Here is a 57671-nt window from a genome sequence, read left to right on the forward strand (position 1 = left end):
AGCAGCACGAGCAGATGCAACAGCGCGTGCAGGCGCCACAGCCGCCGCGACGGCAGGATCAATGCGGAGACGGCAATCGACATCGGCTTCTCCCAGGGCGCCAGGCCGGCGCAACGCGCGCCGTGCTTCCTTGCGGGCGCATGCCGGCACGGACATGCCTGCCGCCGGGCGCCGGTCGTGCGGACGCACGGGCGCCGACGGGTGCGCATATGCTCGCGTCAGCAAGCCTGGCCAATCACTACAATCAGGTAACGAAATCGGAAGCGCCGGCCTCTTGCCGGGCGATCGGTCGGGAATGGATACCCCGACGCGGGAGGTGGATCGAAAGGGGCGGCATCGCTGCCGCCCCCTCCCCACGACTTCTTCTGGCGCTCACTACGGTAAGACCGGAGTGAGCCGAAAAAAGTTCAATGCAAGCTTACACTTTGCCGAACACCAGGCTGCCGTTCGTGCCGCCGAAGCCGAACGAGTTCTTCACGGCATACTGGATGTGCATCGGCCGGGCGACGTTGGCGCAGAAGTCCAGGTCGCATTCCGGGTCCTGGTTGAACAGGTTGATGGTGGGCGGTGCCACCTGGTGGTGGATTGCCAGCACGGTAAACACGGCTTCCAGGCCGCCCGCGCCACCCAGCAGGTGACCCGTCATCGACTTGGTCGAGCTGATCACCAGGTTCTTGGCGTGCTCGCCGAACGTGCGCTTGATGCCCAGTACTTCGGCCACGTCGCCTGGCGGCGTCGAGGTGCCGTGCGCGTTGACGTACTGCACCTGGTCCGGATTGACGCCGGCGCTCTTCAACGCGGCGATCGTCGCCTTGCTGCCGCCGCTGCCGTCTTCCAGCGGCGACGTCATGTGGTACGCGTCGCCGCTCATGCCGAAGCCGTGCAGTTCCGCGTAGATCTTGGCGCCGCGCGCCTTGGCGTGCTCGTACTCTTCCAGCACCATGACGCCGGCACCCTCGCCCAGCACGAAGCCGTCGCGGTCCTTGTCCCATGGACGGGACGCGGCGGTGGGATCGTCATTGCGCGTGGACAGTGCGCGGGCCGTGGCGAAACCGCCCAGGCCCAGCGGCGAGACGGTGGCTTCGGAGCCGCCGGCCACCATCGCGTCGGCATCGCCGTACTCGATCAGGCGTGCCGCCGCGCCGATGCTGTGCAAGCCGGTGGTACAGGCGGTCACGATGGCCAGGTTCGGGCCACGCATGTTGTACTTGATCGAGAGATTGCCGGAGATCATGTTGATGATCGAAGCCGGCACGAAGAACGGCGAAATACGGCGCGGACCGCGCTTGTCGTAGTCTTCCTTCTGTTCTTCGATCATCGGCAGGCCACCGATGCCGGAGCCGATGATCACGCCGATACGATCGGCGTTTTCCTCGGTGACGACCAGACCGGAATCCTCGATCGCCTGAATACCAGCAGCCATGCCGTAATGGATGAAGGTATCCATATGACGGGCCGCCTTGGCGTCGATATATTGCTCGACGTTGAAGTTCTTGACCTCGCCGGCAAAACGGGTCGAGAACGCACTGGCATCAAACTTGGTGATGTTGGCGATACCGGATTTGCCCTCGGTAATCGCGCTCCACGCTTCGGCAATCGTATTGCCGACCGGGGCCACGCAACCGAGACCGGTTACCACCACACGACGGTTTTTAGAACTCAAGCGATTCTCCTGGAGTCGATCGGGTACGGCTGATTACCTGGCTCAGGCCTTGACGTGCGCGGTCGCGTAGTCGATGGCTTGCTGAACGGTGGTGATCTTTTCAGCTTGTTCGTCAGGGATTTCCATTTCGAATTCGTCTTCCAGTGCCATGACCAGCTCAACGGTGTCGAGGGAGTCGGCGCCCAGGTCATCGACGAAGGACGATTCGTTCTTGATGTCTGCTTCGGCGACGCCCAGTTGTTCGGCGACGATCTTCTTAACGCGTTGTTCGATATCGGACATGTTATGGCTCCATTGTGGATGTTACGGAAAGCGCGCATTTTATCAGGTTTGCGCGTTGAAAAACTAATTTCGGCATCTGTGCTCAGCTTTACCGAAACCGTTCGTAAAAGACGGGATCGTGCCTCTAAAGCACTGCGCGACCCCATCGATTCTTGCCTGTGGACACCGAATATAAACGGTGCCGGCCGGCTTATCCCATGTACATGCCGCCGTTGACGTGCAGCGTGGTACCGGTGATGTAATTGGCTTGCGGCGAGGCCAGGAAAGCGACCGCCGCGGCGATGTCTTCCGGCTTGCCCAGGCGGCCCAGCGGGATCTGCGTCAGCAGCGCCGCGTGCTGCTCCTCGCCCAGCACCTTCGTCATGTCGGTGTCGATGAAACCGGGCGCGATGCAGTTGACGGTGATGTTGCGGCTGCCGATCTCGCGCGCCAGCGCGCGGCTCATGCCTTCCACGCCCGCCTTGGCGGCGGCGTAGTTCATCTGGCCTGGATTGCCGGACGAGGCGACCACCGACGTGATGTTGATGATGCGGCCGGCCTTGGCCTTCATCATGCCGCGCAGCACGCCGCGCGACAGGCGGCCGACGGCGGACAGGTTGGTCAGGATGACCTTGTCCCATTCCTCGTCCTTCATGCGCATGGCCAGCTGGTCGGCCGTGATGCCGGCGTTGTTGACGAGGATGCCGACGGCGCCATATTCCTTGGCGATCTCGTCGAGGATGGCCGTGCAGCGCTCGGCGTCGGTGACGTTCAGGACGGCGCCCTTGCCGGCTTCCGGACCGATCTCGGCCAGGTAGGCGGAGATCGCCTGCGCGCCCGCCTCGGTGGTGGCGGTGCCGACGACTTTCGCGCCCTGGCGCGCCAGCTCGATGGCGATGGCCTTGCCGATGCCGCGCGACGCGCCCGTGACGAGGGCGACTTGATTGGACAGGTTCATGGTTGACATCCCTTCTTTGTGGAATTTGTTGGCGGCCCGGCGCTGCCGGGCCGGCGCATCACTTGAGCGTGGCCAGCACGCGTTCGAGCGATGCCTGGTCGACGATCGCGTCGCCCACCAGGTTCGGGTCGATCCGCTTGACCAGGCCCATCAGCACCTTGCCGGGACCGCACTCGATCACCTGCGTGATGCCGCGGCCGGCCACCTGCTGCATGGTCTCGACCCAGCGCACGGGGCTGGCGGCCTGGCGCACCAGCGCATCCTTGATGCTGGCGGGATCGGTCAGCACGGCGACGTCGACGTTGTTGATCAGGTCGATCCGCGGCGCCTCGAAATGCAGGTTCGCCATGTAGTCGCGCAGGCGGTCGGACGCAGGTTTCAGCAGCGACGAATGGAACGGCGCCGACACCGGCAGCCGCATCGCGCGCTTGGCGCCCTTGGCCTTGGCGAATTCGCAGGCCTTCTCGACGGCGGCCGTGTGGCCGGCGATGACGACCTGGGCCGGCGCGTTGAAGTTGACGGCCTCGACCACCTGGGTCGGATCAAAGGCCAGCGCCTCGGCGCAGGCGGCACGCACGTCGTCGTCCGACAGGCCCAGCACGACGGCCATCGTACCCTGCCCCACCGGCACCGCTTCCTGCATGGCCTGGGCGCGGAAGCGCACCAGCGGCACGGCGTCCTTGAACGGGATCACGCCGGCGGCCACCAGGGCGGAATATTCGCCCAGGCTGTGACCGGCAACGACGGACGGCACCGGGCCGCCGGCGGCGATCCAGGCGCGGTACACGGCCACCGCCGCCGTCAGCATCGCCGGCTGCGTGTTGGTGGTCAGGTCCAGCTCTTCCTTCGGACCTTCCTCGATCAGCTTGCCGAGGTCGAACTGCAGCGCGTCGGAGGCCTCGGCCACCGTTTGCGCCACCACGGGATTGCCGGCAAAGCCGGCCAGCATCGCGACAGCCTGGGACCCCTGGCCCGGGAATACAAATGCAAATTTGGTCATGTTGTCTCTTTCTGATTAGCGGCGCAAGGCTAACGCGCCCGGCACCGGCGCGGCTACGGCTGGCTGGTAGAACACTAATTCTAAATCGGCGCGCATTGTACACCGCCGCGAGCGCTTTGCTTACATCCGGGCCAGCACCGCGCCCCACGTGAAGCCGCCGCCCACGCCTTCCATCATTACCGTGTGACCCGGCTTGATGCGGCCGTCGCGCACCGCGGCATCGAGCGCCAGCGGGATCGACGCGGCCGACGTATTGCCGTGCTGGTCCACCGTCACCACCATTTTTTCCAGTGGCAGGCCCAGTTTTTTCGCCGTGCCGTTCATGATGCGGATATTGGCCTGGTGCGGGATCAGCCAGTCGACCTGATCGGACGTCATGCCGGCATGGTCCAGCGCTTCGTGTGCGACCTTCTCCAGCACGGACACGGCCAGCTTGAACACGGCCTGGCCGTCCATGTACAGGAACGCGCTGCCGGCCACGGCGCCGCCGGCCACATTGCCGGGCACCGACAGGATGTCCGCATGGCGGCCATCGGCGTGCAGCTTGCAGGCCAGCACGCCCGGCTCGCTGGATGCGGTCATGACGACGGCGCCGGCGCCATCGCCGAACAGCACGCAGGTGGTGCGGTCTTCGAAATTGAGGATGCGCGAGAACACCTCGGCGCCGATCACCAGCACGTTCTTGTGCATGCCGGACTTGATGAAGCTGTCGGCCGACGCCACCGCGTAGACGAAGCCGCTGCAGACGGCCTGCACGTCCACCGCCGCGCTGTGGTTGCTCATGCCCAGCTTGCGCTGCACGATGCAGGCGGTGCTGGGGAAGCTGCCGAAGAAATCGGGCGTCGAGCTGGCGACGATGATCAGGTCGATGTCGTCGGGGCGCAGGCCAGCCATCTCCAGCGCGCGCTGGGCGGCAATCACGCCCAGGTCGGACGACACCTGCTCGGACGCCGCGTAGTGGCGCGCCTTGATGCCGCTGCGCGACGAGATCCATTCGTCCGACGTCTCGATGCCCTTGGCCGCCAGTTGCTCGGCCAGGTCGAAATTGGTCACACGCCGTTCAGGCAGGTAGCTGCCGGTACCGATAATTTTGCTGTACAAAGTCATGCAGTCTCGTCCGATTTCGTTGCGTTCGGTTGGGGTTCGCGCGGCATCAGCTCGGCGATCATGTCCGCCAGCTGCTGCTGCACGTCGTTTTTGGCGGCCTCGAAGGCGCGGCGGATGGCCCATTCGAAGGCTTCCGCGTCCGCGCCGCCATGGCTCTTGAACACCAGTCCGCGCAGGCCCAGCAGGCTGGCGCCATTGTAGCGCGCGGGATTCAGGCGCTTCGTGATGCGCTTGAGGGCGCTGCGGGCGATCACGGCGCCCAGCATCGTCAGCGGCGTGCGCTTGAATTCGGTCGTCAGCACCAGCTTGAAGAAGCGCGCCAGGCCTTCGATGGCCTTCAGGGTGACGTTGCCGACGAAGCCGTCGCAGACGACCACGTCCGTAGTGCCCTTGAAGATATCGTTGCCTTCGACGTTGCCGAAGAAGTTCAGCTTGCCGCGCTCGTGATCGGCACGCAGCAGCAGCGACGTGGCCTTGACCACTTCGTTGCCCTTGATGTCTTCCGTGCCGACGTTCAGGAGGCCGATCGTGGGCCGGGCGATGCCTTCCATCGCGTGCACCAGCACGGAACCCATGATGGCGAACTGGTGCAGGTGGTGCGGCTCGCAGTCGACGTTGGCGCCCAGGTCCATCACATAGGTGGGCCCGTCGTTCATGTTCGGCATGATCGTGCAGATGGCGGGACGGTCGACGCCGGCCATGGTTTTCAGCACGTAGCGCGACACGGCCATCAGCGCGCCGGTGTTGCCGGCCGAGACGCAGGCCTGGGCCTTGCCGTCCTTGACCTGCTCGATGGCCACGCGCATCGAGGAGTCCTTCTTGCGCCGCAGCGCCACTTCCAGCGGGTCGTCCATCGTCACCTGTTCGGAGGCGTGCAGGATGGACAGGCGCGGATGGGCCTCGGCATGCAGCTTTTTCAGCTCGGCCTTGACGACGTCTTCGAGCCCGACCAGGGTCAGCTCGGCATCGGGTTCACGTTTCAGGAAGGAGATTGCGGCGGGAATGGTGACAGACGGGCCGTGGTCTCCGCCCATGCAGTCGATTGAGATTTTGATTGTCATTGCGGGCAAAGAAGCAATTCCGGCGACAACGCCAGAGCCTGCGGGTGTTCAGTTACACGCCGATAGAAAGCGGCGGGGGAAAAGAAAAAGCGGCGCCACGTCAGTTTCACTGCGTCGCACCGCTTTTGGTCTTTTGCCGGACAAAAAACGTCGATTACTCGTCGTTCTTGGTCTTCAGCACTTTGCGACCACGGTAGAAGCCGTTCGGGCTGATGTGGTGACGCAGGTGGGTTTCGCCGGTCGTCGGCTCGACGGCCAGGTTTGGCGCAACCAGGAAATCGTGCGAACGGTGCATGCCGCGCTTCGATGGGGACTTCTTGTTCTGTTGAACTGCCATGATGACTCCTAATACTTAAGTTCTAAAATTTTAACACAAACGATCCGCAAAACGATGCGAATCGAGTATCCCAGCGGCAATCGCTTGCCGAACCGTGACTGCCTGCTGCTCTACTGCTAAATGCCATACCCGCAGCCCGCCTGGCACGTTTTTCTTTGCCTTCTTGCGAAGGCGGTACTGCACACTACAAAACTTATGATTTCTTGAGCTCACGCAGAGCTTCAAACGGTGATTTCTTTTCGCTCTTGACCGAGTCGAGCAGCGCCGTATCGGGGCAGGTCTCGTGCTTCGGTGCTTGCGGCAAGGCCAGCAGGGCCTCGTCTTCAATCAGGTCCATCAGGTTCATGGAACGGGTGCCGACGATGACGTCGATCGTCTCGTCGTCGATGATCTCTTCGATCTCGTCGGCGTGGGCATCGCTCTCGCCCAGCATCAGCAATGTCGCGGAGTCGATCTCGTACGCGAACGGGGTCAGGCAGCGCTGGCACGTCAGTTGCACGGTACCGGCAACGGACAGGCGCATCTGCGGGAACCCCTGCTTGCTCGTGCCGCCTTCGGCACGCCACGTGATGGCGCCCGACTTGTCGGCGCAATCGCGGGACAGGCGTTCCATTTCAGCCACCGGCGTGACGCCTTCGCGCGTGCTGTTGGTCCGACAGAATTCAAAGGCGTCGATCACAAGAGCATTCATTGGCTAAAATTTCCCTAGAAAACCTGCGATAATAACAGGGTTTTCAACGCCGCGTCAAAGACTTGGCCGTTTTTACGACCCTTCGACATGATTGGCCGTTGGTAAACTGCACGGCTCATGCTCGGCCGACTCACAGCCGACTCACAGCCAAATCACGGCGCACAGAGCATATAACAATTCGTGGCCCGTCGCCATAAAAACTTTCCATGAACCCAACGCCAGTCTCCACCCACGCTCCCCTGATCCTTGCCAGCAGCTCCACCTACCGCCGCGAACTGCTGCAACGCCTGCGCCTGCCGTTCACCGTGGACGTGCCCGCCATCGACGAAAGCCCCCTGCCCGGCGAAACGCCATCCGCCACCGCGCTGCGCCTGGCGCGCGAGAAAGCCGCCGCCGTGGCGGCGCGCCATCCCGGCAGCCTCGTCATCGGCTCCGACCAGGTCGCCACCTTGGACGACGCCCAGATCGGCAAGCCCGGCAGCCACGCCGCCGCCCTGGCGCAGTTGCAAGCCATGCGCGGACGCGAAGTGGTGTTCCACACGGCGCTGTGCCTGGCCGATGGCCGCGATGGCAGCTTCCAGGTGGAAGACATCCAGACGATCGTAAAGTTCCGCGATCTGCCCGATACTGAGCTCGATGCCTACCTGCGCATCGAGCAACCGTACGACTGCGCCGGCAGCGCCAAGAACGAGGGCCTGGGCATCGCCATCCTGGAACGGATCGACTCGACCGACCCGACCGCGCTGACGGGCCTGCCCCTGATCGCCTTGACCGGCATGCTGCGCCGCGCCGGCATCACCTTCTTCCAACAATAAGAGAGCACCATTTCCATGCCAGGCACGCTTTACCTGATTCCCAATACGCTGGGCGAGACCGTCTCGCTGGACCACGTCATTCCCACCCACGTGCAGGCGACGACGGCGCAGCTGACGCATTTCGTCGCCGAGAACGCCAAGACCGCGCGCGCCTTCCTGAAGCTCGTCAACGCGGCGCACCCGCTCGTCGTACCCCTGCAGCAGATCGCCATCGCCGAACTGAACGTCAACACCAGGGCGGACGCGCTGGCCGGCCTGCTGGCGCCGCTGCGCGCGGGGCATGACGTCGGCCTGCTGTCCGAAGCGGGCGTGCCGGCCGTGGCGGACCCGGGCGCCGACCTGGTACGGCTGGCGCACAAGGAAGGCATTCCGGTGCGGCCGCTGGTCGGGCCGTCGTCGCTGCTGCTGGCCGTGATGGCAAGCGGCCTGAACGGGCAAAGCTTCGCGTTCAACGGCTACCTGCCGACCGACGCGGCGGCGCGCACGAAACGCCTGCGCGAGCTGGAGACGCGCTCGCGCCAGGAAAAGCAGACACAGTTGTTTATCGAGACGCCGTATCGCAATGGGCAGATGCTGGAGGCGCTGGTGTCCAGCTGCCAGCCCGGCACCTTGATCTGCGTGGCCACCGACATCAGCCTGGCGACCGAGACCATCCGCACGCGGACGGCGGCGCAGTGGCAGGCGGAGCTGGGCGCTGGCCGGGCGCCGGATTTTCACAAGAAGCCGACGGTGTTCCTGTTGCTGGGGCAGTGAGGCTGGGGTCTGTCCCAGCAGGGGACTGACCCCGAAGTTCCGCCGAATCCGTCGAAACACCCAACTTCGGGGTCAGTCCCCGTTGGGGACAGACCCCAGGTCAGCGCTTGACCGGCTCCGCGATGGCCACGCGATATTCGTCGACCCACTCGTAAGCCGCCAGCTGGCAGGCATACAGCTCCGCCGGCGACAGCTTCAGGGCGTGCAGCAGCGCCGTCAGCTCCGGTCCCTCTTGCGCGCGCTCGACCATCTCGATCAGCTTCAGCGCCGCGCCATACTGGCCGGTGCGGTGCAGCAGCGCATCGCGCACTTCGTCCAGCACGTTGACGCTGCCCAGGATTTCCGACATTGCGACGGAGAACAGCGTGTCCATCAGCGACATGATGCCGACGGTGAAGCCGATGTCGGCGCTGATGCGCTCGCCCGGCTGCAGCTTTTCCAGCAGCAGCTCCATCGTCTTGCCGCGCGTCGTCGCCAGTTGCAGCAGCGGCGAGTCGTACTGCTGCCCTTTCACGTACAGCAGGATCTGCAGCCAGCGCTGCAACTGGCGCCGGCCCAGCACGATCAGCGCGTGGGCCACGGAATTGATGCGGAAACGCGCACCCACCGCCGGCGTGTTCACCAGGCGCAGCAGATTCAACGTGATCAATGGGTCGAGCTTGACGCTGCGTTCGATGTCGCGCTGCTCGGCATCGCTGTTCAGCAGGTCCAGCAGTTGCAGGATCGCCAGCTGCGACGGCGCGATCTTCTTGCCCGACAGGATGACGGGCTTGGCAAAATAATAGCCCTGGAAATATTCGAAGCCCAGGTCCAGGCACTGGCGAAACTGGTCGTGTGTCTCCACCTTCTCGGCCAGCAGCTTCTGGTTCGGGCTGCGCAACGAGCGCGTCAGGGCCGCCAGCGCGTCCGGCGCCAGTTGCTGGATGTCGACCTTGATGATGTCCATCAGCGGCTGCAGCTTGCGCAGGCTTTCGCTGGCGCCGCCCACGTCGTCCAGCGCGAACTTGAAACCGGCCTGGCGCAGTTCGGCCAGGCGCGCCAGCACGTCCGGCGTGGGCTCGACCGTTTCCAGCACTTCCAGGATCACCTTGTCGTTCGGCAGGAAGCGGATGAAGTCGCTCATCAGCCCTTCCGTGTCGACATTGACGTAGGCCAGCTGGTCGCCCACCACCTGCTCCATGCCCAGCTCGGACGCGTGGGCGATGACGGAAGCGGTGGCCGCCGTGCCATCGGTGAATTCCGCGCCATCGCATTCGGCGTTACGGTACAGCAGCTCGTAGGCGACGAGCCGCTGGTTGCGATTCAGGATGGGCTGCCGTGCCAGGAAAAAATTATTGGCGAACGGCATGGGAATGGCGGCTTCCGGGCGTGCGGCCATGGTCATCACACTTACCTGCTTGAGTACAATCCTCTAGGTTACCGTGATATAGCAAAGATGGCAACATCTTTATGGTTTCTTGCTCCCCGTCGGGCGTGCGCCGGCGGGCCGCCGGGTCGTCGCACCGGGGCTGCCCGGCCGGCCCGACGCCGGACGTGCCCCTGGCATGCGCAGCGAACCCTGGCGGCTCGGAACGCTGCCCGGGCGCGGCTCGGCGGCATGCGCCGGCGCCTTGCGCGGTGTGGCGGCGTCGCCACTTTCCAGCGTAAACGAGGCGCCCTTGTCGCGCCCCAGCGCCTGCACCAGGTAAGGCATCACCTGCTTCAGCACGGGTTCGAGCGTGTACGGCGGGTTCAGGATGAACATGCCGCTGCTGTGCAGGCCGAAGCCGTCCGGGCCCGGCGTGGAGACCGTCAGCGTGACGTTCAGCCAGCTGCCGGCCGGCAGGTGCTTCAGTTTTTCCGAGAAGTTGCGTGCCTCGATGCGCTGCAGCACGGGATACCAGATCGCGTACATGCCGGTCGGGAAGCGTTTCAACGCGTCGCCCAGCATGTCGATGACCTTCTTGTAGTCCTGTTTGTCCTCGTAAGGCGGGTCGCACAGCACCAGCGCACGGCGCGACGGCGGCGGCAGCAGCGCGCGCACGCCGAGGAAACCGTCGGCCTTGTTGACGATCACGCGCTTGCCGCGCGTGGTGGGACGGTGCCCCTGTGCGGCCTGGTGCGCTTCGAGTTTGCGGAAGTTCTCGTCCAGCAGTCGCGCGTCGGCCGGGTGCAGCTCGAACAGGCGCAGGCGGTCCATCTCGCGCGCCACCTGCTCGGCGCAGTAGGGCGAACCGGGGTAATAGCGCATCTTGCCGCTGGGGTTCATCGCCTTGACCAGGTTGACATAGTCGGCCAGCGGCGGCGGCAGGTCGGTGCGGTCCCACAGCGGCCCGATGCCGGTGTCGAATTCCGCGTTCTTCGTGGCCTGCGCGCTGTCCAGCGCATACACGCCGGCACCCGCATGGGTGTCGATGTAGCTGTACGCGACATCCTTCTGGTTCAGGTATTGCAGCAGCTGGATCTGGACGAAGTGCTTCAGGACGTCGGCGTGATTGCCGGCATGGAAGGCGTGGCGGTAACTGAACATGGCTTTCTTTCGGTGATTCGAGGCGCCATTATCCCAGAGAATTGACCGCGGCTGCCGAACCCATGGTGTCGGCCACCGGTTTGCGGGTCGAAGAGCCGCAAACCGGTGGCCGACACCGGGCGTCTACTTCAGGCGACGCGCTGCACCCCGCCGCACTGCTCGGCGGCAGCGGCAACACCGCTCACGGCCTGCGTGACGGCATCGAAGTAGCCCGTGCCCAGCTCGCGCTGGTGCCGGGGCGACGTGAAGCCGCGTCCGGCCGCGGCGAACTCGGCCTCCTGCAACGCCACGAAGGCCGGCAGGTGGCGTCGTGCGCAGCCGTGCGCCAGGTCGAACATGCCGTGATTGAGCGCATGGAAACCCGCCTCGGCGATGAACTGGAAGCGGTAACCCATCGCGCCCAGCTCTTTCTGGAAGCGCGCGATGGTGCCGTCGTCCAGGTGCTTCTTCCAGTTGACGGACGCCGAGCAGTCATACGCCAGCAGCTTGCCGGGAAAGCGCGCCTGCACGGCCTCGGCAAAGCGCTGCGCCCCCGCCAGGTTGGGCCGCGGGCTTGCGCACGAGACGATGTCGGCATAGGGCGCACAGGCGACGGCGCGCGCGATGGCCTGCTCGATGCCGGGACGCACCCGGTGGTAGCCCTGGACGGTGCGCTCGCCGGTGCAGAACGGCCGGTCGGCCTCGTCCACGTCGCAGGCCAGCAGGTCGGCCACGTGCGCATGCGTGCGTGCGATCAGCACGGTTGCCGTGCCCATCACGTCCGCGGCCAGGCGCGCCGCGCACAGCCTTTCCACCGCCTGCCGGGTGGGTACCAGCACGTCGCAGTGGCGCGCGGCCGCCAGGCTGTCGTCGACGTGGACGCCGGCCGCGCCTGCCTCGACCAGTGCCTTCACCAGTTCGAACGCGGCGGGCACGCCGTCCGCCTGCGCCTGCGCCACGACGGGCGCGAGGAAGTCGAAGTCGTCGCGCCCCTCGGCCCACTGGATCTGGTCGGCGCGGCGCAGCGTGTCGTTGATGCGCGTGACGACCGCCGGCGCCGCGCTGGCCGGGTCGAACGGGTCCGGGCCCAGCGCGCCGCCGACGTGGATCGCCTGCAGGCCGGCCATCACCTGCTGCACGGCCTGGTGACCCGTCAGCGCGCCCAGCGCCGTGACGAAGGGTTCGCGCTGGACCAGCTGCCACAAGCTGGCGGCGCCCCGATGCGCCAGCGTGTGCTCGACCTGGACGGAGCCGCGCAGCCGTACGACGTCCTCGGCGGTGTGGCTGCGCCGAATGCCGGCCCAGCGCGGATTGCCCGCCCAATCGTCCCGCAGCGCCGCTGCCTGCTGCTCGCGCGTTGCCATGCTGTTCTCCTGTGCTCGAATAAGTCGGATCCGTGTCCAGTTCATCATAACCGCGCAAACACGCTGGCACGACAGTCTTATATAAGACAAATGAGCTGAGTTTTATCCCGTGTATTCATGGAGTTAGGATGCATATTTCATGATGCGGCATGACGTCTCTCGCCGTGGGAAACGCCATGGGCCAGCAGCGGGGGCGCCTTCCGCATCGTGGAATCGTGCTTTCGCAGCGTGAAAAAGGTGCGATCAGGCCAGCCGTTCCTGCGCCACCAGAACGCCATCCGCATCGGCATAGATCCAGTCGCCCGGCCGCACGGTGACGCCGGCCACCTGCACCCGCACGTCGCGCTCGCCGATGCCGCGCTTGCTGCTGCGGCGCGGGTGCGCCGCCAGCGCGCGCACGCCGACGTCGCAGGCATCGATCTCCACGGTGTCGCGCACGCAGCCGTCGACGACGATGCCGGCCCAGCCGTTGTCCTGCGCCAGCACGGCCAGTTGGCCGCCGACCAGCGCCCGGCGCAGGCTGCCGCCGCCGTCGATCACCAGCACCTGGCCGTCACCGGGCGTTTCCAGCGTGGCGCGCACCAACGCGTTGTCCTCGAACACGCGCAGGGTGACGGCCGGGCCGGCAAAGGCGGCGCGCCGGCCGAAGCGCTGGAACACGGGTGGCAGCACGGCCAGGCGGCCGTCCTCCAGCCGGGCTTCGTGCTCGTCGCACAGGTCGGTGGTGGCGAATGGGGTGGTCATGGCATTCCTCTTCAGTGGTTGGGATGCCCCGATACTAAACAGATTTCGGCGCCGCCGCCCGGCTGCTGCCGCCCACGCCGACGGCCGTGCCGATCGCCGCCAGCTGGAACAACGCGACGCCGTAAAACAGCCAGCCAGGATGGCCGGCGTCCATGATGGCGCCGAACAGCGGCGGCCCGACCGACAGGCCCGAGTCCAGGCCGGAGTAGACCACGCCGTACACGCGGCCGGTGGCGTTCTGCGGCGCGGCGGCGCGGATCATCAGGTCGCGCGACGGGCCGGCCACGCCCGAACAGAAGCCGATCGCCGCCATCAGCGGCAGCACCGTCCAGCCGGGCAGCCAGCCCGCGCCCAGCAGAACGGCCAGCGCGGCGGCGCCTGCGAACGCCAGCGCCACCGTGCGGTCGTGCCGGCGCGCGCCGGCGCCAAGGAAGCCGCCGACCACCATGCCGCCGGCCGAAGCCAGCATGTAGGCGGTGTAGGAGCTGGTGGCCAGTTCGCGCGACACCGCGTACAGCTGCGCCAGGGCGATCGGACCGAACGCCTGGATGCCGCCCAGCGCGACCGCCGTCAGGAAGAAGAACGCAAAGCACATCCACACCGTGGGCAGGCGCAGGAAGCCCAGCGCCCCGCCCTGCCCGGCCGCCGCCGCGGGCGCGGGCGGATTCGGCCGCAGCGCGGTGCGGTTCGCGAACAGGATGGCCAGCACGGCCAGCGGCAGCAGCGCGGCGCAGGCCAGCGCCGTGCGCCAGTCGGCCACCGTCGCCACGGTCGTCATGAACAGCGGCGCCGCGGCCCAGCCGATATTGCCGCTGATGCCGTGCACCGAAAAGCCGTGCGCCAGCCTGGCGCGCGAGACGCGCTGGTTGAGCAAGGTGTAGTCGGCCGGGTGGAAGACGCTGTTGCCGACGCCGGCCAGCAAGGCGCCGCCCAGCAGCGCCGTATAGCTGTGCGCCAGTGCCAGCGCCAGTGCCGACACGCCCAGCATCGCCACGCCGAAGAACAGCACGCGCCGTGCGCCGACGCGGTCGACGACGAAGCCGGCCAGCGCCTGCCCGACGCCGGAGACGACGAAGAACACCGTCATCAACAGGCCCAGTTGCGCATAGCTGAGCGCGAACTCGCTGCGCAGCCACGGGAACAGCGCGGCCAGGATCAGGTGGTAGAAGTGCGAAGTGCCGTGCGCGAGGCCGACCAGGCCGATCACGCGCGCATCCTGGCGCAAGGTCGTGTCGGCGCTGGCGGAAGCGACGGTGGCGGAGGTCTGGTTCATGCGAAGGTCCGGAGACGGTGACGGGACAGGAAGACGCCAGTGTAGGCAAAATGGTCGCGTCTGTTTTAAGATGGCAGGCCAACAATTGTCGCAATCCTGCCAACCATGAGCATCGCCATCGTCCGTCATACCGCCCCGCTGGACGACTGCAACGATCCCACCGAGCGCCTGCCCGTGACGATGTGCGCGCGCGACCTGCCGGCCACGCGCAACCTGGCGCCGCATTCGCATCCGTGGGGCCAGCTCACCTATGCGCTGGACGGCGTGCTGCGCGTGACGGTGGCGGACGGCACGTGGATCGTGCCGCCGTCGCGGGCGATCTGGATCGCGCCCCATGTGGAGCATGCTGTCGTGGTGCTGGAAGAGGCGCGCCTGCGGCCCCTGCGCATTCTCGCGGGGCGCTCGCCCTTCCCTGGCGCCGCCTGCCAGGTGCTGGCGGTGTCCGGGCTGCTGCGCGAACTGATCGCCGCGCTGGAACAGCAGCCGCCCGGCGTGCCGACGGCACGCACGGACCTCGTCTGCGACCTGATCCTGGACGAGATGGCACGCTGCGCGACCCGCCCCATCCGCGTGCCGCTGCCGCGCGACAAGCGCCTGGGCGCACTGTGCGCCGCGCTGATCGCGGAGCCGGCCGCCGCGCTGACGCTGGCCGGCTGGGCGGCGCGGGTGGGCGCTTCCGAGCGTACCCTGGCACGCCTGTTCGAGCGCGAGCTGGGCATGAGCTTCGGCCAGTGGCGCCAGCAGGTCCGGCTGGCCCATGCGGCACCGCTGATCGCGCGCGGCATGCCGCTGGGCCGGGTGGCCGAGCAGCTGGGCTATGCCAGCCAGTCGGCGTTCTCGCAGATGTTCAGGAAGACGTTCGGCAGCTCGCCATCGGCGTTATTCGCGCCGGCGCGTGCAGGCGGGCAGCGATGACCTCTTCCTCGCCGCCGGCACGCAGCCGCGCCAGCGCATAACTGCGCGTCGTGTGCAGCAGGCGATAGCGCACCGCCGCACCATCCGTCTCGATCCCCACCAGCGACTTGGCCGCCAGGTTGGCCACGCGCTCGGCCACCTCCTGCGGCGCCACGCCGGGACCGTGCGCCACGGCGGCGGCCGCGTCCAGCGTGAAGGCGCCGTCGAACACCGCCAGCCGGCACAACACGGCCTGCTCTTCCGGTCCCAGCAGGTCGTAGCTCCAGTCCAGCGTGGCGCGCAGCGTCTGGTGGCGCGGCAGCGCGGTGCGGCGGCCCCGCGTCAGCACGGCAAAGCAGTCGGACAGGCGCAACGCCAGCTCGTGCACGCCGAAAAACGCGGCGCGTCCGGCCGCCAGTTCCAGCGCCAGCGGGATCCCGTCCAGGCGGCGGCAGATGTCGGCCACGGCGGCGGCATTGTGTCCATCCAGCGTGAACGGCGCGCCATCGGCGCCGACCCGTTCGACGAACAGCTGCACGGCCGAATAGCGTGCCAGCGCGGCCGGCGCGACGGGGCCCTCGGCGGGCGGCAGCTCCAGCGGCGCCAGCCGGTGCACCCATTCGCTGGCGGCGCGCAGCGGTTCGCGGCTGGTGGCCAGGATGTGCAGGCGCGGCGCTTCGCGCAGCAGGCGCTCGGCCAGCCCGGCCACGGCGTCCACCAGGTGCTCGCAACCGTCCAGCAGCAACAGCGCGCGGCGTTCGCGCAGCCGCGCCAGCAGCGCCGGCAGCGGCACCTCGGCGGTGCCGTCGAGCGCCTGCGCCAGCGCCGCGCCCAACCGCTCCGTCGACGTGACGCCCGCCAGGTCGACGCGATGCAGCGCGCCGTCGAACGCGGGCGCCAGGCGCGCGGCCAGCGCTAGCGCTACCACCGTTTTCCCCATGCCGCCGGGGCCGACGAGCGTCAACAGCCGCTGCGCCGGCAGCTGCTGCGCGAGCTGGGCCAGCAAATCGTCGCGCCCCAGCAGGCTGGGCCGCGGCAACGGCAGCGATGTCGGCGCAGGCGCGGCCCGATGCATCGAGCGCAGCGGCGCCACGAAGCAATAGCCGCGCCCGACCACGTTCTCGACATAGGTCTGGTCGCTGCCCAGCGCCTTGCGCAGCGCGCCCACGTGCACGCGCAGGTTGCCCTCCTCGACTACCGTGTGCGGCCAGACGCGGGCGATCAACTCGTCCTTGCCGACCACGGCGCCGGCCCGTTCCACCAGCGCCAGCAGCACGTCGAAGGCGCGCCCGCTGAGGCGCACCGGCGCGTCGTCGCGGTACAGCGCGCGTTCGTGCGGCACCAGCCGGAACGCCCCGAACGCGATCTCCGCGCTGCCGTCTCCACCGTCCAGTTGCATCGTGCGCTTACCTCAAAAGCCAGATTGATTTTTCGACCAACGGATTCTAACGTAACGGCCTGCGGGATTTAACCACTATTTACAGGGTACGGCGAACTGCCGGAAAGGGGTAATGAACACCAGGACTCTCGACCGGCGCCGCTCCGGCGCGGCGGCCAGCGCGGCAGCGGCCAGCGCCGCGCTGTTGTTCGCCCAGGCCAGCCACGGTCGCCGCGCGGGCCTGATGGACGCCATCGGCGCGGCGCTGGACGACGCGCGTGCGCACCTGCCCGGCCTGGCCGCGGCCGATGCCGGCATCACCGCCGACGCCGCCCTGCGCCAGCACGATGCGCTGCGCGGCTGGCTGCACGCGTTGTCCGCGGCGCTGCGCCGCGCCGAGCTGGCGGCGCTGGCGCCCGCGCCAGAGGCGGTTCGCACCGTGCCGCTGGGCCCCGTGGCCGCGATCGGCCCGCATGCGACGGCCTATGGCCTGGTCGGCGTGCATGCGCTGGCCGCGCTGGCCGCGGGCTGTCCGGTGCTGGCGACCGGCAGCGCCGCCCAGCCCGGCGCCGCGGTGCTGGCGGACCTGATCGGCGCCGCCGTGGCCGCCTGCGGCCTGCCGGCGGCCGCGTTCACGCTGCTGCCGGCCGATGCCGCCGGCGTCGCCGCCTTGCTGGACCACCACGCCCTGCGGGCGGCCATCAGCCGCGTCGGCGCCGCGCCGCTGCCGCATGGGGCCAGCCTGGTGCTGCTGGCCGAGGCGGACGGGTGCGAAGCCGCGTTCATCCTGCCGGGCGCGCTGAACGGCCGTGCCGAGCACCTGGGCCAGCTGCTGCTGGCGCATGGCGGCCCGGGCGTGCTGGCGGCGGCCGTCGACGGTCCCGGCTACGTCGACCTGCGCGAGACGATCGTCGACGCGGCCACGGATCACAGCTTCGCCGAGATCGCCTGTGCCAAGGTGCTGGCGCAGCCGGCCCGGGCCGCACGCGGCGGCCGCCTGCTGGTGCGCTGCGCCGACCCGGCCGAGCTGCTGGCGCTGGCCGCCGCGCTGGCTCCCCAGCACTGTGCCAGCCTGCACCTGGGGCCGGCGGACGCGGCGCTGGCGACGAACCTGCTGCCGGCGCTGGAGCTGACGGCCCGGCACATCCATATCAATCGCATCGGCGGCGCATTGCTGCCGTCACCTGCTGGCGCCGTCGATGCGATCGGCCGTTTTCGGCGGCCGGTGTTCCACCACCCTGCGTGAAGTACCGGGTTTGCCTGCTCATTAACAAGGCTTAACAACGTTTTATTCGCTGCACCGCAACATGCTCCCTACAATCATGCCACCCGCTACCACCGAGAGCCGCCGATGACCCTGCCCCTGTCACAACGCCGCGCCGAGAAGGTCGGTGTCGCCCAGATCCGCATCCACCAGCAGGCCGGCCGCAGCACCGCCGTGCTGGGCTCGTTTGTTGCCGCCGACAAGCTGCTCAAGTCCTGGGCCGGCGACATGTGCGACCGTTCCGAGTGCGCATTCGAGATCCGCTACCTGGACGGCAGCCGCGTCTCCGGCCTGTACCCGATGTGGCAGAAGACCACCACGCGGCAGTCGCTGGGCGCCTACGTGCGCCGCGTGCTGGAACAGATGGACGGGCGCGCCGCGTTCCAGGTCGCCGCCGACACGGGACCGGACCGCTTCCTGGAGCGCTACGAGGTGGAGGACTTCGCCTGACAGCGGCCCTCACCCTGTCAGACTGTTGTAATAATCCGGCGCTACCATCCGGGACATGACATCTCCCGTCCCCATCGCGGCGGACCCGTGCATCGCCTTCGGCCCGTTCCGCCTGTACGTGCGCCAGCGTGTGCTGCTCGAAGATGGCCAACCCTTGCGACTGGGCTCGCGCGCATTCGACATCCTGGCCACGCTGGCCGCCGCGCCCGGCGTCACCGTCACCAAGGCGGAACTGGTCGCCCGCGTCTGGCCCGATACCGTGGTCGAGGAAGCCAACCTGCGCGTGCACGTGGCGGCCCTGCGCAAGGCCCTGCGCGAAGGGCCGGGGCGGCGCTATATCGACAGTGTCGCCGGACGCGGCTACAGCTTCGTCGCCACCCTGGCCTCACCCGCGCGCCATGAGCCCATCCCTGCTTCCTGTCCCGCGCCGCCTGCGGGACCGCTGGTCGGGCGCGGCGACGCCGTTGCCGCGCTGGCGCGCCTGGTGCTAAGCCACCGGCTCGTGACGCTGGTGGGCAGCGGTGGCGTCGGCAAGAGCGCCGTGGCGTTGAGCGCCGTTGCACGCCTGTCGGCGCGGCTGCCCGTGGCGTACGCGGACCTGGCGGAAGCGGACGGTGGCGCGGCCGTGCCGGCCGTGCTGGCGCGCGCGCGGATCGGCGCCGAGCCGCTGCTCCTGGTGCTGGACAATTGCGAGCACGTGGCCGATACCGTCGCGCCGCTGGCCGAGCGGCTGCTGCAGGACTGGCCGCGGCTGCACGTGCTGGCGACCAGCCGTGAGGCGCTGCGCGCCGCCGACGAGCGCGTGCAGCGGCTGGCGCCGCTGGCTTGTCCGCCCGCCGGCGCCGGCGGTGCCGCGATCCTGGCATGGCCCGCCGCGGCGCTGTTCCTGCACCGCGCGGGGCTGGACGGCACGGCGCTGGGCAGCGCGGACGCCGCCGCCGTGGCGGACATCTGCCGCCGCCTCGACGGCCTGCCGCTGGCGCTGGAGCTGGCGGCGGCCCGCACCGACCTGTTCCACGTGCGCGAGCTGGCCGCCCGGCTGGGCGAGCCGTTGCGGCTGCTGAAGGGCGGCCGCCGCACGGCGCCCGCACGGCACCGTTCGCTGCAGGCGTCGCTGGACTGGAGCTGGGCCACGTTGACGCCGGCGGAACAGGCGTTGCTGCGGCGGCTGGCCGCGTTCGACGGCGAATTCGGCCTGGCCGCGGCGGTGCGCATGGCCGCACCGGCGCGAACGGACGAGGTGGAGGATCTGCTGGCGGCGCTGCACGCCAGGTCGCTGCTGGTGGCGCGGCCGGGGCCGGGCGGGTTGCAGTGCCGGCTGCTGGCGGGGGTGCGGGAGTATGCCGCGGGGCTGGCGGGACTGGAGGGTGGCTGGCGGTATGACGAGCGTCAGGAATATCGACCTGAGGCATGCGGGTTCGTCTCAGTCTACGATTAAAACCAGGGTCAGTCCCCTGCGGGGACAGACCCTATGCCCGGTGGCGTGTCGATTCGCTGACCGGCGAAAGACCGGACGGCTTCGGTTCAGGGTCTGTCCCTTTGGGACTGACCGTGGTTTTTATCCGCGGCCGGCGCGAACCAGGCGCGGACCGGGGCACCTGCCTGTCACCTCGCATGCGCCGGACCTACAGCGAGAACAACCTCACCCGCAGCCGCCCCAGCAAGCCGCCGATGTCGGGATGCGCCAGCAGCGGCATGGCCCCTGGCAGCACGCGCACGCCGCTGCGTTCGAACAGCGCGGCGGCGAATGACGTGTTCATGTGCTTGCTGACATAGCGGATGCCGTCCGCCTCGGGCACCTGGGCGTGAATCGCGCCACTCAGCAGTTGCGTGTGCGTGTAGTCGTCCTGGGCGCTGATGTCGTTGGTCAGGCCCAGGCCTTTCAGCGCGATGCCGGTCAGGTCGACCAGGCGCAGCCGCGTCTTGGCCGGGTCCGGGTGGACGTAGCGCACGATCGAGCGGCGCTCCACCGAACTGTGGTCGACCCACCATTCCCCGTCGCGGTGGTCGCCCACCTCGTGCAGGATCGTCTCGCAGACGGCCACGTCGAGGCCGCCCGCCACATAGGTGACACCGAAACCGTGCGCGGGATCGTCGAAACGAAAGCGTCCGGTGGTGCCCCACCACGGTTCCATCCCCGGTCGCAGGCTCAGCCGCAGCAGCGCACGGATATCGACATGGCAAAAGCACAGCTGGCCGGCCGCATGCAGGCCGGCGAAATCGGGGATGTGGGTCAGGGTCAAATGCGTTCCCAGCCGGCAGCCAGGCGCAGGATGTCGGTCAGCCGGTCGGCCGACTCCGCCACGGTTCTCCCGCCCAGGCTGCCATGTTGTCGATTGAAGAAGATCAGTTTCGTCCCCGCGGCGATGTCGGGATGGAACGACCGGTTGATGCTTTCAAAATCGCGCCGCAGGAAACTCAGCGCCGCGACCGGGTAAAAATGTTGCCGCCCCATGCGCACCGAGAAGATCTCGCCGCGCTCGCGGGCCTTGTCCAGGGCCTGCCGCGTGATCCCCCACGCGCTGGCCAATGTTTCGCCATCGATCAGGCTGCCCTGCCGCACCAGCGATGCGATCAGTGCCTCACCCCGCTGCTGCGCCACCGCGCGCGACGACACGGCCGGCGGCAAGCGCACTTCCTCGTTGTCGCCGTCGTCGTCCAGCTCCGGCATCGGCGCACGGCGGGCGGCCGGCGCGTCCACGCGGGCATCGTCCAGGCCGAACGGCTCCGAAGCCAGGTCGTCGTCATCGTCGGCGTCGAGTACCAGCGCAGGCATCGGCGTGACCAAGGTCACGCGCTTGTCGCGGGCCAACGGCGACACCCGGGCCGTGATGCCCAGCGAGCGCAACGCGGCATACAGCTGCTCCAGTACGTGCGCCTCGGGGGCCGCATCTTCCACTTCGATCAGGTAGGCTTGCGATGTTTCCGCGCCGAATTCGTCCTTCGCCCCTCCATGCGGTTCCGGCAGTTCGGCGATGCCGGCAGCGAAAGCTTTCAGGTCAGTTGTTGAACTCATTTCAATACCTCGGATTCATGGCTACGAGGCCCATTCTACGCGGGAACGACGCGCAAAGCAACTTCAGCAACTTACGCAACCAGCGCAACTTGGCGGACGTTGCGCGGCGATGGCATCCAGTACTGTGTATTTATACAGTATTTCGCTCGAGGCCGCCATCGATTTCGCGCGCATCTTGCGCCAGCTCCAAAGAACGAAAAAAAGGCCCGCACGGTCGTGCGAGCCTTCTTCAATGCAGCAACGTCGCGGCTTACAGCCGGACGACCTCTTCCTTGCCATCGGCGCCGAACACGAGCGCACCGTCGCGGGCATCGATCGCGATCGTATCCTTCGGCCCGAAGCGGCCCTCGAGGATCAGCTTGGACAGCGGATTCTCGATCTGCTGCTGGATGGCCCGCTTCAGCGGCCGTGCGCCATACACGGGGTCGTAGCCGGCCTCGGCGATCTTGTGCAGCGCCGCGTCCGTTACCTGCAGGTCCATGTCCATCCGTTTCAGGCGCTGTTCCAGGATCGCCAGCTGGATCTTGGCGATCGAACCGATGTTCTTCTCGTCCAGGCCATGGAACACGACGATCTCGTCGATCCGGTTGACGAACTCCGGCCGGAAATGCGCCCGCACCTCGGCCATCACGGCCAGCTTGACGACGGCCGGATCGGATTCCTCCATCGACTGGATCTTCTGCGAGCCCAGGTTCGACGTCATGATGATCACCGTGTTCTTGAAGTCCACCGTGCGGCCCTGGCCATCCGTCATGCGGCCGTCGTCCAGCACCTGCAGCAGCACGTTGAACACGTCGTGGTGCGCCTTTTCCACCTCGTCCAGCAGGATCACGCTGTAAGGCTTGCGGCGCACGGCCTCGGTCAGGTAGCCGCCTTCGTCATAGCCCACGTAGCCCGGCGGCGCGCCGATCAGCCGGGCCACCGAGTGCTTCTCCATGAACTCGCTCATGTCGATGCGGATCAGCGAGTCCTCGCTGTCGAACAGGAAGGACGCCAGGGCTTTCGACAGCTCGGTCTTGCCGACGCCCGTCGGGCCCAGGAACAGGAACGAGCCGTACGGCCGGTTCGGGTCCGCCAGGCCGGCGCGCGAACGCCGGATCGCGTCGGCCACGGCGTTGATCGCCTCATCCTGGCCCACCACGCGCTCGTGCAGCTTTTCCTCGATGTGCAGCAGCTTGTCGCGCTCGCCCTGCATCATGCGCGACACGGGAATGCCCGTCGCGCGCGAGACCACCTCGGCGATTTCCTCGGCCCCGACCTGGGTACGCAGCAGCTTCGGCTTTTCCGCATCGGCGGCGGCGCCGCTGGACTCGGCCTGCTTCAGCTGGGCCTCCAGCTCGGGCAGGCGGCCGTACTGCAGCTCGGAGACGCGCTGCCAGTTCGACGCCCGCGTCGCCTCCTCCATCTGCTGGCGGATACGCTCGATCTCTTCCTTGATGTGCGTGGTACCCTGCACGTTGGCCTTCTCGGCCTTCAGCACTTCCTCGTAGTCGTTGTACTCGCGCTGCAGCTTGGCGATTTCCTCGTCGATCAGGTCGAGCCGGCGGCGCGACGCCTCGTCCTTCTCGCGCTTGACGGCTTCCTTCTCGATCTTCAGCTGGATCAGGCGGCGCTCCAGCTTGTCCATCACTTCGGGCTTGGAGTCGATCTCGATCTTGATCTTCGAGGCCGCCTCGTCGATCAGGTCGATCGCCTTGTCGGGCAGGAAGCGGTCCGTGATGTAGCGGTGCGACAGCTCGGCCGCCGCGATAATCGCCGGGTCCGTGATCTCGACCTTGTGGTGCAGCTCGTACTTGTCCTGCAGCCCACGCAGGATCGCGATCGTGGCCTCCACGGTCGGCTCGTCCACCAGGATCTTCTGGAAGCGGCGCTCCAGCGCGGCATCCTTCTCGATGTATTTGCGGTATTCGTCCAGGGTGGTGGCGCCGACGCAGTGCAGCTCACCGCGCGCCAGCGCGGGTTTGAGCATGTTGCCGGCGTCCATCGCGCCCTCGGCCTTGCCGGCGCCCACCATCGTGTGCAGCTCGTCGATGAAGACGATGGTCTGGCCCTCGTCCTTGGCCAGCTCGTTCAGCACGGACTTCAGGCGCTCCTCGAACTCGCCGCGGAACTTGGCGCCGGCCAGCAGCGCCGCCATGTCGAGCGACAGCACGCGCTTGCCGCGCAGCGAATCGGGCACCTCGTTGTTGACGATGCGCTGGGCCAGGCCCTCGACGATGGCGGTCTTGCCGACGCCGGGTTCGCCGATCAGCACGGGATTGTTCTTGGTGCGGCGCTGCAGCACCTGGATGGCGCGGCGGATCTCGTCGTCGCGGCCGATCACGGGGTCCAGCTTGCCCTGGCGCGCCCGTTCCGTCAGGTCGAGCGTGTATTTCTTCAACGCCTCGCGCTGCCCTTCGGCTTCCTGCGAGTCGACCTTATTGCCGCCGCGCACCGTGTCGATGGCCGCTTCCAGCGCCTTGCGCGCCAGCCCGTGCTCGCGCGCCAGGCGGCCCGCGTCGGACTTGTCTTCCGTCAGCGCCAGCAGCACCATCTCGCTGGAGACGAACTGGTCGCCGCGCTTCTGCGCTTCCTTGTCCGCCAGGTTCAGCACGGCGATGAACTCGCGGCTGACCTGCACGTTGCCGCCGGTGCCGGATACCTTCGGCAGCCCCTCCTGGCTGGCCTTCAGCGCCTTCGACAGGCCGCCGACGTTGACGCCGGCGCGCTGCAGCAGCGAGCGCGCGGCGCCGTCGTCCTGCTCCAGCAGCGCGCTCAGCAGGTGGGTCGGTTCGATATAGGGGTTGTCGTTGCCGACGGCCAGGCTCTGGGCGTCGGCGAGTGCTTCCTGCAGCTTGGTGGTGAGTTTGTCTTGACGCATTTTGCGCACACTCCAAAGTTTTATCTGCAAATAAAGTAAGGATGTGCCGACCCTTTTTCAAGGAGGGTTTTTTAGCCAGAGTAACTATATGCGGGTAACTACTACGCATGACCGACGCCGGCGGCGCTGTAGGCGTGTTCGAACTCGGCCATCGGTACCGGCCGGCCCAGCAGGAAGCCCTGCAGCGACGAGCAGCCGCCATGCGTCAGGAAGCTGCGCTGCGCTTCCAGTTCGACGCCCTCGGCGACGATCTCCAGCTCGAATTTGCGCGCCAGGGCGATGATGGCCTCGACGATGGACGCGGAGCCGGGGTCGATGCCGAGATTGCGCACGAACGAACGGTCGATCTTCAGCGCGGACAGCGGGAAGCGCTGCAGGTAGGCCAGCGACGAGTAGCCGGTACCGAAGTCGTCCAGTGCGAAGCAGATGCCGCGCGCGCGCAGCTCGAACATGCGCCGGGTGATTTCCTGCATGTCCTCGGCAAACACGCTTTCCGTCAGCTCCAGGTACAGCCGCCCGGGCGGCGCGCCGGTGACATCCAGTATCCGTGCCACCCGCTCCGGGAACTCGGGATCGCGCATCTGGTGCACGCTGACGTTGACGGCCAGCTTCAGGTGGCCCAGCATCGCGTCGCCATCCCAGCGCGCGAGCGCGCGGCAGCTTTCCTTCAGCACGTGCTCGCCCAGCGGCAGGATCAGGCCGGACTCCTCGGCAAAGCCGATGAAGTGGTCGGGCCCCAGCAGTTCGGCGCCGCGCTGCCAGCGCACCAGGACCTCGCCGCCCGTCAGGTTGCCGTGGCAGTCGAACTGCGGCTGGCAGAACAGCCGGAACTGCCCCAGCGACAGGCCGTCGCGCATCGCCGCCTCGAACGCGGCGCGGCGGTCCGCCGCGTCCTGCATGCTGGGATCGAAGAAGCGCGCCACGCCGCGTCCGTCCGCCTTGGCGCGGTACATCGCCAGGTCGGCCTGCTTGAGCAGCGTTTCGATATTGGTGCCATGGCCGCCGAACAGCGCGATGCCGATGCTGGCGGTGCTGCGGAACAACACGGTGCCCAGCTGGTAGGACTGGCCCAGCGCCGCCAGGATCTTGCTCACGACCCGGTCCGCCTCGGCCGCGGCGCCGGCGGGTGTCCCGCCCAGCCCTTCCAGCACGACGACGAACTCGTCGCCGCCCAGCCGGGCCAGCTCGTCGCTGTGGCGCACGGTGGCGCGCAGCCGCTGGGCGGCCTGGCGCAGCAGCAGGTCGCCCATGTCGTGCCCCATCGTATCGTTGAGCAGCTTGAAGTTGTCCAGGTCCAGGTACAGCAGTGCGCTGTACTGGCCCGAGCGCTCGCCGCGGGCCAGCACGTGCTCCAGTTCCTCGAGCAGGAAGCGGCGGTTGGGCAGGCCCGTCAGGTGGTCGAAATAGGCCAGTTCATAGATACGCCGTTCGGTGCGCTTGCGCTCGGTCAGGTCGGTATTCACGCCGGACATGCGCACAGGGCGGCCGCTACTGTCGCGCAGCACATAACCACGCGACAGCACGGGCACATAGTGGCCGTCGCGGTGGCGCAGGCGGAATTCCAGGCTGTAGCCGTCGCGGCCGCTGGGCAGCAGTTCGGCCAGATAGGCCGTGATCATCGGGTCGTCGTCCGGGTGCAGCATGCGGCGCCAGGCACCGGGGTCGGCAGACTCCTCGCCAGCGCGATAGCCCAGCATGTTCCACCAGCGCTCGGAGTAATAGACCTCGCCGCTGACCAGGTCCCAGTCCCATGGCGCGTCGGTCGAGCCCTTCAGCACCAGCCGCAGGCGCTTCTCGGATTTCTCCAGCGACTCCTGCGTGCGTTTCAGCGCCGTGCAATCGGTGAAGCAGACGACGACCTGGCGCGGCAGGCCCGCTTCGTCGTACTCGGGATAGGCATTGCACAGCAGCCAGGTGACGCCGTCGGGACCGGCCACGCCGGCCACCAGGCCAGCCAGCTTCTCGCCCGTGCGCAGCACGCGATTGGCGGGAAATTCGTCGGCCGGCATGACCGAACCGTCCTCGCGCAGCAGTTGCCAGGCCGCGCTGCTGGCCTCGAGCCCGAGCAGTTGCGCCTCGCTGCGCCCCAGCAGTTCCTGGGCCAGCCGGTTGGCAGACAGGATACGGCCGTCGGCACCGTGCACGACGACCCCGGCCGGCAGGTGCTCGTGCAGCGCGTCGAGGCGACTCAAGACTTCCGCTGAAGTGGTCGGCGACATGGGAATCCCGGTAGGCTGGAACGTATCGGCTGATACTAGCATCGACCTCGCGCACGCCGCGCACCGACGGCGGTCGCCCAGGACATGCCTTTCGCCAACGCGGAACAACGCCGGGGACAGGCACCTGTCCCCTCGGCTTAACTCAGCCGGCAACGCGCCACTTGTCCAGCGCCACGTCGTCGCTGACCCGCGCATCCACCCAGCGCGCGCCCTCGGGCGTCTGTTCCTTCTTCCAGAACGGCGCCTCCGTCTTCAGGTAGTCGATGATGAACTCGCAGGCCGCGAAGGCCTCGCCCCGGTGCGCCGACGTGACGGCGACCAGCACGATCTGGTCCTGCGGCAACAAGGGGCCGACGCGGTGGATGACCAGCGCATCGAAGATGGGCCAGCGCGCCTGCGCCTGGTCGATGATGGCCTCGATCGACGCTTCCGTCATGCCGGGGTAATGCTCCAGTTCCATCGCCGCCACCTGGGCGCCCTCGTTCAGGTCGCGCACGGTGCCAAGGAACGTGACGACACCGCCGACCTTGGCATTGGTGGCGCGCAGTGCCGCCACCTCGCGCGCCAGATCGAAATCCTCGGCCTGGATGCGGACCCGGGCCGTCACGCGCCGGCTCCGACGCGGCGGAACAGCGTCTCGATGCGGCTGGCGGTGCGGTCGTCCACCAGCGCCGGCAACGCGCACAGCTCCAGGAAGCGGGCCGCATGGCTGGCCGGCTTGTGCCCCGACTTGAGCGAATCCTGCAGCACCTCGACCTGCATCTTCAGGCGCTCGCGCGCGAACTCGGCGCCGCTGTCGACGCCGGCCACGATTTCCTGCCGCAGCACCTCGGACAGCACGCGCGCGCGGTTCCCTTCCAGCGTGGCGGCATAGGCGGCGCGCGCGCCTGCGTCGGCGGCCGCCTTCAGCGCCGCGTCGAAGCGGCCGCGCAGCGTGCGCTCATACTCGGCCGGCAGCGCCGGGAGCTCCTGCCAGCGCGCCGTCCAGGCTTGCGCGTCGATCTCGTCAGGCCCTGCCAGCGCCGCCTCCAGCCCCTGCACGAGGCGCAGCTTGTCGCGCATCGCGCTGGCCTGGGCCGCGCCGGCGCGCTTGCGGATCGCATCGGCCTGGCCCTGCAACCGGGCCACGGCGGCGCGGTAGCGCTGCTCGATGCGCTGCTCGGCCGCGCGCGGCACGGCGCCCGTCGCGTGCCAGGCCGTGGCCGCGTCCTTCAGCGCCTTGGCGATGGCTGCCGCCTGCTGCTTGTCGTCGCCCTCGAACGTGGCGCCTTCCAGCTGGGCGCAGATCGCTTCGCGCGCATGCAGGTGGGCCTTGCGTTCGTGGTCGGCCGCGTGGGCCGATTCCTTGCGCTTGGCAAAAATGGTGTCGCAGGCGGCGCGGAACTTCTGCCACAGGGCCTGCTCCTGCTTGCGCTCCAGCGGCAGCGCCTTGGCATGACCCTGCCAGCTTTCCTGCAGCCCGCGCAGCGTGTCCACCGTGTGGCGGTCGGCCGGGTTGAGCTTGTAGACTTCCTCGATCAGCTGCTCGCGCCGCGCCACCTCGATGCGGCGCTGCTCTTCCAGCGGCGCCATCAGCGTTTCCATCGCCCGGCCGAACGCGCCATCCAGCTTTTTCTTGTCCTTGCGGTCGATCGTGCCCAGCCGGCTCCAGGCCTGGCGCAGCCGCTGCGAGGCGGAGGCCAGCGCGCGCCAGTCGCCGCGCGCCGCCGGGGTATCGGCGATCAGCGCGTGCACCTCGTCGATCATCGCCTGCGCCTTGGCCGCGTTGCCATGGCGCTCGTCGGCCAGCTGCTTGAAGTGGGCGGCGGCCGGCGCATAGGCCGTGGTGCAGGCGGCGTCGAATTTCTCCCACAGGCTCTTCGGCGCGGGGCCGGACACGCTGTCCAGCGCCTTCCACCGTTCGCGCATCGCGGAAACCTTCTTCGCCAGTTCGCTCATCGACAGCTGCTGGGCCGGCAGTTCCTCGACCGCATGCACCAGCTCCTCGCGCGATACGTTGCCACCCCAGCGCGCCCAGGCGGACAGGCGCTTGAACTCGGCACGCACATGGGCCAGCCGCTCCGACTGCTGCGGCGTCAGCCGGCCAGTCTTGCTTTCCTTCAGCGTCTTGTCGTGCTCGGCCGCCGTATGCAGCTGCCCCTGCTCGAGCGCCGCTTCCATCGCGTCCACCAGTGCCATGAAGCGCTGGTTGGCTTCCTTGTCGGCCGGCGTGGCCTTGTGCTTCTCCTTCGGCGGCCGCGGCGGTACGGCAGCGGCCGGCGCGCCTTCGGCAGCGGCGGCCGCGGCCGGCTGCTGCGCAGGCACATCCGCCTCCGCCTCCGGCTGGGCCGGGGCCTGGACCGGTTGCGGCGCGGGCGGTGCCGTCGGCTGGGCCTGGGCGGCCAGCGCAGCGCGGGCCTGCGCCAGCGCCTGTTCGAAATCGTTCAGCAGGTGGCGCGGCAGCGTCGCGTGTTCGGGCGCGGCCAGGTGTGCGGCATGCTGCGCCGCCAGCTGCTCCAGCTCGGCCTGGGCGGCCGTCATCGATGCGCCGCCCGCCGCGAGCCGGCGCACGGCCGGCAGCGCATCGATGACGGCGCGCTGCAGGCTGACCTGCGCTTCCAGCCGCGCACCCAGCGCCGCGCGCAGGCCGTCGAACTGTTGCGCCAGCTCGGGCGGCGCGGCGATGACCTGCCACAGCCGGTCGAGGTCGGCCACCTGGTTCGGCGTCAGCTTTTCGTCCTGCAACAAGCGCTGGGCCGTGGCAATGCTGAGCTCGGCCTGGCGCTGCTCGGCCTGCTGGTGCCGGATCGCATCGAGCCGGCCCTGCACGAGCTTGGCGACGCGGCGATCCGTGTTGCGCACGGCCTGCTGCACCCGCTCCAGCATCGGCTGCGACACCACGTGTTCGGCCGCCGCCAGCCGTACGTCGGCGAATTCGCTCTGCAGGATCAGTTCGACCGCGGCCGCTTCGTTGCCGGCCAGGCCGCGTGCGGCCTCGGCCTGCGCGGCGCGGCGCGCGGCGGCGTCGGCCTGGCCTTCAGGCCGCGCACCTTCGCTACCTTCCGGCGCGCCCGCCTGGGATTCGGGGCCCTTGTCGCCCGGCCGTCGGAACAGGAATTCAAACATGATGTGCTATCGATGGATCAAAACCACCATCATAGCGCAGCGCCGCTTTTCGCGGCGGCGAAGCGCACCCTGCCCCCACACTGCGCGGGCAATGCCTACTTGCCGGCGGCGGCGCGCTGCACGGTACCGCGCATGGGCTTGCGGCGCAGCACCGGATCGTCCGGGATCAGGATGTCGAGTTCCGTGACAGCGCCTGCCGGCGGCGCCAGTCGCGGCAGCAGCGTGATCGGCTCGCTCTCGCCGGGCGTGCCGTCCACGCCGCTGCGGCGCGCTTCGGCCACCTGGGCGTCGTGCGCCAGCAGCTTGTTGGCCAGCGCGAACCAGGCATCACCGCAGATGGCGCTGCGGGCGATGGCGAACAGCTCCTTCTCCTCCTTCTCGAGGCGCTGCAGCAGTGCGCCGCAGAAGCCTTCGATGGCTTCGCGCACGGTCTGCACCTCGCTGTCGTCGCGCAGGCCCTGTTCCAGGTTCTGCTTGAGACGGCGCACCACGGCCAGCGCCGACGCGTTCAGCCGGCTCAACTCGTCGAGCAGCTGGTCGGCCCGCTCGGTGGCCTGGCGCAGCGCCGGGATCAGGTACAGCTCGACCTTGCGCCAGTGGCAGGCCTGGTACAGGCGTTCGAGCGTTTCGCATGCGTATTCAAGTTGCGACAGCGTGAGGCTCTGCTGACGGGTCAGCGTCGATTGCACATACTTCTGGAATGAAAGCAGACTCAGACGGATGTGCGCCTGTTCGACGGACAACGCAACCAGGGTGTATGTGGCCGTTAACATTATGACTCCCAGGGCTGGACGGAAGTTCAAGTGTAAAGTGCGCCGACAGGCGGACTTTGAGCCAGCGCAAACCCGGCGACAGGTCAATTCCTACCGGGCTCGGATGATTTGGCATGCAAGCCCCCGTTCAGCTGCAGCGCCAGCTCGACAGTGCCAGGTTCCGCGCCGGGCAGCACGCGTCCGCCGAACCGTTTCACCAGTTGTTGTACGCCCACATTTTCCGCCAGCGCCTCGCCGGTCAGCCCGGCCGTGCCGCGGTCGCGGAAATATTCCACCAGCTTGCGGAACAGGATCGTGCCCAGCCCCTGCCCTTTCAGGTCGGAACGGATCGTGATGGCAAACTCGGCCTGCGCATTGTCGGGATCGGCGACAGCGCGCACCACGCCCAGCGTCTCCGCCTGGCCGTCGGCGCCCGTGCGGGTGGCGATGAACGCCATCGCACGGTCGTAGTCGATCTGCGTCAGCCGCGCCAGCTGGGCCGGCGGCAGCTCGCGCAAGGCCGTGAAGAAACGCATGCGCACGTCGTCCGGATCGAGCGCGGCAAAGAAGCGCACGTGCGCCGGCGCGTCCTCCGGCCGGATCGGCCGCAACAGCAGCGGCATGCCCTGCCACGCCACCGTTTCCTCCAGCGCCTGCGGATACGGCCGGATCGCCAGCGCCGTCTCCGGCCGCGCCGGGCCCAGCTCGACGACGGCGTCCAGCACCAATAGCCCGGCATCGGCCGGCTGGACCGGGTCGAGGCGCAGCGCCGCCACCTCGTCCAGGTCGGCCGCCAGCTGTGCCACCGCCACCAGCGCCGCGTGCACGCCATCCGCCGCCGTGGCCTGCCCTTGCAGCGCGCGGCCGGCACGGCTGCGCTGCACGATGTCGCGCGCCAGTACCGTGTTCAGTGGCGGCAGGCCGACGGCGCGGTCGCCCGCCGCATGCCCGGCCGCGCCACCGAGGCCGAACGAGATGGCCGGGCCGAACACCGGATCGACGTCCATTGCGATGCGCAGCAGCGCGCGCCCGGCATCGCAGGGCCCCCCGTCGGCCAGCACCAGGTCGTAGGCGGCCAGCACGCTGCGCGCCTGCGCCGCGTCCAGGCGTGCCTGGCCGGCCGCGCGCGCCTCGCGCACCAGCTGCCGCGCCGCCAGCCGGCGCGCCTCGTCCGCCGGCCCGGCCGCCGCCTCCTGCCGCGGCACCTCGATCAGCAAGGCCTGGTTGCGCTGGTACTGCACGATCTGGCCGAACGCGCGCACGGCCTTTTCCGGCGTGTCGTAGGTGGGCAGGTTGGCGTCGGCGAACACCTTGCGCGCCGCCTGCACGCCCTCGCCGCCCAGCCAGCACGACAGCACGCTGCGCCCGCCGGCGCGGATCAGCGGCGCCAGCGCCTGTGCCACCTCGGTGCTGCCGGCCGCCGACGTCGGCGCGTGCACCAGCAGCAGCGCATCGGCCTGGGGTTCGGCCAGCATGGCCGCCAGCGCGGCGGCATGGCGCGCGGTATCGGCGCGCACGCCGATATCGAGCGGGTTGGCCGGCACCATCCCGTCCGGCACGTGCGGACGCAGGCGCCGCACCGTTTCCGGCGACAAGGTGGCGAGCTGGCCGCCGATCCAGTCCAGGGCGTCGCTGGCCAGGAGGGCCAGGCTGGTGCCATTGCAGATGACGCCCAGCCGCTCGCCGGCCAGCGGTCGCGCCCGTGCCACCGTTTCCACCGCGTCGAACAGGTCGGCCGACGAATGCACGCGCAGCATGCCGGCGCGGCGGATGGCCGCGTCGACCACGCGGTCGTCGCCCTCGCGGCCGGACTTCAGCACCACGACCGGCTTGCCGCGCGCGGCGATGCGGGCCGCCGACAGGAACTTGCGCGCATTGCCGATGCTTTCCAGGTGCAGCACGATGGCGCTGGTGTCGGCGTCGCCGGCCAGGAAGTCCAGCAGGTCGCCCACGTCGATGTCGACGCTCTCGCCCAGCGACACCACGCGCGAGAAGCCGATGCTCTGCTGGCGCGCCCAGTCCAGCACCGCCGTCATCAGCATGCCCGACTGCGACACGAAGGCGATGCGGCCCGGGCGCGCGCCCACGTGCGCCACGCTGGCGTTCAGGCCCGCGGCCGGCGCCACCAGGCCGATGCCGCCGGGGCCCAGGATGCGCAGCTGGTAAGGCCGCGCCGCCTTCAGCATGGCCTGGCGCACGGCCGGCGGCAACGGCGTCAGCACGATCACGGCGCGGGTGCCGCGCGCCCCCAGGTCGCCGATCAGCCCTGGCACCGTGTCCGGCGGCGTGCAGACGACGGCCAGGTCAGGCCCACCGCCCGCCACTTTCGGCAGCGCGGCCACGCGCGGGTAGCACGGGATGCCGAGCAGCTCGTCGTACTTCGGATTGACGGGCCACAGGGCGCCGGCGAAGCCGCTTTCGGCCATGTTGGCCAGCACCGTGGTGCCGATCCGGCCTGGCTGGAGCGAGGCACCGACGATGGCGATGCTGCGGGGCTCGAACATCCGGTCCAGTTGACGCACGCTCATCGCGGTCCTTGTCGTTTGGTTGGCGCTACCAGCGCGCGAAATGGTCTTCCGTCACGCCAGCCAGCCGTTCGATGGTGCGCTTCGGCTGCTCCGGCGTGCCGCGCACCCAGCCGCTGAAAGTGCCCAGCGGTTGCACGTAGCGGCTGGCGGCGATCTTCAGGTCGCGGTTCTCGCGCCGCGCCGCGTCGGGCGTGAAGATCAGGTCCAGGCAGTCGTCTTCCGTGAAGATGTGCCAGGGCGCCAGCACGTCCTTGCGGTCGACGATGAAGCGGGCCGGCCCCAGCGGATACAGCGCGCCATCGAGCCAGACCGCGTTCTCGCAGGCGCCGAAATAGCCGGCCTGCAGGTTGAAGCCCACGTCCAGCGCATGCGCCGACGCCCAGCGCCAGGCCGTCTCGCGCGCCAGCAGGCCGTTCGACAGGTCGCAGCTGGCCACGCCGCCATCCAGGCGATACTCCTCGCGCCACGTGCGCACCTCGCCGGTCAGCGGCAGGCCGCCCGACTTCTGGGTGGCGTGCACGCTGCCGCCTCGAATCAGCCCGGTCGCCAGCAGCGGCGGCGCCGGCGCCGGACCGAAGCGCGCTTCGATCTGCAGCCAGGGGCAGCGCAGCGTCAGCGCCTCCGGGCCGATCTCGATGTGCGTGGCGCGGCGCCGGAAGCGGCTGGTGCCGCCCGGGCCATCGGCCACGGCGACCGAGAGCCGCCCGGGCAAGCCGTCTTCCGAGAAGTTGGCCAGCATGTCGCCGTCGCCGCGATCGAAGGCGTAGCCGAAGCAGCTGCTCATCCAGCCCAGGTCGACGATGGCGACGGCGCAGAAGATCCGCTCCGTGGCCAGGGCGACGTAATGCCAGCGCTTGTTGTGCAAGCGCCGCCACAAGCCGCTGCGCGCGTGCGGGCGCGCCAGGCGCTCCCAGTCGCAGCCCTGCAGCGCCCCGGCGAAGCGGCCCAGCGCCGGCTGGCCGTCGGCTCCGACGACGCGCGCGGGCGCGGGCGGCAGCGCCGCCGGCAGGTCGGCGATGCCGTTCATGCGGCCTCCGCGACGGGCGACTCGGCCAGCGCACCCTGCAGCTGCGCGCCAAAGGACGCGGGCTCGGTACGGCCCACCAGCACACGCGGGCAGGCATGCCACTGCGCGCAGCGGGACAGCGCGCCGGCGATGTCGCGCACGAAGCGCTCGCTGATGCGCGTGCCAGGCTCCAGCGTCAGCGCTTTCAGTTCGAACAGGCCGTCGCGCCGGTGCGCCTTGGCGTCCACCCGCCCCACCAGCGCGCCGCGGCGCAGCAGCGGCAGGGTGAAATAGCCGTGGCGGCGCTTGTCGGCCGGCGTGTAGCATTCCAGCCGGTAGTCGAAGCCGAACAGCTCCAGCGCGCGGCGGCGGTCCCACACGACCGGGTCGAACGGCGACAGGATCGTCGTCAGGGTCGGGACCAGGGTGCCGGCGGCGGCGGCCCGCGCCGCCTCCAGGTGCTCGGGATGCAGGTAGACGGGGTCGCGCCAGCCTGCCACCGCGGCGCGCAGCAGCGCGCCCTCCTCCACCAGCGCCTCCAGGTCCTGGTGCGGCGGCCTGGTGCGGTAGTAATCCGGGACCCAGGCGGCGCGCGCCAGGCCCAGTGCGCGCACCGTGTTCAGGGCGAGTTCGCGCCGCACCTGCGCCGGCCGCGGCAGCGCGGCATCGTCCCAGCCGGGCAGCACGCGTTCGGCCAGGTCGTACACGCGCTGGAAGTTGTGGCGCCGCGCGATCATCAGTTGGCCGGCCGTGTACAGCACTTCCAGCGCCCGCTTCTCGGGCTTCCATTCCCACCAGCCGCCCGCCTTGCCGTCCGTGCGCTCGAAGTCCGCCGCCCGCACCGGACCGTGCGCACGCACGTGCGCCAGCACCTGCTGCACCTCGCGGCAGTGCTCGCGCATCCAGTCGACCGAGTACTTCCAGCCCATCGCGGCCGGGTCGAGCATGCGGTGGCGCAGCAGCCGGTAATCCTCGATCGGCACGAAACACGCCTCGTGCGCCCAGTATTCGAACAGCGCTCCCTCGGCCAGCAGCTCGTCCAGCCAGGCCTGGGGGTAGTCGCCCAGCCGGCTCCACAGCACCAGGTAGGGGCTGCGCGCGACGACGTGGATCGTATCGATCTGCAGCACGCCCATGCGGCGGATCGCGGCCAGCACGTCGGCCTTGCCGGCGCGGCGGCGGCGCGCCGACAGCAGGCCCTGGGCATGCAGGTGCAGCGCGCGTGCCGCGCCGGGGCTGAACAGCAGGGTCTCGGACAAAGGCATCTCCTGGTTGGTGGCGTGGCTATTCTAATAGCGTTTCGCGCCACTGCCGCGCCGATCTGTGGGGTGGCGGTGACAGCGCGCCGTGCCGCGCTGAAAAGATCGCCGATTACGTGCAGAATATCGGCAGGATACTCAACCAGAAAGCGGACATGATCGGGCTGGTGTTGCGCAAATTGTATCGGGCGACCCTGCTACCGTCGTTCGCGCTCGTATTGCTGGGCACGATGTGGACCGCCGTACTGTACCAGGTGCGGCAGGAACGCCTGGCGGCCCGGCAGGAAGCCGTGCTGCAAGCCCACGAGCAGGCCCGCACGCTGGCCGACAACACCGGCTACCTGCTGCGCCAGGCCGACCATGCGAGCCAGCTGTTCAGGGTCAAGTTCGAGGAAGCGCAAGGCCAGCTGGGGCTGGCCGAATTCGCCCGTCCCGGCGGCCTGTTGGCCTCCCTCATCCCGCCCCGGCTCGAGCTGCCTGTCGCGCTGTACCGCAACGACGGCAGCCTGGCCGAGAGCCTGCACGGCCGTTTCGATGACCAGGTCGCGGACCAGGCGTTCTTTCGCGCCCTGGCCGAGCGCGACGGCGACACGGCCCGTGTCGATACGCCCGCCGTCGGCGCGCATGCCGCGCAGTGGCGCATCCGCGTGGCGCGCCGCCTGGTCGATGAGCAGGGCCGCTTTGCCGGCGCCATCGTGCTGCTGGTCGATCCGGCCTGGTTCATCGAGGACTACGACCGCGTGCAGACGGCGCCCGGCGGCCTGGTGCTGCTGCAGAGCCGCGTGACGGGTCTGGCGACTGGCCGCGTGGACGATCGCCTGTTCCATACCGCCACGCTGCGCTTCGGCCCTGGCGCCCAGCCAGAGGAAGTGCGCGACCTGACGCCAGTCGACGGCGTGGCGCGCCTGTATGCGCGCCGCGCACTGCCGCGTTACGGCCTGGCCGCCGTGGTCGGCCATACGCTGGACAGCGCGCTGGCGCGCGCCGAGCGGCGGCGCGACCTGTACCTGGGCAGCGTCGGCCTCGCGTCGCTGCTGGTGCTGGGCTTCACGGCGCTGCTGACGCAACAGAGCCGCCGGCTGCGGCGCAGCACCGAGGCCGCCGAGGACGCCCAGCGCCAGCTGCGCGCGGCGGTGGACGCCAGCCTGGATGCGCTGTTCCTGCTGAAGGCCCACCTGGCCGGCGGGGAGATCGTCGACTTCGTGCTGGCCGACGTCAACGAGCGCGGCGCCGCCATGCTGGGCCACCCGCGCGCCGAGCTGCTGGGCCAGCCGATGGGCGAGCTGGTGCCGGCCTGGCGCGAGGAAGGTTTTATCGACAAGTACCGCACGGTCCTCATCAGCGGCCTGCCGCTGGAGGAGGAATTCGCCACGCGCACGGGTGAACCGCGCTGGCTGCAGCACCAGATCGTCGCCATCGATGGCGGCGTCGCCGTCACCCTGCGCGACATCACGGCGGTGCGCCAGTCCATCGCCGCCCTGCGCGAGAGCGAAGCGCGCCTGCGCACGATCGCCGACAACATGCCGGCGATGATCGCCTACGTCGACCGCGACGAGGTGTATCGCTTCCACAACCGCAGCTACCAGCAGGAGTTCGCGCGCCGCGGCGTGCAGGCCATCGGCCGGCCGGCGCGCGCCGTGCTGGGCGAGCGCCGCTATGCCGAGCTGCTGCCCCACATCCGCCGCGCCCAGGCCGGCGAGAAGGTGCGCTTCGAGGAGGACGAGGGCGAACGCAGTTTCGAAGTCATGTACATCCCGCAGGCGGACGACGGCGGCCACGTGATCGGCTTCCACGTCGTGCGCAACGACGTCACCGCGCAGAAGACGGAGCAGCGCCGCCTGCTCAAGCTGGCGCAGGTCGACCCCTTGACCGGGCTGGCCAACCGGGCCGGATTCAACCACAAACTGCAGGAAGCGATGGTCCAAAGCCGCGACCAGCACACGCTGATGGCCGTGATGTACCTGGACGTGGACCGCTTCAAGCCGGTCAACGACACGCACGGCCACGCGGTGGGCGACGCGCTGTTGAAGGCGTTCGCCGGGCGCCTGGCGCACGCGCTGCGCGCCAGCGACACGGTCGCGCGCCTGGGCGGCGACGAGTTCACCATCGTCATGGAGGGACTGCGCCAGCCGGACGATGCGCTGGCCGCGGCCGCCAAGATCGTGGGTGCGATGCGCGCCCCGTTCGACCTGGACGGCACCACCGTGCGCATCTCGACCAGCGTGGGCCTGGCGTTCTACCGCGACGCCGACCTGACGCCGGCCATGCTGCTGCAGCGCGCCGACGAACTGCTGTACCAGGCCAAGCAGGCTGGCCGCGACACGTTCCGCGCCGACCCGGCCTTCGCCGCCCTGCCCGCCACGTCGGACGTGGCGTGACGCCAGCGCGCACGGACGGCGCCGATACGCTACTATTGCGCTTCCCGACCATCACCCGCATCGCTTAGCCGTACACCCATGCGCCTGCTGCACACCTCGGACTGGCACCTCGGCCAGTCGCTCCACAACTTCGACCGCCAATACGAACACCAGTGCTTCCTGGACTGGCTGGTCGAGACGATCGTGGCCGAACAGGCCGACGCGCTGCTGATCGCCGGCGACGTGTTCGACAACGCCAACCCGTCCGCCGTCTCGCAGCGCCAGTTGTACCGCTTCCTGCAGCAGGCGCGCGCCCGCGTGCCGGGCCTGGACATCGTCGTCACGGCCGGCAACCACGACTCGCCCGGCCGCATCGAGGCCCCCGGGCCGCTGCTGGAGGCGCACGGCACCCAGGTGGTGGGCCACGTGCAGCGCGATGCCGACGGCAATATCGACGTGGCGCGCCTGGTGGTGCCGCTGACGAACCGCGCCGGCGCCGTCGCGGCATGGTGCCTGGCGGTGCCGTTCCTGCGTCCGGCCGACGTGCCGCGCGCGGACCAGGAAGGCGCCGAGGCGGCGGACGGCTACCTGGCCGGCATCGCCGAACTGTACGCCCAGGCCCAGACCCATGCGCTGGCCCTGCGCCAGCCGGGCCAGGCCATCGTCGCGATGGGCCACTGCCACATGGTGGACGGGCAGATGTCGAGCGACTCGGAGCGCCGCATCGTCATCGGCGGCACCGAGATGCTGCCGGCCGGGATGTTCGGGCCGGACGTGGCCTACGCGGCCCTGGGGCACCTGCACCTGGCGCAGCAGATCGGCCGCCACGGCCACATCCGCTACAGCGGCAGCCCGATCCCGCTGTCGTTCTCGGAAGTGCACTACCAGCACCAGGTGCTGCGCATCGACCTCGATGGCGGCACCTTGCAGGACGTCGTGCCGATCCCGGTGCCGCGTGCCGTGCACCTGCTGCGGGTGCCGTCGCGCCCGGCCCCGCTGGCGCAGGTGCTGGACGAGCTGGAAGCGCTCGACTTCCCGCCAGCGCCCGCATACGCGCAGCCGTTCGTCGAGGTGCGCGTGCTGCTGGACGCGCCCGAGCCGGGCCTGCGTTCGCGCATCGAGGCGGCGCTGGAGGGCAAGCACGTGCGCCTGGCCAAGATCGATACGGCCAGCGCCGCGCGCGGCCCCTCGCTGGTCGATGCCGCCGTCTCGCTCGACCAGCTGGCGCAGCTGCAGCCGGACGAGGTGTTCGCCCGCCTGTACCGCCAGAAGTACGGCAACGAGGCCCCGCCCGACCAGGTGGCGGCCTTCGCCGAACTGCTGCTGGCGGGAGCGTAAATGAAGATCCTGCGCATCGGCGGTAAAAACCTGGCCTCGCTGGCGGACGAATTCTCGGTGGACTTCGGCGGCGAGCCGCTGGCGTCAAGCGGCTTGTTCGCCATCAGCGGCCCCACCGGCGCCGGCAAGAGCACCCTGCTCGATGCCTTGTGCCTGGCGCTGTACGACCGCACGCCGCGCCTGGTGCACGCGCGCGGCAAGACGCCGGACGTGGGCGAGCCGATTTCCTCGGACGACCCGCGCACGCTGCTGCGGCGCGGCACGCCGGAGGGTTACGCGGAAGTGGACTTCGTCGGCAACGACGGTAATGCCTACCGTGCGCGCTGGAGCGTGCGCCGCGCCCGCACGCGCGCTGCCGGCGCGCTGCAGCCGACCGCGATGACGCTGCACACGCTGCCGCAACTGCAACCGATCGGCGCCACCAAGACGGAAGTGAAGCAGGAGATCGAGCAGCGCATCGGCCTGAACTTCGAGCAGTTCACCCGCGCCGTGCTGCTGGCGCAGAACGAGTTCGCCACCTTCCTGAAGTCGCAGGACGACGAACGGGGCGTGCTGCTGGAAACGCTGACGGGCAGCACGATCTACAGCGACCTGTCGAAACGGGCGCACGAGCGGCAGAAGCTGGAACTGCACAAGCTGCAGCAGTTGCGCGACCGGCTGGCCGACCAGCAGCCGCTGTCCGGCGAAGCGCGCGCCGAGACCGAACGGCTGGCGCGCGAGGCCGATGCGGCGCTGGCGACGCTGGATACGCGCCGCGGCGCGCTGGAAGCGGACCTGCGCTGGCACGAACAGGCGGTGCGGCTGGCACAAGGCGTCGAGGAGGCGCGCGCCGAGCTGGCCCGGCGCGTTGCCGACGTCAGCGACGCGGCGCCGCGTCATGCGGCCCTGGCGCGCCATGACGCGGTACAGGAAGCGCGGCCGCTGCACGACGAGATCGTGCGGCTGGCGGCGGAGGCGGCACAGGCGCGCGCGGGCGCGGCGCGCTGCGAACAGGAAGCGGAGCAGGCCCGCCTGGCACAAGAAGCCGCGGCTGCCGCCGCGCAGCAGTTGCAGGGCACGCTGGCCGAGGCGGAAGCGGCGCAGGCGGCGGCCGCGCCGCAGCTGGACCAGGCCAAGGCGCTGGACGCGCGCATCGAGGCGATGCAGCCGGCGCACACGCAGGCACGGGCCGCGCGCGACGCGGCGGTCGCCGTCGTCACGCAGGCCGCGGCGGCGCTGTCGGACAAGCGCAACGACCGCCGCAAGCTGCAGGAGGCGCAGCAGTTCGGCCAGGCCTGGCTGGCGGAGCATCGCCAGTGGGCCACCCTGGGCCAGCAGTGGACCCGCTGGGACGCGCTGTTCGCCCAGGCCGGACGCGCGCTGGGCCAGGCCAATACATTCGGCGCCAAGCTGGAGCAGGCACGCGGCACCACGACGCAGCAGCGCGATGCCGAAACGGCGGCGCGCGACCAGCTGGAAGCGGCGGCGCAGCGGGCACAAGCCCTGCTGGCCCAACGCGACGCCGCGGTGCAGGCGCTGGCCGCGTTCGACGGCGACGCACTGCAGCAGCGCCGCGCGACACTGGAACGGCGCCGCGCCGCCTTGGCGGCCGGCGAAAAGGCCTGGCTGGACCTGGCCGCGAAGTCGGCGCGGACGACGGCGCTCGACGAGCAAGGCGCCCAGCTGCGCGCCACCTTGGCCCAGGCCCAGGCGCAACTGGCGCAGGCGCAGCAGGACCATGCAGCGCGCAAGGCGGCGCTGGCGCAGGCCGAACGCGCGCTGGCGCTGGCGGAAGCGGCCTGCGGCGACAGCGTCGAGGCGCTGCGCGACACGCTGGAGGACGGCGTGCCCTGCCCCGTCTGCGGCGCCGAGGAGCATCCGTATCACGGCAACGACAAGCTGCACGCGCTGCTGGAGCAGTTGCGCCAGGACGTCGCGCAAGGCCGCGCCGCGCTGGACCAGCTGATCGAACATGGCGCCACCCAGCGCGCGCTGGTCAATGGCGGCACCGCGCAGCTGGCGCAAGTGGACACCGAACGCACGGCCCTGGCCGATGCGCTGGCGGCGGCACAGCAGCGCTGGCACGCCGCGCGGGAAGCCATCGCGGCGGCGGGTGACGGCGCGGCGCCGGCTGACGGCACCGAGCAGTGGCTGGCCGGGCGCCTGGCCGACGTGGCGGCGGGCTCGCAGGCGCTGGAGCAGGACGAGGCCGGGCTGCGCCGCGCGGCGGCGGCGCGCGATGTCGCACAGCGCGCGTATGACGAAGCGATGGCGGCGCAGGGCAAATGGCAGGCCGCGGCCGCCAACGCGGCCACCGCGCTGGCGCAGGCGGCGACCCAGCTGGAGGCGCTGCAATCGCAGCACCTGGATGCCCAGGCCCGGCTCGATACGCTGCTGGACGAACTGGAGCCGGCCTTCGACGGCATCGAACAGGATGGCGACTGGAAGGAATCCTGGCGCGCGCATCCCGAGCACTTCCACGCGCTGCGCCAGGCCGAAGGCCGCCAGTGGCTGACGCAGCATGCCGCCATCGACGAACGGGCCGTGGCCCTGGCCGCGCTGGAAGTCGAGTTGAACGCGCTGCATGAAGCGCACGGCAAGGCGGCGGCCGACGAGCAGGCCGCCCGCGCCGCGTTCGCGGCCGCCGACGAGGGCTTGCAGCAGGCGCGCACGCAGCGCCTGGCGCTGTGGAACGGCACGCCGGTGCGCGAGGTGGAGGCACGCCTGCGCGCCGCCTGCGACGCCGCCCGTGCGCGTCTGCAGGCGCAGCAGGACGCGGCACAACAGGCGGCGCAGCGACGCACCCGTTGCGACGAGGCGCTGGCGCAGGGCCGGCGCCGCATCGCCGAGCTGGAGGAAGCCAGCGTCGCCGCGACGGAACGCCTGGCCGCCTGGCTGGCCGAATTCCAGCAGGCGCGCACGGAGCCGGACCTGTTCACGCCCGCACCGGACGTCGGCATCGCCTCGCTGGACGAATTGCGTGCACTGCTGGCGCATCCGCTGGAAGCCATCCGCGCCGAGCGGCAGGCGCTGCTGGCGCTGGAGCAGGCCGCCGCGCAGGCGCGCACGGTGCTGCAGGAGCGCGAAGCGCAATGCGCGCGGCACCGCGACAGCGCGCCGGCCGATGGCACGCAGACGATCGAGACGCTGCGCCAACTGCTGCAGGCGCTTGCCGCCGAGCGGCATGCGGCGCACGAGCAGGCCACCGGCTACCGGCTGGCGCTGGCGCGCGACGACGAACGGCGCCGCCGCGCCAGCGACGTGCTGGCCGAGATCGAACGGCAGGAGGCGGTCGAGCGCAAATGGGCGCGCCTGTCCGAGTTGATCGGCTCCGCCGACGGCAAGAAGTTCCGCAACTACGCCCAGCAATTCACGCTGGACGTGCTGCTGGGCTATGCCAACGCCCACCTGGGCCAGCTGGCGCCGCGCTACCAGCTGCAGCGCATCGACAATCCCGCGCAACCGTCGCTCGGTTTGCTGGTGCGCGACCTGCACATGGGCGACGACATGCGCTCGGTGCACTCGCTGTCCGGCGGCGAATCGTTCCTCGTCTCGCTGGCGCTGGCGCTGGGGCTGGCGTCACTGTCGTCCAATCGCGTGCGGGTCGAATCGCTGTTCATCGATGAAGGCTTCGGCAGCCTGGACGCGGAAACGCTGCGCGTGGCGATGGACGCGCTGGACAACCTGCAGTCGATGGGCCGGAAAGTCGGCGTGATCTCGCACGTGCAGGAGATGACGGAGCGGATCGCCACCCGCATCTCGGTGCTGCCGGGGGCTGGCGGGCGCAGTACCGTCAGCGTGCACTGACCGTTCGCAGAAACCCTTGGGGTCAGGCACCGGTCTCCGGTGTTTGTTAAAATCCGCCTTTACCCAAGCCGTTCATATAGAAGAGCACCATGCTGAAAGCCCCCCGTACCCTGACGTTCAAGTGCGCCAAGTGCGCCAAGGCGGTAACTGTTTCCCTGCAAAAAGTTTCCGCGTGCTCCCATATCACCCCGTATTCGGGCGTCTGCTCGTGCGGCGAAGTGAAACTGCATGCCACCGGCCAGCCGGAAGCCGTCCAGGCCTACCTGGCATCCAATGGCCTGTGGACGCACCACCACTGAGCGCCTCAAGTTATCGGCGCCGCTGCCGATAGTTCCCGGGTGACGTGACATCTGACGAAAGGCCCACCATGACTTCCATCTCGCCGTTCGGTCCCCGCCCTTACACGACAACGACGCCCGCGGCCACGGGCCAGCCCAACACCCGGACGGACAAGACGGCGGCGCCGATCCGCCAGGCGCCCGGGTCGGCCGTGACCCCGTCCAACGTGGCCCTGTCGAGCAATGCGCTCGACCTGCAGGACCGTGTCGCCGGCCTCGGCAATGCCGCCATCGACCTGGCGCAGAACCTGCTCGGCAATTTCGCCAAGCACCTGTTCGGCGACGCGATGCAGGGCGCCACCATCGACTTCGATTCGGTCAGCCTGGATTCGCAATCGACGATGGAAGCCGGCAGGCTGCACGCCGAGGGCGCGCAGGGCGTCACCGACGCCGCCGCGTTCCGCCTGACCGACAGCGCGCATTTCCTCGGCAAGGGCACGATCACGCTGGCGGACGGCCAGAAATTCGATTTCGAGGTCGAGGTGCAGTACGAGTCGGCGCTCTCGATCGGCACCGAAAGCACGCGCCGGCGCGAACTGGCCGAGCAGAACCCGGCGATGCCGCTACCGGCCGTCGAGTTCCCGGACATCGACTGGCCGGGCAGCCTGAACGACATCTTCAAGCTGATGGACAAGCGCATGTCGGCCGACCTCAAGGCGGCCGACGGCGACATGCTGGGCACCCTGTCGGCGCGCCTGCTCAAGCTGGTCAACAGCGCGCAGGCGCTGGACACCTACGGCCCGCCGACGACGGCGCAGGTGAAACAGGCCACCAATGCCTACGCGACGGAGTCGGCCAGCGCGCCGGCGCCTGTGAAAGCGGGCCCGCCACCCGTGCAGGCCCCGGCCCCGGAGCCGGTCGTCGATACGCAGACTGTCCCGCCACGCGGCGGCGACATCCCGCTGACGATTTCCACGACGCCGCCGCCGGACGACGCGGCCTGACGGCGGCGTGGCCGTCTTATCGCCGTAGCGCCGCGTTATACTGTCCTGGGCGGGTTTCCGGGTCCAGGCCCAGGCAGTTGCGAGGATACAGGAGCAGCAGCGTGAAGACGACTGCGGCAAGGGCGCGGTGGCGTACGGTTTTGTTGTGTTTCATACGAGCTTTCAAGGATGGTGCTGCGTCCAGCCGGAGACATTCGAGCCGGTTGCACCTGTTCCGTATAGCTCGCGCCAGCATCCATGTATGCGTCGCGGCGCTCATCTCGCAAAACGCCCGGCGCCGCAAGGTCATTTGACCGTAGCCGCTATAATGCCGGGCCGCGCACGGCCGGCGCTCGCTCGCCCCGCCCGCGCTCCTGTCACCTTCACCGAAAGCACCATGCAAGCATCCGATACCGCGCCTCTCATCCACTGGACCGAACAAGGCGAGCCACGCAGCGCCCGCTGGCACTCGGAAGCGGGCATGCCGCCGCCGAAGAAGGTCGTCGTGGCGGACGACACGACCAATGCCGACACGGCCTACCGCCTGGCCTGCGAGGGCACGGCGCTACTGTGGCGCGGCGACTTCCAGAATGCGCGCCAGCTGCTGCAGGCGCTGGCGCGGCGGGCCGACCACAAGCACGGCAAAGGCAAGAAAAAGGTCGCCAAGGTGCCGGCCACGCCGACCGAAGCCTTCCACCTGCACCGCCAGGCGCAGTCGCAGCGCGCGCGCACGCTGGCGATGCTGCTGATTCCGTTCGACCCCGGTTACGTGATCCCGCTGCGCCGCGCGCCGGACGTGCACCTGGCCTGCAACGAAGCCTACGGCCGTGGCGACGATGCCTTCGTCATCTCGCTGCGCGAGCTGCAGGGCCTGATTGGCGCGCACGAGTGGCGCAAGACCGGCGTTGAGATCCCCGCGCTGGGCGCGCGCATCCACCCGCACTACGGCGTGTTCTCGCCGGTGCGCGGCGAGTACGTGCAACTGGTGGCCGATACGCCGCTGCCGCGCGGCGCCGAAGCGCTGGCGTTCGACATCGGCGCGGGCACCGGCGTGCTGTCGGCGGTGCTGGCGCGGCGCGGCGTGCGCCACGTGGTGGCGACCGACATGGACCGCCGCGCGCTGTCCTGCGCGCGCGACAACATCGCCCGCCTCGGCCTGGACGAGCAGGTCGAGCTGCTGGAGGCGGACCTGTTCCCGCCCGGCCGCGCCGCGCTGGTCGTCTGCAACCCGCCATGGGTGCCGGCGCGTCCCGGCTCGTCGATCGAGCACGCCGTCTACGATCCGGACAGCCGCATGCTCAAGGGCTTCCTGGCCGGCCTGAAGGAGCATCTGGCCGACGGCGGCGAAGGCTGGCTGATCCTGTCAGACCTGGCCGAGCACCTGGGCCTGCGCCCGCGCACGCAGCTGCTGGAATGGATCGACCGGGCCGGCCTGAAAGTGCTGGGCCGGCAGGACGTGCGCCCGGTCCACCCGCGCGCCAGCGACGCCAGCGATCCGCTGCACGCGGCCCGTTCGGCCGAGGTGACGTCGCTGTGGCGTCTGGGCGCCGCCTGACCTTTTTTCGGCGGACCTTGCATAAATAAACGACCCGGTATATAATTCTTGCCTCAGACGCGGGGTGGAGCAGTCTGGCAGCTCGTCGGGCTCATAACCCGAAGGTCACAGGTTCAAATCCTGTCCCCGCAACCAGATTCGAAAAGCCGCTGATTCTTCGGAATCAGCGGCTTTTTTCATTGCCCGCCCCTACGACGGCCGAGCCCGTGTCAACAATGGGGTCAGGCACGAAAGCTGACACGGCCTCGGCCGTTGGCGGCCGTCAGCGGCTCCTTTGCCCGCCCCGGCCGTGGTGTTACACTCGGCGCGTTTCTATCAGCTCAAGAGGAGCCGCGCGTGACGGACCAACACGATTCCCCTTCCAATCCCTCGCGCCGCCGGCTGTTCGGCGCTGCCACCGCCGCCAGCGTGGTCGGCGCCCTGCCCGCCATGGCCGCGCCGGCGCAGGCCAAGCCTGTCGCGAAGGGGTCGCTGGACGCCAAGCTGAAGGCGCACGTGAAGAACGTGGTCGTCATCTACCTCGAGAACCGCAGCTTCAACAACCTGTTCGCCAACTTCCCCGGCCTGGCGGCGCCACTGGCGGACGTGCCGCCGGAGCGCTATCGCCAGCGCGATGTCGACGGCAGCATCCTGCCCGAGCTGCCGAAGGTCTGGGGCGGCGCGGTGCCGGTGCCGCAGGACATCGCCGGCGTGCGCGTCGAGCTGAAGGAAGACGACGTCAAGGGCCTGCCCAACGCGCCGTTCGCGCTGAAGGACGCGACGGGCAAGCCGCTGTCGGAAGCCGTCATCACGCGCGACCTGCAGCACCGCTTCTACCAGAACCAGATGCAGATCAACGGCGGCCGGAACGACGGCTTCGTCGCCTGGACGGACGCCGGCGGCCTGGTGATGGGTTACTACGGCGAGACGGACAAGAACCTGGGCCTGTGGCAGGTGGCGCGCGAGTTCACCTTGTGCGACAACTTCTTCATGGCGGCCTTCGGCGGCTCCTACCTGAACCACCAGTTCCTGATCTCGGGCCGCACGCCGGAGTACTTCAACGCGCCCCAGACCAAGGCGAAAAAGAAGATCGCCGCCACCGCCGACGGCGCCAAGGGTACGCGCCTGGCGCTGGCGCCGGACTCGCCGCTCTCCGCGCTGCAAGGTCGCGCCAGGTTCGTCAACGACGGCGCCATCACGCCGGACGGCTACGTGGTCAACACGATGTCGCCACCCTACCAGCCCAGCTACGTGCGCCCGGCGCCCGGCGGCGACCCGCTGCTGGCCGACCCGGACGACGCCAACACGCTGCCGCCGCAGAGCTACGACACGATCGGCGACCTGCTGTCGCGCAAGGGCGTGTCGTGGGCCTGGTATGGCGGCGCATGGCAGGCCGCGCTGGACGCCAAGGGCGGCGGCGCCAAGCCCAACTTCCAGGCCCACCACCAGCCGTTCAACTACTTCGCCAACTACGCGCCCGGCACGGCGGCACGCGCGCGCCACCTGCGCGACGGCGGCCTGGGCGACAGCCCGATTTCCAACCGCTTCCTGGCCGACGTGGTGGCAGGCAAGCTGCCGGCCGTCAGCTTCTACAAGCCGCAGGGCAACCTGAACCTGCACGCGGGCTACTCGGACATCGAGTCGGGCGACCAGCACATCGTCAACGTGCTGCAGCACCTGCGCCATTCGCCGCAATGGCAGGACATGGTGGTGGTGGTCACGTTCGACGAGAACGGCGGCTGGTGGGACCACGTGGCGCCGCCGCAGGGCGACCGCTGGGGGCCGGGTTCGCGCGTGCCCGCCATCGTCGTGTCGCCGTTCGCCAAGAAGGGTGCCGTCGACCACAGCTTCTACGACACCACCTCGATCCTGCGCTTCATCACGCGCTTGCACGGCCTGCCACTGCTGGAAGGCCTGGCCGAGCGCAATCGCGCGTTCGCCGCGCGCGCCGCGCAGCCGCCCGGGGACCTGACAGGCGCCCTGGCCTTCCGCTGATCCGCCGCCAAGGCGGCCCGCCGTTGTGTTACACTGCGGGCCGCTATACATTGAGAGCCCGACTGCGACAGCCGGGCTTTTGTTTTTCGGGGCGCTTCATCCGCCCCCATTTCGGACCATGAGAGACAAAAAAGACAATGCGACCTTCGACCTGCCCGGCTTCGGCCCGGCGGCGCCGATGGAGCCGGAGCCGAAACGGCCGCCGGCGCCGCGCGTCCGCCGCGCCGCGCTGAAGCAGGAACAGATGGAACTGCTGGAACCGACCGATGCCACCGGCCTGCCGGTCTGGCAGCGCGACGACAACCTCGACCTCACGGGCCTGCCCGTCTGGTCCCAGGGCGACGTCCAGTAACCCGGCGCGTCTCGCGCCACAACGCCTCGTGTCCGGCAGGTTTTGCTAGACTATCCTTTCACCCCTACCTCCCCGCCGCCATGACCGCCACCGCCTTTGCCACCCTGCCCCTGCTTGATTCCTTCCTGGCGAACCTCGATTCGCTGGGCTACAAGACCATGACGCCGATCCAGGCCCAGAGCCTGCCGGCCGTGCTGGAAGGACGCGACCTGATCGCCCAGGCCAAGACGGGCAGCGGCAAGACCGCCGCGTTCGGCATCGGCCTGCTGCACAAGCTGAACCCGGCCTGGTTCGCCACCCAGGCGCTGGTGCTGTGCCCCACGCGCGAGCTGGCCGACCAGGTGGCCAACGAGCTGCGCCGGCTGGCGCGCAGCGTCGGCAACGTCAAGGTGCTGGTGCTGACGGGCGGCGCGCCGATGCGGCCGCAGATCGCGTCGCTGGAGCATGGCGCCCACGTCGTGGTCGGCACGCCGGGCCGCATCCGCGACCATATCGGCCGCCAGACGATCGACCTGTCCACCGTGCAGACGCTGGTGCTGGACGAGGCCGACCGCATGACGGACATGGGCTTCTACGACGAGATCGCCGGCATCGTCAGCGCCTGCCCGAAGCGGCGCCAAACCCTGCTGTTCTCGGCGACCTATCCGGACGATATCCGCCAGGCCACCGAGGCCTTCCTGGCCGATCCGGTCGAGGTGACGGTCGAGGCGCAGCACGACAACAGCAAGATCGTGCAGCGCTTCTACGAGATCGGCTTCGACGAGCGCGACGCCGCTGTCGGCAAGCTGCTCAAGCACTACAAGCCGGCGTCCGCCATCGTGTTCTGCAATACCAAGGTGCACTGCCGCGAGCTGGTGGACGAGCTGCGCGCGCAGGGCTTTTCCGCGCTGGCCCTGTACGGCGAGCTGGAACAGCGCGAACGCGACGAGATCCTGGTGCTGTTCGCCAACCGCAGCTGCTCGATCCTGATCGCTACCGACGTGGCGGCGCGCGGCCTGGACATCCAGAACCTGGAAGCGGTGATCAATGCCGACGTGTCGAAGGATACCGAGGTGCACATCCACCGCATCGGCCGCACCGGCCGCGGCGACGAGCAGGGCCTGTCGCTGACCCTGTGCGCGCCGAACGAGAAGAAGTGGGTCAAGCTGATCGAGGAATACCAGGGCGCGCCGGTCGAATGGCACTCGCTGAAGGAACTGGACGACGACGAATACGCGCAGGGCGACGCGGCGCCGATGATGACCTTGTGCATCCTGGGCGGCAAGAAGGACAAGCTGCGTCCCGGCGACGTGCTGGGCGCGCTGACCGGCGATGCGGGCCTCTTGAAGGAGCAGGTCGGCAAGATCAACGTGACGGAATTCCAGACCTATGTGGCGATCGACCGGCGCGTGGCGTACGACGCGTTCGCCAAGCTCAATGCCGCCAGCCGCCAGGGTGGGGATTTCGGCAGCTTCAAGGGGCGTAACTTCAAGATGCGGTTTATCGAGGTTTGACGAGCCGTCGGCTGGTGATGCATCGGGGTCTGTCCCCGCAGGGGACTGACCCCGAAGTTTGGCAGCGTTGCGTCGGAGCGAGAAAACTTCGTGTAAGCCTGCGACGTTCGCTGCTTGGGGTCTGTCCCTTCGGGACTGACCCCGGTTTTAATCGATACTTATGAGCCGCTGATAAAAACCGGGGTCAGTCCCCGTTGGGGACAGACCCCAAGCCATCAGACGTTGGTGGTGTTGATTGACGCCGCGAACGTCGGCGCCCGCCGCAGCAAGGTCGCCTGCTCGTACGCGTACGCCATCCCGATCAGCGCGGCCTCGCTCCAAGCACCGCCGACGAACGACAGCCCCACCGGCAGCCCATGCACCAGCCCCGCCGGAACCGTCACGTGCGGATAGCCCGCCACCGCCGCCGGCGAGGAGAAGCTGCCGCCGTAATGGTCGCCGTTGACGAAATCCGTCAGCCAGGCCGGCCCACCGGTCGGCGCCACCAGCGCGTCCAGCCGGTACTCGCGCAGCACCTTGTCGATGCCTTCCTCGCGCGCGTAACGCCGGCAGGTCGCCAGCGCGTCCAGATACTCCTTGCTGTCCAGGCCACCCTTGGCCTCGGATGCTTCCAGATGCTCCTGGCCGAAGTGGCGCAGCTCGCGCTGCGCGTGCTGGCGGTTGAAGGCGATGACGTCGGCCATCGTCCTCACGGGCGCGTTCGGTGCATAGCGGCGCAGGTAGTCGGCCAGGCCCGGCTTGAACTCGTGCAGCAGCACGGCGATCTCGGCGTTGCCGTACTTGTCCGTATTCGGCACCTGCACGTCCACCAGTTCGGCGCCCTGCGCCTTCAGCACGGCCAGGGCCTGCTCGATGCGGGTGTCGACGTCGTCGTTGAGGCCGAAGAAGTTGCGGGCGATGCCGAGGCGCTTGCCGCGCAGCGCGTCGCGTTGCAGCGCCTGCGCGTAGCCCGTCGCCTTGCCGGCGCCCTCGCGCGTGGCGGCGTCCTCCGGATCCACGCCCGCCAGCGCGTCCAGCAGCAGCGCCGCGTCCGCGACCGTGCGCGTCATCGGCCCTGCCGTGTCCTGCGACGCCGCGATGGGAATGATGCCGCTGCGGCTGACGAGGCCCAGCGTGGGCTTGATGCCGACCAGGCCGCAGATGGACGCGGGCGAGACGATGGAGCCGTCCGTTTCCGTGCCGACCGCCAGGGTGGCCAGGCTGGCCGCGATGGCGGCAGCGGAGCCGGAGCTGGAGCCGCTGCAGTTGCGGTCCAGCGCGTACGGATTGCGCGTCAGCCCGCCGCGGCCGCTCCAGCCGCTGGTCGACTGGGTCGAACGCATATTGGCCCATTCGCTGAGGTTGGTCTTGCCGAGGATTACGGCGCCAGCCGCGCGCAGGCGCTGCGTCACGAAAGCGTCGTGCGCCGCATGGCTGTCCGCCAGCGCCAGCGAACCGGCGGAGGTGCTCATCCTGTCCGCCGTGGCGATATTGTCCTTCAACAGCACGGGGATGCCGTGCAACGGTCCGCGCAGCTTGCCGGCGCGGCGTTCGCGGTCCAGTTCGCGCGCGATGCGCAGCGCTTCGGGATTGAGCTCGATGATCGCATTGATGCGGGGACCGGCCTTGTCGATGCGGGCGATGCGGGCCAGGTATTGCGAGGCCAGGGCATGCGCCGTCAGCTTGTTCGCCGCCATCTGTGCCTGCTGCTGCATCACGCCGGCGTCCAGTATGCTGGCCGGCGCCGTCCGTCCCAGTGCGCCGCGCGCGATGGCGAGCGTGCCGCCCGCCGCCAGGCCCATCTTCACGAAATCCCTGCGCTCCATCCCGCCTCCGTTATCGATAACGCTGCAAGAATAGCAGTGTTAGGCAAATACAAAGCGAAAAAAAACGCTGCCGAAGCAGCGTTTTTTTAGTGACACGAAGCGGTGATCAGTTACGGATGACGCGCTTGTATTCGTTGGTACGGGTGTCGATTTCGATCATGTCGTCCTGCGACACGAACAGCGGCACCTGCACGGTGTGGCGCTTCGATTCGATCGCGTTTTCGATCTTGGCTTCCTTCAGGACGTTGCCCGAGGTGTTGCCCTTGACGGCCGGCTCCGAGTACACCACCTGGCGCACGATCGTGGTCGGCAGCTCGACCGAGATGGCCTTGCCGTCGTAGAAGACAGCTTCGCATTCCATGCCGTCCTTCAGGTAGTTCAGCGCATCGCCCAGGTTTTCTTCTTCGATTTCGTACTGGTTGTATTCCTGGTCCATGAACACGTACAGCGGATCGGCGAAGTACGAGTAGGTCACCGGCTTCTTGTCCAGCACGACCACGTCGAACTTGTCGTCGCCGCGGAACACGTTTTCCAGCGGCGCGTTCGTCAGAAGATTCTTCATCTTCCACTTGTAGGTGAAGCCCGTGCGGCTCGAACCGTTGACGTCGGAACGCAGCACGATGAATGGCTTGGCGTCAACCATGATGATGTTGCCAACACGAATTTCTTTTGCGGGTTTCATAAGAGAGAGTGTCTACACTAAAAAATGGGTTGCAGTAACCGCCCATCATACCATGTTATGTTGGCGCCGCCTACCGCAGCGACCGCGCGAAATGCAGCAGGTTCGCTGCCAGGTCGCCGATTTCCAACATGCGATTTTCCCAATCCCGAGCACGCGCCAGCAAACCATCCCGATCACACTGGAATGCCGTCCATAATTCGGCCCAGCCACCCTCTTCCGTATTATCTTTGACAGCGGCGCCATTCCAGCGCAATGACAAATCGGCCAGGCTGGCTATATCCGGGCAATAGCGCTGCAGGAACGCGCGCAGTTTTTTATGGTGCAGGTTGTCGTCCTGCGGATAGATGTGCCAGACAAACGGGCGACCCGCCCATTGCGCCCGCACGAAGGAATCTTCGCCGCGCACGAAATTGACGTCGCAGGCCCACAGCAGCCGGTCGTAATCGGGCTGTGGCACGAATGGCAGCACGCGTACCGTCAGCGCGCCGCGGGTCGCCACAGCGCCCGCAGTGGCGGGCCCGCCCAGGAATGCCTCGACCGCATCGGTGGCGACACCCTCCGGCACGAAACAAGCGACCGGCGCCTGGCCTTGTTGCCAGCAGTCGAGCAGCGCCGACACGGGTGCATGACGATAGCAGAACAGCGATACCTTCAGCGCCGCCTGCTCGGCGGTGGTGATACCGAGGCCGGACAGGAATGCGGCAGCCGCGGCCGGGTCCGCCTGAAAACGCGTGCGCTCATCCAGCAAATCCCGCTCGCGCAGCAGGCCGCCCGTCTTGTCCGTAAAACCGGGGAAGTAGAAATACTTGGTCAACGGCAGGCGCGGGTGCATCGACGGCAGCGTGTGACAGCCCTCTACCCACTCCTCCGCCGTCAGCCCCTCCAGGTTCAGCCAGACGCTCTTGCGCTCGCACTGCGCCATTGCCTCCACGTAGCCGGGCGGGATGTCGACGGCGAAGAATTCGATGACGATGTCCGCCACGTCCGCCGGCGTGAACGCGCCATCCTGGCCAGCCCAGTGCCGCACCAGCACGCCCTCGGCCTGTTGGCTGGCGGCCGCGGCATCGACGCCCGGGCAGATGCGGGCAAAGCTGTGCAGGTCGTCCACCCACAGCGTGACCTGCACGCCGTGTTCGCGCACGAGTTGGCGCGCCAGGCGCCAGCAGATGCCGATGTCGCCATAGTTGTCGACGACTTTGCAGAAGATGGCGAGCGTGGTGGGGTTGGACATGGGCGCAATGACGAGGAAAACAAAAAAGCCGCGCTGGAAACCAGGCGGCTTGATTGGTTGACTTTGGCGTCCCCACGGGGATTCGAACCCCGGTACTCACCGTGAAAGGGTGATGTCCTAGGCCTCTAGACGATGGGGACCCGGACTCTTCTACATGTTGACGTCGCATCTGCGACCTGGCGTCCCCACGGGGATTCGAACCCCGGTACTCACCGTGAAAGGGTGATGTCCTAGGCCTCTAGACGATGGGGACGTCGTAAAAGCGTGCGCGCATTATAGCACCGGGGCTGTAGGCGTTACAAGGGCGAAACGTATGCCGCCCCGCAATACGTTTTGCCCTGATAGCCTGTCGGCATCGGCACGCTTAACGAAAGTACAGCATGCGCGCCGTGAACACGTAATCCGATTCCAGCACCATCAAGCCCGCCAGGACGAGCAGCGCGGCGGGCGGGACCACGACCACGCAGATCAGCACCAAACGCTCCCAGCGCAGATGCATGAACACGGCGACGATCAGCCCGGCCTTGGCCAGCATCAGGGCCACGATCAGTGTCCAGCGCAGCGCGCCCTGCAGCTGGAACACGTCCACCATATAGGACAACGCGCTGAGCAGGAACAGCAGGCCCCATATCTTGAAGTACAGGCCCAGCGGGTGCTGCTGATGCGCATCGGCAGCTGGCACGGCTTCGGTCGCTGTACTCATCGCCCCTCCCGTCACCACAGGTAGAACAACGCGAAGATGAAAACCCACACCAGATCGACGAAGTGCCAGTACAGGCCGGCGATCTCGACGATATCGTAATTGCCGGTGCTCTCGTAGCGGCCCGCCAGCACGCGCCGGGCGACGACCAGCAGGTAGATCACGCCAGCCGTCACGTGCATGCCGTGGAATCCCGTGATCATGAAGAAGCTGGCACCGAACTGGGCCGACCCCATCGGATTGCCCCACGGCCGCACCCCTTCGGCAATGAGCTTGCTCCATTCGAATGCCTGCATGCCGACGAACAGCGCGCCGAACGCCGCCGTGGTCATCATCAGCGCGGCGCAGCGGCCCCGTTCGCGCCGATAGGCATAGTTGACGGCCAGCGCCATTGTGCCGCTGCTCGTGATCAGTACGAAGGTCATGACGGCGATCAGGATCAGCGGCAAGTGTTGGCCGGCAATCGTCAGCGCGAACACTTCGCTCGGATTGGGCCATGGCGTGGTGGCGGCGATGCGCACCGACATATAGCCCGTCAGGAAGCTGCCGAAGATGAAGGTATCGCTGAGCAGGAAGATCCACATCATCGCCTTGCCCCACGATACGCGGAACATCTGGCGGTCGCCCGCCAGGTCCGCAGCCAGGCCGTGCCAGCCACCCTGCCCTTCGCCGGCACTCGCCTGCGGCGCTTGCCCTGCCGTCGTGGCGCCATCACCGCCCATGGCTCACCTCCCGCCGATGCCGACGGCGGCGCAGAAGTCCTGCACCAGCCCGGGCGTTACACGGAACAACAGCGTGAACAGCGCCAGCCACAGTATCAGCAGCAGGTGCCAGTACTGGCTGCACAGTGACACGCGCGTGCGCGCTGGCCCGGCATCGCCCGGACCAGCGCGCCCGCAGCCAGGCTGCCCCATGACGAGCACGGCCGCGACGATGCCACCGGCTACGTGCAGACCGTGCAGGCCGGTCAGCATATAGAAGAACCCGGCGCCCGGGCTGGCAGCGGGCGCGTAGCCCTGCGCGGCCAGGACCCGCCATGCACTCAGCTGGCTGAGCACGAACGCCAGCGCGCACAGCAGGCCCAACAGGCACCACCGTTGCGTCGCCACGGCGCGCCAACTTGCGATCTGCCACGCCACGCTGGCGCCGGCCAACAGCGCGGTGGACAGCCACAGCTGCCACGGCACCGCCGGCGGCGCGCGCCAGTCGCCATAGCCGATCCGCATCATGTAGGCGATGCCGAACAACAGGAACAGCATGCAGACGACGACCATGAACGTCCACAGCCCTACCTGCGCGGCACTGTGGCGCGCCACGCCGCCCCACTCGCCCGTGGCGGGCTGGAACGGCGCCGGACGCAGCGCCGGCGTCAGTGCGGACAACAGCGCGGCCTTCATGCCGCCCCTCCCGCGCCCGGTGCCATGGGCGCGCCCGGGCCAGCAGCTGCGCGCCGTGGCGCCTCGTCCTCGTCCGGCTCGTCGGGCCCCACGTTTTGCGGCAGGAAGTCGCCTTCCGGCCCTGCGCGGCCGTAGGCATAGGCGCCGCGGTACACGACGGGCAGTTGCGTTCCCCAGTTGCCATGGCCGGGCGGCGTATGCGGCGTCTGCCACTCCAGGCTGGCGGCGCGCCACGGATTGCCGCCCGCCGCGCGTCCCCGCACGGCGCTCCAGCCCAGGTTGAACAGGAACAGCAACTGGGCGATGCCGACCACCAGCGCGGCCACGGTGATGAAGGCGTTCAGTTGCTGGGCGGACGCGGGGATGAAGCTGTAGTTGTCGTAGCTGTAGTAGCGCCGCGGCATGCCCAGCAGCCCCAGGTAGTGCATCGGGAAGAAGATCGCGTAGGCGCCGAGGAAGGTGATCCAGAAATGCCAGCGTGCCAGGCCCTCGTGGAACATGCGGCCCGTCACTTTCGGATACCAGTGATATAGCCCGCCGAACACCGCCAACACGGGCGAGACGCCCATCACCATGTGGAAGTGCGCCACCACGAAATAGGTGTTCGACAACGGGATGTCGACGCTGACGTTGCCCAGGAACAGACCCGTCAGCCCGCCGATGAGGAAGGTGCTGATGAAGCCCAGCGCGAACAGCATCGGCACCGTCATGTGGATGTCGCCGCGCCACAGGGTCAAGGTCCAGTTATACACCTTCAGCGCGGTCGGCACGGCGATGACGAGGGTGGTGACGGCAAAGAAGACGCCGAACAGCGGGTGCATGCCGCTGACATACATATGGTGGGCCCAGACCACGAAGCTCAAGGCGCCGATGACGACGATGGCCCACACCATCATGCGGTAGCCGAAGATGCACTTGCGTGCATGCACGCTGATCAGGTCCGAGATGATACCGAAGGCGGGCAGCGCCACGATGTAGACCTCGGGGTGGCCGAAGAACCAGAACAGGTGCTGGAACAGCAGCGGGCTGCCGCCGTCGTAGGCGGCCGGCCGCCCCATCGAGACCAGCGCCGGCATGAAGAAGCTGGTGCCCAGTACGCGGTCGAGCAGCATCATGACGCCGCTGACGAACAGCGCGGGGAACGCCAGCAGGGCCAGGATCGTCGCGACGAAGATGCCCCACACCGTCAGCGGCATGCGCATCAAGGTCATGCCGCGCGTGCGCGCCTGCAGCACCGTCGTCACGTAGTTCAGGCCACCCATCGTCGCGGCGGCGATGAACACCAGCAGCGAGACCAGCATGACGACGATGCCGGACTCGATGCCGGGCGTGCCCGGCAGGATCGCCTGCGGCGGATACAGCGTCCAGCCCGCCCCGGTGGGCCCGCCCGGCACGAAGAAGCTGGCCAGCAGGATCAGCACCGCCAGCAGGTAGAACCAGAAGCTGAGCATGTTCAGGAACGGGAACACCATGTCGCGCGCGCCCACCATCAGCGGGATCAGGTAATTGCCGAAGCCGCCCAGGAAAATCGCCGTCAGCAGGTAGATCACCATGATCATGCCGTGCATCGTGATGTACTGGTAATAGCCGACCGGATCGATGAACGCGAACTTGCCGGGGAATCCCAGCTGCAGGCGCATCAGGTCGGACAGCACGATGCCGACGATGCCGACGACCAGCGCCGTCAAGGTGTATTGCACGGCAATCACCTTGTGGTCCTGGCTCCAGATATAGCGGGCGGCGAAGCTGCGCGGCGCGTGCTCGTCCATCGCCGCGCCATCGTCCGGCGTGACTGCCACGTGCCTGGACGCCGCGCCTTCCTCCCGGCCACCGGCATCATCCGTTGCGTTGTCATGGTCCTGCGCCATCGCTCCTCCCTGCCGGCCTGCCGCGACAAGCGGTGCCGCGTGTCATTGCAACGACCTGATGTATTCGACCAGCGCCGCCAGCTCGGCGTCGCTGACCTGGCCCGGCGGCATCACCGGCGGATAGCCCTGCACGATATGCGCCTGCGGTACCTGGATCGACTGCCGCAGGTAGGCCTCGTCCACGCGCAGCTCCTGCCCGCCCTCGAAACGGCGCAGGCTGCCGTACAGCCCTTTCCAGCTGGGACCGACGCGCACGCTGCCGTCCACGCTGTGACAGGCAGCGCAGCCCTTCGACTGCGCCAGCAGCCGGCCCTGCTTGCCCTCCTCGGGCGGCCCGCCGATGCCGCCCGGACCCTGCCCGCCGAACGTTGGCTGCCGGGCCAGCCAGGCGGCATACGCGGCCGCAGTCTCCACCACGACGGCGCTGCGCATCGTCGAATGCCCCACGCCGCACAGCTGCGCGCACAGCACTTCGTAGCGCCCGGGCCGCTCCGGCGTGAACCAGAAGTGCGTGACCATGCCCGGCACCATGTTCATGCGCGTGCGGAACTGCGGCACGTAGAAGTCGTGCAGCACGTCCTGTGCGCGCAGTTGCGCCAGTGCCGGGCGGCCGACCGGCAGGTGCA

General features: G+C 68.7%; 48 protein-coding genes and 3 tRNA genes (2 of these 51 cut by a window edge). 16 read left to right on the forward strand and 35 right to left on the reverse strand.

Going from position 1 to position 57671, the window contains the following annotated elements; translation table 11 throughout:
* From E7V67_017235 to E7V67_017275, 9 genes are all read right to left on the reverse strand, one after another.
* Nucleotides 1-83 carry the 5' end (the start) of a protein YgfX gene (locus E7V67_017235; protein ID WUR11448.1) on the reverse strand. Its footprint begins 430 nt before the window's first position, so only the first 83 of its 513 coding nucleotides appear in the window; it begins with the start codon at nucleotides 81-83; its stop codon lies off the left edge, out of view.
* A 335-nt stretch (nucleotides 84-418) separates the two neighbouring features.
* Nucleotides 419-1663 carry a beta-ketoacyl-ACP synthase II gene (gene fabF / locus E7V67_017240; protein WUR11449.1) on the reverse strand — a complete coding sequence of 415 codons (1245 nt, stop codon included), beginning with the start codon at nucleotides 1661-1663 and terminating at the stop codon, nucleotides 419-421.
* A gap of 42 nt (nucleotides 1664-1705) precedes the next feature.
* Nucleotides 1706-1945 carry an acyl carrier protein gene (gene acpP / locus E7V67_017245; GenBank protein WUR11450.1) on the reverse strand — a complete coding sequence of 80 codons (240 nt, stop codon included), beginning with the start codon at nucleotides 1943-1945 and terminating at the stop codon, nucleotides 1706-1708.
* A 190-nt stretch (nucleotides 1946-2135) separates the two neighbouring features.
* The gene (gene fabG / locus E7V67_017250) at nucleotides 2136-2891 is read right to left on the reverse strand and encodes a 3-oxoacyl-ACP reductase FabG (protein WUR11451.1); all 756 of its coding nucleotides are present in this window, start codon (nucleotides 2889-2891) and stop codon (nucleotides 2136-2138) included.
* A 49-nt stretch (nucleotides 2892-2940) separates the two neighbouring features.
* Nucleotides 2941-3882, reverse strand: coding sequence for an ACP S-malonyltransferase (gene fabD / locus E7V67_017255; protein WUR11452.1), 942 nt, complete (start codon nucleotides 3880-3882; stop codon nucleotides 2941-2943).
* A gap of 120 nt (nucleotides 3883-4002) precedes the next feature.
* On the reverse strand, nucleotides 4003-4989 hold the full coding sequence (locus E7V67_017260; protein WUR11453.1) for a beta-ketoacyl-ACP synthase III: 987 nt from the start codon (nucleotides 4987-4989) through the stop codon (nucleotides 4003-4005).
* Nucleotides 4986-6050 carry a phosphate acyltransferase PlsX gene (gene plsX / locus E7V67_017265; GenBank protein WUR11454.1) on the reverse strand — a complete coding sequence of 355 codons (1065 nt, stop codon included), beginning with the start codon at nucleotides 6048-6050 and terminating at the stop codon, nucleotides 4986-4988. Before plsX ends, E7V67_017260 begins: the two co-directional genes overlap by 4 nt.
* A 154-nt stretch (nucleotides 6051-6204) precedes the next feature.
* Nucleotides 6205-6387: a 50S ribosomal protein L32 gene (rpmF, locus tag E7V67_017270; GenBank protein WUR11455.1), complete on the reverse strand. Its 183-nt coding sequence runs from the start codon at nucleotides 6385-6387 to the stop codon at nucleotides 6205-6207.
* A gap of 193 nt (nucleotides 6388-6580) precedes the next feature.
* Entirely contained in the window at nucleotides 6581-7078 is a 498-nt protein-coding gene (locus E7V67_017275) for a DUF177 domain-containing protein (GenBank protein WUR11456.1), read from the reverse strand.
* A gap of 206 nt (nucleotides 7079-7284) precedes the next feature.
* On the opposite strand from E7V67_017275, the gene E7V67_017280 reads away from it, so the two are divergent.
* Both E7V67_017280 and E7V67_017285 read left to right on the forward strand, forming a co-directional pair.
* Nucleotides 7285-7893 (forward strand): Maf family nucleotide pyrophosphatase, encoded by a 609-nt coding sequence (locus E7V67_017280; GenBank protein ID WUR11457.1) that lies wholly within the window; start codon nucleotides 7285-7287, stop codon nucleotides 7891-7893.
* A 15-nt stretch (nucleotides 7894-7908) separates the two neighbouring features.
* The gene (locus E7V67_017285; protein WUR11458.1) at nucleotides 7909-8646 is read left to right on the forward strand and encodes an SAM-dependent methyltransferase; all 738 of its coding nucleotides are present in this window, start codon (nucleotides 7909-7911) and stop codon (nucleotides 8644-8646) included.
* Nucleotides 8647-8746: 100 nt separating this feature from the next.
* Here E7V67_017285 and E7V67_017290 read toward each other — a convergent pair whose 3' ends face one another.
* From E7V67_017290 to E7V67_017310, 5 genes are all read right to left on the reverse strand, one after another.
* Nucleotides 8747-10030: an EAL domain-containing protein gene (locus E7V67_017290; GenBank protein WUR11459.1), complete on the reverse strand. Its 1284-nt coding sequence runs from the start codon at nucleotides 10028-10030 to the stop codon at nucleotides 8747-8749.
* Nucleotides 10031-10093: 63 nt separating this feature from the next.
* A complete protein-coding gene (rlmJ, locus tag E7V67_017295) occupies nucleotides 10094-11155 on the reverse strand; it encodes a 23S rRNA (adenine(2030)-N(6))-methyltransferase RlmJ (GenBank protein ID WUR11460.1) in 1062 nt (353 codons plus the stop codon).
* 128 nt (nucleotides 11156-11283) lie between these two features.
* Entirely contained in the window at nucleotides 11284-12498 is a 1215-nt protein-coding gene (locus E7V67_017300) for an isocitrate lyase (protein ID WUR11461.1), read from the reverse strand.
* 243 nt (nucleotides 12499-12741) lie between these two features.
* The gene (gene rraA / locus E7V67_017305; protein ID WUR11462.1) at nucleotides 12742-13242 is read right to left on the reverse strand and encodes a ribonuclease E activity regulator RraA; all 501 of its coding nucleotides are present in this window, start codon (nucleotides 13240-13242) and stop codon (nucleotides 12742-12744) included.
* 34 nt (nucleotides 13243-13276) lie between these two features.
* Nucleotides 13277-14515, reverse strand: a complete 1239-nt coding sequence (locus E7V67_017310) for an MFS transporter (protein WUR11463.1) — start codon at nucleotides 14513-14515, stop codon at nucleotides 13277-13279.
* 105 nt (nucleotides 14516-14620) lie between these two features.
* On the opposite strand from E7V67_017310, the gene E7V67_017315 reads away from it, so the two are divergent.
* Entirely contained in the window at nucleotides 14621-15430 is an 810-nt protein-coding gene (locus tag E7V67_017315; protein WUR11464.1) for a helix-turn-helix transcriptional regulator, read from the forward strand.
* Here the strand turns inward: E7V67_017315 and E7V67_017320 are convergent.
* Nucleotides 15363-16808 (reverse strand): winged helix-turn-helix domain-containing protein, encoded by a 1446-nt coding sequence (locus E7V67_017320; protein WUR11465.1) that lies wholly within the window; start codon nucleotides 16806-16808, stop codon nucleotides 15363-15365. The two genes, E7V67_017315 and E7V67_017320, sit on opposite strands and share 68 nt — an antisense overlap.
* Before the next feature lie 112 nt (nucleotides 16809-16920).
* Between E7V67_017320 and E7V67_017325 the strand changes: the two genes are divergently transcribed.
* The 3 genes from E7V67_017325 to E7V67_017335 all read left to right on the forward strand — a co-directional run bounded on the left by E7V67_017325 (nucleotide 16921) and on the right by E7V67_017335 (nucleotide 19939).
* Nucleotides 16921-18033 carry an aldehyde dehydrogenase family protein gene (locus E7V67_017325; GenBank protein WUR11466.1) on the forward strand — a complete coding sequence of 371 codons (1113 nt, stop codon included), beginning with the start codon at nucleotides 16921-16923 and terminating at the stop codon, nucleotides 18031-18033.
* Between the two features lie 105 nt (nucleotides 18034-18138).
* Entirely contained in the window at nucleotides 18139-18501 is a 363-nt protein-coding gene (locus E7V67_017330; protein ID WUR11467.1) for a hypothetical protein, read from the forward strand.
* A gap of 55 nt (nucleotides 18502-18556) precedes the next feature.
* The gene (locus E7V67_017335; GenBank protein ID WUR11468.1) at nucleotides 18557-19939 is read left to right on the forward strand and encodes a winged helix-turn-helix domain-containing protein; all 1383 of its coding nucleotides are present in this window, start codon (nucleotides 18557-18559) and stop codon (nucleotides 19937-19939) included.
* 187 nt (nucleotides 19940-20126) lie between these two features.
* Here the strand turns inward: E7V67_017335 and E7V67_017340 are convergent, their stop codons facing one another.
* From E7V67_017340 to E7V67_017385, 10 genes are all read right to left on the reverse strand, one after another.
* Nucleotides 20127-20744, reverse strand: coding sequence for an RES family NAD+ phosphorylase (locus E7V67_017340; GenBank protein ID WUR11469.1), 618 nt, complete (start codon nucleotides 20742-20744; stop codon nucleotides 20127-20129).
* Nucleotides 20741-21517, reverse strand: a complete 777-nt coding sequence (locus E7V67_017345; protein WUR11470.1) for a hypothetical protein — start codon at nucleotides 21515-21517, stop codon at nucleotides 20741-20743. Before E7V67_017345 ends, E7V67_017340 begins: the two co-directional genes overlap by 4 nt.
* Before the next feature lie 250 nt (nucleotides 21518-21767).
* Complete coding sequence (gene clpB / locus E7V67_017350; GenBank protein WUR11471.1) at nucleotides 21768-24377, reverse strand: ATP-dependent chaperone ClpB; 2610 nt, start codon at nucleotides 24375-24377, stop codon at nucleotides 21768-21770.
* A gap of 101 nt (nucleotides 24378-24478) precedes the next feature.
* Entirely contained in the window at nucleotides 24479-26569 is a 2091-nt protein-coding gene (locus E7V67_017355) for an EAL domain-containing protein (protein ID WUR11472.1), read from the reverse strand.
* Nucleotides 26570-26738: 169 nt separating this feature from the next.
* On the reverse strand, nucleotides 26739-27203 hold the full coding sequence (gene moaE, locus E7V67_017360) for a molybdopterin synthase catalytic subunit MoaE (GenBank protein WUR11473.1): 465 nt from the start codon (nucleotides 27201-27203) through the stop codon (nucleotides 26739-26741).
* The gene (locus E7V67_017365; GenBank protein WUR11474.1) at nucleotides 27200-29701 is read right to left on the reverse strand and encodes a DUF349 domain-containing protein; all 2502 of its coding nucleotides are present in this window, start codon (nucleotides 29699-29701) and stop codon (nucleotides 27200-27202) included. Before E7V67_017365 ends, moaE begins: the two co-directional genes overlap by 4 nt.
* Before the next feature lie 95 nt (nucleotides 29702-29796).
* Complete coding sequence (locus tag E7V67_017370; protein ID WUR11475.1) at nucleotides 29797-30390, reverse strand: hemerythrin domain-containing protein; 594 nt, start codon at nucleotides 30388-30390, stop codon at nucleotides 29797-29799.
* Nucleotides 30391-30557: 167 nt separating this feature from the next.
* A complete protein-coding gene (locus E7V67_017375) occupies nucleotides 30558-32981 on the reverse strand; it encodes a GNAT family N-acetyltransferase (protein ID WUR11476.1) in 2424 nt (807 codons plus the stop codon).
* Nucleotides 32982-33006: 25 nt separating this feature from the next.
* Nucleotides 33007-34008 carry a DUF2804 domain-containing protein gene (locus E7V67_017380; protein ID WUR11477.1) on the reverse strand — a complete coding sequence of 334 codons (1002 nt, stop codon included), beginning with the start codon at nucleotides 34006-34008 and terminating at the stop codon, nucleotides 33007-33009.
* Nucleotides 34005-35246 (reverse strand): crosslink repair DNA glycosylase YcaQ family protein, encoded by a 1242-nt coding sequence (locus E7V67_017385; GenBank protein ID WUR11478.1) that lies wholly within the window; start codon nucleotides 35244-35246, stop codon nucleotides 34005-34007. The genes E7V67_017380 and E7V67_017385 overlap by 4 nt, the downstream gene beginning before the upstream one ends.
* A 167-nt stretch (nucleotides 35247-35413) precedes the next feature.
* On the opposite strand from E7V67_017385, the gene E7V67_017390 reads away from it, so the two are divergent.
* From E7V67_017390 to dbpA, 10 genes are all read left to right on the forward strand, one after another.
* Nucleotides 35414-37624 (forward strand): diguanylate cyclase, encoded by a 2211-nt coding sequence (locus E7V67_017390; protein WUR11479.1) that lies wholly within the window; start codon nucleotides 35414-35416, stop codon nucleotides 37622-37624.
* Nucleotides 37625-37702: 78 nt separating this feature from the next.
* Nucleotides 37703-38941 carry an exonuclease SbcCD subunit D C-terminal domain-containing protein gene (locus tag E7V67_017395; protein ID WUR11480.1) on the forward strand — a complete coding sequence of 413 codons (1239 nt, stop codon included), beginning with the start codon at nucleotides 37703-37705 and terminating at the stop codon, nucleotides 38939-38941.
* Nucleotides 38942-42727 (forward strand): AAA family ATPase, encoded by a 3786-nt coding sequence (locus tag E7V67_017400; GenBank protein ID WUR11481.1) that lies wholly within the window; start codon nucleotides 38942-38944, stop codon nucleotides 42725-42727.
* A gap of 89 nt (nucleotides 42728-42816) precedes the next feature.
* Nucleotides 42817-43026: a hypothetical protein gene (locus tag E7V67_017405; GenBank protein WUR11482.1), complete on the forward strand. Its 210-nt coding sequence runs from the start codon at nucleotides 42817-42819 to the stop codon at nucleotides 43024-43026.
* 68 nt (nucleotides 43027-43094) lie between these two features.
* Complete coding sequence (locus E7V67_017410; protein WUR11483.1) at nucleotides 43095-44009, forward strand: hypothetical protein; 915 nt, start codon at nucleotides 43095-43097, stop codon at nucleotides 44007-44009.
* Between the two features lie 376 nt (nucleotides 44010-44385).
* A complete protein-coding gene (locus E7V67_017415; protein ID WUR11484.1) occupies nucleotides 44386-45543 on the forward strand; it encodes a class I SAM-dependent methyltransferase in 1158 nt (385 codons plus the stop codon).
* Between the two features lie 58 nt (nucleotides 45544-45601).
* Nucleotides 45602-45678: transfer RNA gene (locus E7V67_017420), tRNA-Met, on the forward strand.
* Between the two features lie 201 nt (nucleotides 45679-45879).
* Nucleotides 45880-47517 carry an acid phosphatase gene (gene acpA / locus E7V67_017425; protein WUR11485.1) on the forward strand — a complete coding sequence of 546 codons (1638 nt, stop codon included), beginning with the start codon at nucleotides 45880-45882 and terminating at the stop codon, nucleotides 47515-47517.
* A 118-nt stretch (nucleotides 47518-47635) separates the two neighbouring features.
* Entirely contained in the window at nucleotides 47636-47869 is a 234-nt protein-coding gene (locus E7V67_017430; protein WUR11486.1) for a hypothetical protein, read from the forward strand.
* Between the two features lie 80 nt (nucleotides 47870-47949).
* Complete coding sequence (gene dbpA / locus E7V67_017435; GenBank protein WUR11487.1) at nucleotides 47950-49362, forward strand: ATP-dependent RNA helicase DbpA; 1413 nt, start codon at nucleotides 47950-47952, stop codon at nucleotides 49360-49362.
* A 215-nt stretch (nucleotides 49363-49577) separates the two neighbouring features.
* Here the strand turns inward: dbpA and E7V67_017440 are convergent, their stop codons facing one another.
* From E7V67_017440 to E7V67_017485, 10 genes are all read right to left on the reverse strand, one after another.
* Entirely contained in the window at nucleotides 49578-51167 is a 1590-nt protein-coding gene (locus tag E7V67_017440; GenBank protein WUR11488.1) for an amidase, read from the reverse strand.
* 106 nt (nucleotides 51168-51273) lie between these two features.
* A complete protein-coding gene (locus E7V67_017445; protein WUR11489.1) occupies nucleotides 51274-51849 on the reverse strand; it encodes an elongation factor P in 576 nt (191 codons plus the stop codon).
* A 70-nt stretch (nucleotides 51850-51919) separates the two neighbouring features.
* A complete protein-coding gene (gene earP, locus E7V67_017450; protein WUR11490.1) occupies nucleotides 51920-53080 on the reverse strand; it encodes an elongation factor P maturation arginine rhamnosyltransferase EarP in 1161 nt (386 codons plus the stop codon).
* A gap of 64 nt (nucleotides 53081-53144) precedes the next feature.
* Nucleotides 53145-53220, reverse strand: a tRNA-Glu gene (locus E7V67_017455).
* A 37-nt stretch (nucleotides 53221-53257) separates the two neighbouring features.
* Nucleotides 53258-53333 (reverse strand) — tRNA-Glu (locus E7V67_017460).
* A 111-nt stretch (nucleotides 53334-53444) separates the two neighbouring features.
* Nucleotides 53445-53783 (reverse strand): cytochrome C oxidase subunit IV family protein, encoded by a 339-nt coding sequence (locus tag E7V67_017465; protein WUR11491.1) that lies wholly within the window; start codon nucleotides 53781-53783, stop codon nucleotides 53445-53447.
* Nucleotides 53784-53794: 11 nt separating this feature from the next.
* Nucleotides 53795-54502, reverse strand: a complete 708-nt coding sequence (locus tag E7V67_017470; protein WUR11492.1) for a heme-copper oxidase subunit III family protein — start codon at nucleotides 54500-54502, stop codon at nucleotides 53795-53797.
* Between the two features lie 3 nt (nucleotides 54503-54505).
* On the reverse strand, nucleotides 54506-55177 hold the full coding sequence (locus E7V67_017475) for a bb3-type cytochrome oxidase subunit III (GenBank protein WUR11493.1): 672 nt from the start codon (nucleotides 55175-55177) through the stop codon (nucleotides 54506-54508).
* Nucleotides 55174-56946, reverse strand: coding sequence for a cbb3-type cytochrome c oxidase subunit I (locus E7V67_017480; protein ID WUR16305.1), 1773 nt, complete (start codon nucleotides 56944-56946; stop codon nucleotides 55174-55176). The genes E7V67_017475 and E7V67_017480 overlap by 4 nt, the downstream gene beginning before the upstream one ends.
* A gap of 141 nt (nucleotides 56947-57087) precedes the next feature.
* Nucleotides 57088-57671: the 3' portion of a cytochrome c oxidase subunit II gene (locus tag E7V67_017485; GenBank protein WUR11494.1), read on the reverse strand. 517 nt of this gene lie beyond the right edge of the window; the window shows 584 of its 1101 coding nt (coding positions 518-1101); its start codon lies off the right edge, out of view — the gene reads right to left on this strand; its stop codon occupies nucleotides 57088-57090.

Origin of the sequence: [Empedobacter] haloabium, assembly GCA_008011715.2 — a bacterium.
GTDB classification, from domain to species: domain Bacteria; phylum Pseudomonadota; class Gammaproteobacteria; order Burkholderiales; family Burkholderiaceae_D; genus Rugamonas; species Rugamonas haloabia.

Bases quoted from the DNA above. Each gene is read 5' to 3' on its own strand.
- rpmF (WUR11455.1), bottom strand. From the start codon at position 6,387: ATGGCAGTTCAACAGAACAAGAAGTCCCCATCGAAGCGCGGCATGCAC.
- E7V67_017465 (WUR11491.1), bottom strand. From the start codon at position 53,783: ATGAGTACAGCGACCGAAGCCGTGCCAGCTGCCGATGCGCATCAGCAG.
- E7V67_017290 (WUR11459.1), bottom strand. From the start codon at position 10,030: ATGACCATGGCCGCACGCCCGGAAGCCGCCATTCCCATGCCGTTCGCC.
- plsX (WUR11454.1), bottom strand. From the start codon at position 6,050: ATGACAATCAAAATCTCAATCGACTGCATGGGCGGAGACCACGGCCCG.
- acpP (WUR11450.1), bottom strand. From the start codon at position 1,945: ATGTCCGATATCGAACAACGCGTTAAGAAGATCGTCGCCGAACAACTG.
- clpB (WUR11471.1), bottom strand. From the start codon at position 24,377: ATGCGTCAAGACAAACTCACCACCAAGCTGCAGGAAGCACTCGCCGAC.
- E7V67_017315 (WUR11464.1), top strand. From the start codon at position 14,621: ATGAGCATCGCCATCGTCCGTCATACCGCCCCGCTGGACGACTGCAAC.
- E7V67_017335 (WUR11468.1), top strand. From the start codon at position 18,557: ATGACATCTCCCGTCCCCATCGCGGCGGACCCGTGCATCGCCTTCGGC.
- E7V67_017410 (WUR11483.1), top strand. From the start codon at position 43,095: ATGACTTCCATCTCGCCGTTCGGTCCCCGCCCTTACACGACAACGACG.
- E7V67_017310 (WUR11463.1), bottom strand. From the start codon at position 14,515: ATGAACCAGACCTCCGCCACCGTCGCTTCCGCCAGCGCCGACACGACC.
- earP (WUR11490.1), bottom strand. From the start codon at position 53,080: ATGTCCAACCCCACCACGCTCGCCATCTTCTGCAAAGTCGTCGACAAC.
- E7V67_017440 (WUR11488.1), bottom strand. From the start codon at position 51,167: ATGGAGCGCAGGGATTTCGTGAAGATGGGCCTGGCGGCGGGCGGCACG.
- E7V67_017395 (WUR11480.1), top strand. From the start codon at position 37,703: ATGCGCCTGCTGCACACCTCGGACTGGCACCTCGGCCAGTCGCTCCAC.
- E7V67_017285 (WUR11458.1), top strand. From the start codon at position 7,909: ATGCCAGGCACGCTTTACCTGATTCCCAATACGCTGGGCGAGACCGTC.
- dbpA (WUR11487.1), top strand. From the start codon at position 47,950: ATGACCGCCACCGCCTTTGCCACCCTGCCCCTGCTTGATTCCTTCCTG.
- E7V67_017320 (WUR11465.1), bottom strand. From the start codon at position 16,808: ATGCAACTGGACGGTGGAGACGGCAGCGCGGAGATCGCGTTCGGGGCG.
- fabD (WUR11452.1), bottom strand. From the start codon at position 3,882: ATGACCAAATTTGCATTTGTATTCCCGGGCCAGGGGTCCCAGGCTGTC.
- rraA (WUR11462.1), bottom strand. From the start codon at position 13,242: ATGACCACCCCATTCGCCACCACCGACCTGTGCGACGAGCACGAAGCC.
- E7V67_017405 (WUR11482.1), top strand. From the start codon at position 42,817: ATGCTGAAAGCCCCCCGTACCCTGACGTTCAAGTGCGCCAAGTGCGCC.
- E7V67_017365 (WUR11474.1), bottom strand. From the start codon at position 29,701: ATGTTTGAATTCCTGTTCCGACGGCCGGGCGACAAGGGCCCCGAATCC.
- E7V67_017445 (WUR11489.1), bottom strand. From the start codon at position 51,849: ATGAAACCCGCAAAAGAAATTCGTGTTGGCAACATCATCATGGTTGAC.
- E7V67_017475 (WUR11493.1), bottom strand. From the start codon at position 55,177: ATGAAGGCCGCGCTGTTGTCCGCACTGACGCCGGCGCTGCGTCCGGCG.
- E7V67_017430 (WUR11486.1), top strand. From the start codon at position 47,636: ATGAGAGACAAAAAAGACAATGCGACCTTCGACCTGCCCGGCTTCGGC.
- E7V67_017415 (WUR11484.1), top strand. From the start codon at position 44,386: ATGCAAGCATCCGATACCGCGCCTCTCATCCACTGGACCGAACAAGGC.
- E7V67_017280 (WUR11457.1), top strand. From the start codon at position 7,285: ATGAACCCAACGCCAGTCTCCACCCACGCTCCCCTGATCCTTGCCAGC.
- fabG (WUR11451.1), bottom strand. From the start codon at position 2,891: ATGTCAACCATGAACCTGTCCAATCAAGTCGCCCTCGTCACGGGCGCG.
- E7V67_017300 (WUR11461.1), bottom strand. From the start codon at position 12,498: ATGGCAACGCGCGAGCAGCAGGCAGCGGCGCTGCGGGACGATTGGGCG.
- E7V67_017470 (WUR11492.1), bottom strand. From the start codon at position 54,502: ATGGGCGGTGATGGCGCCACGACGGCAGGGCAAGCGCCGCAGGCGAGT.
- E7V67_017275 (WUR11456.1), bottom strand. From the start codon at position 7,078: ATGAATGCTCTTGTGATCGACGCCTTTGAATTCTGTCGGACCAACAGC.
- E7V67_017345 (WUR11470.1), bottom strand. From the start codon at position 21,517: ATGAGTTCAACAACTGACCTGAAAGCTTTCGCTGCCGGCATCGCCGAA.
- E7V67_017400 (WUR11481.1), top strand. From the start codon at position 38,942: ATGAAGATCCTGCGCATCGGCGGTAAAAACCTGGCCTCGCTGGCGGAC.
- E7V67_017480 (WUR16305.1), bottom strand. From the start codon at position 56,946: ATGGACGAGCACGCGCCGCGCAGCTTCGCCGCCCGCTATATCTGGAGC.
- E7V67_017260 (WUR11453.1), bottom strand. From the start codon at position 4,989: ATGACTTTGTACAGCAAAATTATCGGTACCGGCAGCTACCTGCCTGAA.
- E7V67_017380 (WUR11477.1), bottom strand. From the start codon at position 34,008: ATGAACGGCATCGCCGACCTGCCGGCGGCGCTGCCGCCCGCGCCCGCG.
- E7V67_017375 (WUR11476.1), bottom strand. From the start codon at position 32,981: ATGAGCGTGCGTCAACTGGACCGGATGTTCGAGCCCCGCAGCATCGCC.
- E7V67_017330 (WUR11467.1), top strand. From the start codon at position 18,139: ATGACCCTGCCCCTGTCACAACGCCGCGCCGAGAAGGTCGGTGTCGCC.
- E7V67_017325 (WUR11466.1), top strand. From the start codon at position 16,921: ATGAACACCAGGACTCTCGACCGGCGCCGCTCCGGCGCGGCGGCCAGC.
- rlmJ (WUR11460.1), bottom strand. From the start codon at position 11,155: ATGTTCAGTTACCGCCACGCCTTCCATGCCGGCAATCACGCCGACGTC.